Here is a 52,718-nt window from a genome sequence, read left to right as displayed (position 1 = left end):
CCCCATGACGCTGCCCGACCGCTTCATCGACCACAACACCCAGGACGCCCAATACCACGAGGCCGGACTCGACGCCGCCGCCATCGCCGCCACCGCCCTGCACGCCCTGGGACTCGAACAGACCGTCCAACCCTTGCCAAAGGTGACGATCGGACCGAAAGCATGATTGTTATGCGTATGACCTTCCCCCGCTCCCTGTCCCTTTCCCTGGCCCTCGGCACCGCCTTCGCGGCATCGCCCGGCGCCCTTCCGCTGCTGCCCGCCCCCGCGGCCCGCGCCCAGGCCGCCCCCGCCGCCACCGCGTCGGCGATCACGGCGCCGGTCAGCGCGCTCTATGCCGCTCTCAGCCGGATCCAGGCCCCCAACAGCGGCAGCTTCGCGCAGCGGACGCAGATACTCGGCCCGGTGGTGGACAAGGTCTATGATCTCGAAACCGTGCTGCGCGCCTCGGTGGGCCTGCGCTATGCCAGCTTCAGCGATGCCGACAAGCAGCGGCTGCGCGACGTGTTTCGCCAGTTCACGGTGGCGCGCTACGTCTCCAGCTTCAAGCCGGGCGGCGACGCGCGCTTCACCATCGATCCCACCCCCCGTCCCGCGCCCGTCGGCACCGACCAGATCGTGACGACCCATATCGGATCGGCGGACGATACCGACGGCACCGAGATCGACTATGTCCTGCGCTCCAGCCCGCAGGGCTGGCGGATCGTGGAAGTGCTGCTGAAAGGGAGCATCAGCCAGGTCGCCGCCCAGCGATCCGATTTCAGCGGGGCCCTGGCATCGGGGAATGTCCAGAACCTGATCGCCCTGCTACAGAAAAAGGTCCAGGCGTTCTCCGAGGACTGATGCCCCCGCGACGCCCGACCACACCCCACCGCCCCTTACCGGAACGCTGATGTCCGCCTTGCACGCCCTTGCCTCTCCCGCCGGTCTCGCCGCCCTGCTCGCGGCTGCCGGCTGCGTGCAGGCAGGCCTGGGCACCGGCCTGCTGGCCCGCTTCCGCTGGCGCGAGGAGCGGATCCCGCCGGGCGGTTCCCCCCCGCCGGTCACGATCCTCAAGCCGCTCCATGGCGACGAGCCGCTGCTGGAAGAGGCACTGGAGAGCTTCTGCACCCAGGACTACCCGCATTTCCAGATCATCTTCGGCGTCCAGGACGCGGGCGACCCGGCCATCGCGATCGTCCGCCGCCTGCGCGAGCGCCATCCCACGCTCGACATCGCGCTGGTCGTCGACCCGACGACGCACGGGGTCAACCGCAAGATCGGCAACCTGATCAACATGCTGCCCCACGCGCGGCACGATGTCCTGGTCATCTCCGACTCGGACATCCACGTGGCGCCGGACTATCTGCGCCACGTGGTCCACGCGCTGGCCGAACCGGGCGTCGGGCTGGCCACCACGCTCTATGCGGGCCTGCCGGCCTCGCGCAGCCTGCCGCGCCTGCTGGCCGCCTGCCAGATCAACCATAATTTCCTGCCCGGCGTCATGCTGTCGCGCTATCTGGGCCGGCAGGACTGCCTGGGCGCCACCATGGCCCTGCGACGCGAGACGCTGGAGGCCGTCGGCGGCCTGGAGGCCCTGGCGCCGCACATCGCCGACGACGCCATGCTGGGCCGTCTGGTGCGCGAGCGCGGGCTGCATATCGCCATCGCCCCCTGCATGACCTGGACCACGGTGGGCGAGGCCGGCTTCGGCGACGTGCTGATGCACGAGCTGCGCTGGGGCCGCACGGTCAAGACGCTGGAGCCGGCGGGCTATGCCGCCTCCGCCATCCAGCTCCCGCTGTTCTGGGCCGGGGTCAGCGTCCTGCTCTGCCCCCATGCGTCCTGGACATGGTGGTTTTTCCTCGCCGTCTGGGCGATCCGGGCGGTCTGCGCCTTCCTCACCGACCGGCTGCTGGCCCAGCGCAGCCTCGTTCCATTGCTGCTGCTTCCGGCGCGCGACTGGCTGTCGGCCGCGATCATGGCCGGCAGCGTCACCGGCACGCGCGTTGCCTGGCGTGGACAGACGATGCATATCACACCACATTCGGCTATAGCGCCGCCTACCCATCCGATCGTGCCGGGCGAATGACCGCCCTCCACGACACCACCAGACCGACCGGGAGACGGGCAGTACCGGGCCCATTCTCCCCACGTCCGAGGATCAGCGTACCATGACCAAGTTGAGAACCTTGTTCCTGCAACCCCCTTCCTTCGACGGTTTCGACGGCGGCGCGGGCTCCCGCTACCAGGCGAAGCGCGAGATCCGGTCGTTCTGGTACCCCACCTGGCTGGCCCAGCCCGCCGCCCTGGTCGAGGGCAGCCGCCTGATCGACGCCCCCCCGGCGCGCATGGGCATGGAGCCGATCCTCGAGGACGTGCGCAACCGTGACCTGGTCATCATGCACACCTCCACCCCGTCCTTCGCATCGGACGTGCGGGTGGCACAGATGCTCAAGGACGAAAATCCGAAGCTCAAGATCGGCATGGTCGGCGCCAAGGTCGCCGTGCAGGCCGAGGAAAGCCTGCTCAAGGCCCCCCCGGTCGATTTCGTCGCCCGCAACGAATTCGATTTCACGATCAAGGACATCGCCGACGGCATGCCGTTCGCCGAGGTCGACGGCATCTCCTTTCGCAACGAGGCGGGCGAGATCGTCCATAACCGCGACCGCGCGATCATCGAGAACATGGACAGCCTGCCGTTCGTGACCGAGGTCTACAAGCGCGACCTCCGGATCGAGGATTATTTCATCGGGTACCTCATGCACCCGTATATCTCGATCTATACCGGCCGCGGCTGCAAGTCGCGCTGCACCTTCTGCCTGTGGCCGCAGACGGTCGGCGGCCATCACTACCGCACCCGCAGCCCCGAGCACGTGGCGGCCGAAATCCGGCTGGCGAAGCAGTATTTCCCGCAGGTGAAGGAATTCTTCTTCGACGACGATACCTTCACCGACGACCTGCCCCGCGCCGAGGCGATCGCGAAGGAACTGGGCAAGCTGGGCGTCACCTGGTCGTGCAACGCCAAGGCCAACGTGCCGCGCAAGACGCTGGAAGTGCTCAAGGCCAACGGCCTGCGCCTGCTGCTGGTCGGCTATGAAAGCGGCAACCAGCAGATCCTGCACAACATCAAGAAGGGCATGCGCGTCGAAACGGCCCGCGAGTTCACGAAGAACTGCCACGAGCTGGGCATCAAGATCCACGGCACCTTCATCCTCGGCCTGCCCGGCGAAACGCGCGAGACCATCCAGGAGACGATCCGGTTCGCCACCGAGATCAATCCGCACACGCTCCAGGTCTCCCTGGCCGCGCCCTATCCCGGCACCTTCCTGCACAAGCAGGCGACCGAGAATGGCTGGCTGGACGAAAGCAACGCCGAGCTGATCGACGAGAACGGCGTGCAGATGGCCCCGCTGCACTACCCGCATCTGTCGCACAGCGAAATCTTCAACGGCGTCGAGGAATTCTACCGGAAATTCTATTTCCGCGCCCCGAAGATCGCCTCGATCGTCGGCGAGATGGTGCGCAGCCCGCAGATGATGAAGCGCCGCCTGCGCGAAGGGGTCGAGTTCTTCCAGTTCCTGAAAGACCGCCGCGCAGCTTGATTCAAGGGCTTTGCCCTTGACCCACCAAAGGGCGGTCGCCCTTTGGAAACCCATTCGTGGGAGGCAGGGCCGGAGGCCCTGCCGGGTCCCGAGTGACACCGCTTACCGGATCGCATCATGAAGCGCGTGATCATCTCCGCCGACGATTTCGGTCTGTCGGAGGAGGTCAACGAAGCCATCGAGATCGCCCATCGCGACGGACTGCTCTCCACCGCCAGCCTGATGGTCGCCGGCCCGGCGGCCGAGGACGCCATCGCGCGGGCCCGCCGCCTGCCCGACCTCCATGTCGGCCTGCACCTGGTGGTCATCGAAGGCCCGGCCATCCTCCCCCCCGCCGACATCCCGCTGCTGGTCGATGCGGAAGGACAATTCCCCGCCGACCAGCTCGATCTGGGCGTACGCTATTTCTTCCGCCCCGACGTCCGCCTGCAACTGGCCCTGGAAATCGAGGCCCAGTTCACGGCCTTCGCCCGCACCGGCCTGCGGCTGGACCACGCCAACGCCCACAAGCACATGCATCTGCACCCCACGGTGGGCAAATATCTGATCGAAAGCGGCCTGCGCCACGGCCTCCAGGCCGTCCGCGTCCCCCTGGAACCACCCGAACCGCTGATCGCGGCGGGGACCTACGCCGATTCGCTGGGCTCGGCCGCCCTGCGCCGCTGGACGGGCCTGCTGCGCCACCAGGCGCGCCGAGCCGGCCTGCGCACCAACGACTGGTGCTTCGGCATCGCGTGGAGCGGCCACATGACCGCCGACCGCGTCGCCGCCCTGGCCGCCCACCTGCCCGAAGGCCTGTCGGAACTCTATTTCCACCCCGCCACGGCAAAAAACGCCCTGCTGGACCGGCTGATGCCGACCTACGACCACCAGGGCGAACTCGCCGCCCTGTGCAGCCCCGGCTTCCGCGCCGGGCTGGCGCACTGCCACGCCGTTCCCACACACTGGACCGGCTGAAGGGCCTCCCGGCCCGTCGCACCGTCATGGTATGATCCCGCCCCTCAGAGAGGTGACGATGCGCTTTCATTCCGCCGCACACGGGCTCTTTCATGCCTCGGGCCACGCCGCGCCCCACGCTTTCCTGGGGCATGTCGTCCACGCGGCCTACAACGCCATGCTCTACACGACGATCTACCGGATCATGCGCCACGTCCCGCTGCCGATCATGGTCGCCCTCATCGCCGTGATCGCCCTGGTCAGCTATCACCGCATCCGCAATACCGGCCGCGCCCCGTGGTAATCCACGGAAACCCGCCCAACACCAGTCATCGCCGCGCCCGCGATACCGCACCACAATCCAAAAAAAACGCCCCGCCCCCGACGAGAGGGCGGGGCCGGACCTGTCCGTCGCCGGGCTCAAGCCGCCACGGCAATGCCCGGGCGGAGCGTGGCTTCAGCCAGATAGGGTCCGCCGGCCTTGATCTGGATGGTGAGCAGGGCGGGGCTGCCGGGCGTCCGCTCGCCGAGCGGCAGCAGGGCGCGGCCGGATGTCCAGCGCGTGTCTTCCCATTCCAGGACGTTCCACCCCTCCAGCTCCTTCTCGGCGAGATGGATCGCAAGGGCCGCCATGCGATTGCCTTCGAACATCGTGATCTCGCCGACGGCGACCCCGCAGGACCTGCGATCGTCGACGAACGGCCCGATCACGTCGCTGGGGCGACTGGCGCGGGAGACGATGCGCACGCTGTCCACGCCGGCCGGGATCAGGAAGGCAACATGGTCCCCGGCCTTGCGCGCGGGCCAGATGGTCACGCCGCCACCGGCGTCGAGATGAAGATCCATCTCGTCCGTGAGAGCGGGCGACGGTTCCCGGCTCCGTATGCCGGCCTGCTCCGCCCGCGCGTCGATCTGGCGGAACAGCGGCTCCACGAAGTCCCGGCTGACATCGAGCGGCGCCCCGGCATCGTCCCACGACAGGGCGCGCGACGGCATGAAGGACACGATCTTGCCATCCTGCCGGAAGACACGGCGGTTGCCGGTATCGAGATAGGATTCGGTGTGCATGCCGTCGGCGGTGATGACCGAATGCCGCGCGGTCTCGATGTGGTAATAGTCGTACACGGTGATGGATTTGTCGTAGAAGATCGAACGCCCGTTGACGAGCATCCGGACAGGAACGAATTTCCCGTCGAAGAACAGGCAATGCTCGGCGGTGATCAGCATGTCCTTGCAGGGCACGCCATCGGCGATCGCATCCTCGAGCACACGCACGGGCCACCCGGCCTCGTCGTCCGCAAGATGCGGACGGACGACGACCCTCTGGCTGCCCTGCCACGTCACCTCGCGCATGATCTCGGCGCTGCCATGCCAGTCGAAGGCAACGACCATGTCGCCGATCCGCACGTCCTCGACCGCGACATCGCCCGCCGCCGTCCGGATCATCGTCCCCGCGAGGAAGCAGGCGCCGATATACGTGTTTCCATTCGCCTGCGTGATATTCAGCGGGTTCTGCGATCCGGCGGCAGACGCGACCGAATAGGTCCCGTCATTCAGGGTAACGCCCGGGGCGAGATGAACATCCGTCGACGCCACCGTGTTGTTATTGGCGTCAAGGGCCGTGATCGTGACGCCGCCGCCAAGAAAATCATGCGATATGGAATAGGAAACGACCGGCGTCGACGTATCGGCGAATTCGATGACGGAATTGGCCGGATCATAATTATTGATCGTCGTTCCCGACAGGTTGATCAGGGCGCCGCCGCCATTGGCAACGAACGTCCCGCCACCGGTGCCGAAATTGATCACCGTCCCGCCCAGGAGATTGAGGAGAGACCCGCCGTTGCTGAATGTCCCGCCATTCGACAGGTTGACGGTCACCCCGCTCAGCGCGTTGGCGACGATGCCGTTCGATAATATCGCCGTGCCACCGTCGACATTGAACGTCGTCCCGCTCAGCACCGTGGCCGCCGTCGCGATCGTCGCGTTTCCGCCGACATAGATCGTATTATCGGTCAGCGTAAGAAGAGACGCGACCGTCGTGACCGAGCCCGAGACTCCGGGGGGAATGACGTACGTTCCGCCCAAAAGGAGCGAGGCGATCTGGAGACTGCCCCCATTGGCGGTCAGGACATTTCCCGCCGGTATCCCGTTGACGGTGGTGACCGCCCCGCCCGGATCGGTGATCGTCATGTCGTAAGTCGGATTGAGACCCAAGAACCCGCTATTGTAAACGAAGCTATAGACCGACCCGCTCGACGTCGTTCCGGTAAAGTTCCCTGCCATGACCGCCTCCCTTATTCGCGTCCCGATCCGGGGCAAACCGTCTTCCCGATCGGTCTGCCGATCCCAACGGTTGCGAAGTCTTTGTCGACGCGCATTAAGGCCGCGTTAAAGGCGAACGCCCATTGTTACAAAATAAGCGACATTTTTGGGGCTGCCGATCGGCGGGGAGGAAAAAGGCACCCCGCCGAAGGCCCGATGGCCTCCGGCGGGGCAGGGTCGGTGCCGCAGATGCTGCGCTAGATGCTGCTCTTGACCCAGTCCTTGAGCTGGCTCTTGGGCAGCGCGCCGACCTTGGTCGCCGCCGGCTTGCCGTCCTTGAACAGGATCAGCGTCGGGATGCCGCGCACGGCATAGGCATTGGGCGTGTTCGGGTTGTCGTCGATATTCACCTTGGCAACCGTCAGCTTGCCCTTCAACTCGGCACCGATCTCCTCCAGCGCGGGGGCGATCATCTTGCACGGGCCGCACCATTCGGCCCAGAAATCGACCAGCACCGGCCCTTCCGCCTTCAGGACATCGCTTTCGAAAGTGGCGTCGCTGACGGCCACGGTGTTTTCACTCATCACATCGCTCCTCGGGCTTCATTGGCGGCCCTCTGCCTGCACATGGCGCCGGACCACCGGGATTCAAGTCGCCGGTCCATCCGGCTCCGCGCCCGGAGCATGCAGTGCCAGCAGCGAATCGGGCAACGGCATGATCTGGACCGCCTCGGTCCAGACGAGGATGCATCGAACCGGCCGATCGGGATAGAGGCCGGCCATCAACGCCCGGTACGACGCCATCTGGCGCAGATACAGCACCGATGTCGACTCCGCGTCCTTCGGCGGCAGGCGATTGGTCTTGAAATCGCACAACAGCACCGCGTCGGGGCACACCACCATCCGGTCCACCTGCCCCACGATCACTCTGCCCCCGGCCACCCCCGCCACCGGCTGCTCCGCCCGGCTGCCGGGTCCGAACAGGGGGGCCAGCGCCGTGTCGTCCATCACCGCCAGCACCAGGCCGGCCAGTCTCGCCTGCTCGGCCGCATCCAGCCCGTTCCCCGGCCGTGCCAGCCACGCCAGCGCGACCGCCCGCCGCTGCTCCGGCGGGTGATCGGGCAGGTAGTGCAGCAGCGCATGCACGATCTCCCCCCGCCGCAGCGCCTGCTCGCGCGCCGCCGGCCGCCGGGCCCGCGCGATGGCCAGCGGCGAGCGCACGGCCGGCAGCGGCCCCAGCGGCGCATCGTCCGGCCGGCTGGGCACCAGCGGCCGCAGCAGCGCCGCTTCCGTCGGCGGCTTCGTCGCCACCCAGTCGGGCGCATTGCCCATCCAGTCCGGCAGCATCGCCGGCGCGGCCTCGGCACGCGGCGCACGCCTCTCGGTCGACGGTACGGCGGCAGGCGCCTCCAGCACCAGCCGCGTCCCCTCCCAGCCCAGATCGAACGGCCTTTCCTCGGCCCCCGCCTGCTCGAACCCCCGCCGGCAGAGGCTGTACCAGCAATCCTCGGCCACGGTGCGCTTCTGCTGCCAGCCGCAGACCACCAGCCGGTCGCTGGCCCGCGTCAGCGCGACATAGAGCAGCCGATGATATTCCTCCGCCGCCGCCTCGCGGATCGTGCGCTGCAACGCTCCGGTCGCCCCGACTCCCATATCGGCACGCGGCACCCACACCGGCACCTCCAGCCCCGAATCCTCATCCCGTCCCCAGACGATGCCGCCATCGAATTTCGCAACCCCCACCGTATCGGGCAGGATCACCAGCCGCGCCTGCAAGCCCTTGGCGCCATGGGCGGTCATCACCCGCACCATGTCGGCCGCCGCATCGGGTTCGCGCTTCACGCTTTCCTGCGACGCGCGCAGCCAGTGCAGAAACCCCTGGAGCGACGCCGGATGCAGCGATTCATACCGCAACGCCGCCGACAGCAGTTCATCCACCGGTTCGGCCGCCTCCGGCCCCAGCCGCGCCAGCAGGCGCGCGCGTCCCCCCAGCGGCCCCAGCGCCTCGGACAGCAACCTGTAGGGCGAGGCATAATCCACCCGCCGGAACAGCGTCTCCAGCATCGTCCACGCCGCCTGCCAGTCCGGCCGTTCCGCCTGCCGCCGCCACAGCGTGGCCCATAGCGGCTGCCCGCCGCGCCCGGCCGCCAGCGCCAGCAGGCTGTCATCCGACACCCCACCCAGCGGCGAGGTCAGCACGCAGGCCAGCGTCAGGTCATCCTGCGGCAGCAACAGCGCATCGCACAGCGCCATCAGGTCCTGCACGGCCACCTGGTCCGCCAGCCCGGTCCGCACCAGCGTCGCCACCGGCACGTCATGCGTCTTCAGCGCGCGGATCAGCGCGCGCACGAAGGCCGAGCGCCGGGGCACCAGCACCAGCACGTCCCCCGGCGTCAGCGGCGCCTGCCCCGGCTCGGGCGGCCGGCGCAGTTCGGCGACGATCCAGCCCGCCAGCGCATCCGCCAGACGCTGCGCCGCCGTCGATTGCCCCGCATTCTCGCGCGGCGCCCGCCACGGGTCGGGCGCGCCCCCGTCTTCCTCCACCGGCGTCAGCGGCCACAGCTCGACCCGCCCCCCCTGCCCCGGCCGCGCGGACAGATGCACCGGCACCGCGCCGCCGGGCTCGACCAGCCCCCGCGCCGCATCCGGCAAGGCAAAGACCGCATCGACCAGGTTCAGCACCGGCGCGGTAGAGCGGAACGACACCGTCAGCGCCGGCTCCTTCCACGGGCTTCCCGCCTCCTCCACCCGCCGGCGGAACCGCGCCCGCCACAGGCGAAACGCCTCGGGATCGGCCCCCTGGAACGAATAGATGGATTGTTTGTAGTCCCCCACCGCGAACAGCGTGCGCGGCGCCGCATCCGGCTCCCGCGCCCCCGCCCCGGCAAAGAACTCCGCCGTCAGCCCCCCCGCGATCGCCCACTGGTCGGGCGAGGTATCCTGCACCTCGTCCAGCAGCAGATGATCGATGCCGCCATCCAGCTTGTACAACACCCAGGCCGCGCCGGGATCTTTCAGCAGATCCAGCGTGCGCTCGATCAGGTCGTCATAATCGACCAGCCCCAGCCCCCGCTTGCGCTCGCCATAGCGCAGCAGCACCGGCACCGCGACATCCAGCAGCGCCATGCTGGCGCGCAACAGGCCGATGGCGCGGCACTCCTCGTCCACCGCGATCACACGCTCGGCCTCGGCCACCAGCGCGTCACAGACCCCCTCATGCTCCGCGTCGAACTTCGCGCTCAGCCCGCCCCGCTTGCGCGGCACATTCTCGCCGGTCACCAGCGCCGCGCGCCACAGGTCCCAGCGCGCCGCCCGCTCGTCCGGCGGCAGGGCCAGCCAGTCGAGCATCGCAACCGCCGTCCGCCGTGCCCCGGCCGGCCCCTCCGCCGCCACCACGCGCAGCACGTCGCGCAACCGCGTCTCGCCCGGCGGCACGCACGCCCCCAGGCGCAACGCCCCCTCGTCGCGACTCCGCACCCCCAGCACCCGCATCAGCGCGGCCTCGACCCCGCCGCGATCCACCGCCAGCCGCTCGATCACCGGCCGCAGCCGCCGCATCTGCCCCTGCAAGGTCCCGACCAGCGCCGCAAAGGCTCCCACCATCACCTGCCCGGCCAGCAGCGACACCGCATCGCCACCCGAACCCACCACCGCCTCCACCGCCTCGCCCAGCGCGATGCGCGCATCGGTCTCCTCGACCAGCGTGAAATGCGGGCTGATCGCGGCCTCGACCGGAAAACGGCGCAACAGGGACTGGCAGAAGGCATGGATGGTGCCGATCCGCATTCCGCCGGGCAGATCCAGCACCCGGGCGAACAATTCGCGCGCCGCCCGCAGCGTGCCCTCGCCCGGCGGCACCGACAGCGCCGCCAGTTCCCGCTCCAGTTCCCTATCCGGCAGCGTCACCCACCGTCCCAGCCGGTTCTGTAGCCGGATCGCCATTTCCGCCGCCGCCGCCTTGGTAAAGGTCAGGCACTGGATCCGCGCGGGGTCCGACCCGGCCAGCATCACGCCCTCCGGCCCCAGGCGCGGCAGCATCAGCCGCAGCAGCCGGTCGATCAGCAGCTTGGTCTTGCCACTCCCCGCCGAGGCGGAGACGAAGACCGACGCCTCCGGGTCCGACGCCTCGGCCTGCCGCGCATTGGCCAGCCCGATCGCATCGCCCGGCGGCAGGCTCATGGCGCCGCCTCATCGCGCGCGGCACTCCATTCCGCCACCCGCGCCAGCCGCGCGTAATCGGCGAAACGCGGGCTCTCCGCCGGATGCGGATGCGACAAATAAGGCTGCGCCGGGTCGTCATAGGTCGCGATCAGCGCGCGCAGGCTCTCCCACACCGAGTCCACCAGTGCCGCCAGCGCATCCCCCTCGGCCAGCGGCAGGATCTGCCCGGCCTCCGGGCCGCCGGTCAGCCGCCAATAGGCCAGTTCGCGTGTCGGCCCCGCCAGTTCCGGCCCGAACGCCCCCCGTTCCGCCATCGCGGCTTCCAGCACCAGTTGCGACGACCAGCCGGCCAGCACGGTCTTGCGCGTCGGCAGGGTCCCGGTCTTGTAGTCGACCAGCAGCAGCGCCCCCGCCGCGTCGCGGTCGATCCGGTCCGCCCGCCCCCGCAGCACGAACGGGCCGCCCGGCAGGTCCGACAGCACCGCCCGGCCGCTCTGCTCGGTCCGCGTCAGGACGATCTCCGCCCCCTCGCCGCCCGCCCGCGCCGCCTCGGTGGCGACGACCCACGAGGCGATCCGCTCCAACCGCGGCGCCCACCACGCCGCCAGCGCCGGCCGCAGCCGGGCCTCGGCCAGCGCCTCGGCAAACAGCGCGCGCAGCCCCGCCTCACCCCCACGCGCCCCCGGCAGCCGGCACCACCGGTCCAGCGCGGCATGGACGATGGTGCCGTAATCGGCGGCATCCGCCGGCTCCTCGATCTCCTTCAGCCGGCGCAGGCCCAGGACATGCCGCGCATGGATCGCATACGGATCGCGCATCCAGGTCTCGATCTCGGTAATCGTCAGGTCGCGCGGCCGCATCGCCACCGGCGGACAGGGCCGGGGCGGCGCCACCGGGCGCGGCGCCTCCGCCGGCCGGTCCAGCCGCGCCAGCCACGCCAGCGCCGCATGCGCCGGCAGCGCCTGCCCCCGCCCGGCCAGGAACGCATCCAGCCGCACCAGCCACCGCGCCGGCACGGTCGGCGCCCCGTCCCGCCGGCCGGGCACCGACAGCACGATCTCCCCGGCCGCACAGGCACAGGCGACGAAATCATGCGCCGCCTGCCCGATCGCCCGCTCGGGCGAAGGCAACCCCACCCGCGCCCGCATCGGCCGGCTCATCCACGGCCCGGGGTCGGTGGCGGGCGGCCACACCGCTTCCACCAGCCCGCCCAGCACCATGGTCTCGACCGACTGCAACCGCGCCTCCATCAGGCCCCAGATAAAGATGCGCGGATGCAGCACAGCCTCGCTCCGCCCCCGCAACCCGCGCCGCGACCGCACGGATACGCCGCCCATCGACGCCGTCAGCACCCCCTCCAGCACCCGCCCCGGCTGCGCCGGCAGCACATCGCAGAACGCCACCAGCGCCGCCAGATGCCGGCCCAGCGCATTGCCGTCCTCCCCCGCCCACAACCGGTCCTCACCCGATGCCTCATCGGTCGCCGCCAGCGCCTCCGCCGCCTCGATCAACCCGGTCAGCAGATCCGCGACCGGCCGCGCGTCCGCCGACCACAGCCCCAGCACCGGCTCCAGGCACCGCTCCAGCCGATCGACGAACCCCGCCAGGTCCTCCGGCGCATCGGGCCGGTCGGCCAGCGCCCCCTGGGCATCGTCCCGCGCCGATTCCAGCCGGTCCCGCAACCCCTCGAATCCCGGGCGGGGCGCCGGCCCCCGCAGCAACGCCCGCTCCAGCAGCCGCGCCGACGCCCGGCAGGCCCCCGGCGCCAGCCCGCACGCCGCCAGAGGATGTTTCAGCAGCGACAGCAGCGCCACGGGCGACAGCCCGCCCGCCGCCGCCCGCGCCAGCAGGCGCAGGAACACGGCGGGCGGCGTGGCATGCAACGGCTCGCCCGCGCTGTCGTCGGCCACGACGTTCCAGCGCGCCAGCTCGACCGCCACCCGCCCGGCCAGCGCCCGGTCGGGCGTCACCAGCGCCGCCCGGCGCCCCGGCGTCACGATCGCCTGCCGCAATACCAGCGCGATCGCGGCCGCTTCCTCCTGCTGGTCGGCGGCCCGCAGCACCGACAGCCCGTCCAGCGCCACCGGCCCCTCGTCACGCAGCCAGTCGCCCAGCGCCGCCGCCGGCAGCAGCGCCCGCGCCAGCACCCCGCCCCGCGCGGCCGGACAGGAGCGCGGTACGTCCGCCGCCCCCTCCCACACCGCCAGGTCGGCCCGTCCCCGCCCCAGCCCGGTCAGCAGGCGCGCCAGCCCGGCCTGCGGATGCCCGTCCGGCAGCGCCGCCCAGACCGCCTCGTCCAGCGACAGGTCGACCCACGGCAACACCAGCCGCCCCTCGGCGCGGCCCAGCACCGCATCCAGCACGTCGCGCACGCAGGGCACCGCATCGGTAAACCCCACGGCCCACAACCGCGATCCCACATCCGGCGCCACGCGCCAGCGCGCCGCCTGCGCCCGCAGCAGCGCGACCTGCCGCGCCGCCGGGTTCATCACCCCCTGCTCGGCCAGCCACGCCGGCCACACGCCGGTAACGATCGACAGAAACCGCAGCGTCTCACGCCAATGCTCGGCAAAATCCCCGTCCGCCGCCAGCGGCAGCGTCTCGGCCAGATCGCATTCCGCCCATTCGGCATCGTCCATCAGCTCGGCCAGCGCCCGCGCCAGCGGCCACGCCTGGTCCAGCGACAGAACCTCGCCGAACGCCCCCCCCGCCTTCAGGACCAGCAGCGCCAGCGTCGCCAGCCGGCGCAGCGGCTCGACGGCGGGCGGCAGGTCCAGCGCCATATCCCCCGACAGCGCCAACCCCACCTCGTCCAGACCGCCCAGCGGCGCGATGCGCGGCAGCAGCAGCGGCCTGCCATCGGCCCGGCGCAGAAACGCCTCGGTCAGCGCCCGCGCCGCCCGCCGGCTGGGCAGCAGGATCAGCCCGTCGCCGCTGCGCTGCGGATCGTCCTCCACCCCAACCATCCAGCGGGCCGCGATCTCGTCCAGAAACGGCACATGCGGCGGCACGGTCGCAATGACGCTCACAGCGCGGCATCGCTCTCTGTCGCGTCCGGCTCCCGCGCCAGACGCAAGGCCCGCGTCGCCGCCGGCAGATCGTCCGGCCGCGACAGATGGCACCACATCGAATCATGGACGATGCCATGCAGCCGCCCGCGCGCGATGGCCGCGTCCCACAGTCGGTTCAGGCTGAACGGCCCCGGCGGCGCCCCGGCGAACAGGGCGGGCGTCGCCACCTGCACGCCGGCGAAGACGTAAGGCGTCATCGCCCCCCGCGCCGCGCGACGCAGCCGCCCCTCGGCGTCCGAGGTAAAATCGCCCTGCCCGACCGCCCCCACCGCCAGGCTGGTCCGCGCCAGCAGCAGCAGCGCATCCATCCGCGCCGGATCGAAGGCGGCAGCCAGCCGCCGCAGCGCCGGCACCGGCCCGTTCAGCCACAGCGAATCGCCATTCAGCAGAAAGAACGGCTCCGGCCCCAGGGCGCCGTCGCGCAGCGCGGCCGCCGCGCTCCCCCCGCTTTCCAGCAGCGTCTCCTCGGGCCGGACGGTCACCGCCGGTCCCCGCCCGGCCTCGGCGCGCGCGCGCAGCGCCGCGCGCACCTTGCCGGCCTGCCAGCACACGTTCACCACCACGTCGGCCACCCCGGCCGCGTCCAGCCGGTCCAGCACATGGTCCATGATCGCCCGGCCATCCACCGCCAGCAGCGGCTTGGCCGTCTCCTCGGTCAGCGGCCGCATCCGGCTGCCGGCCCCGGCGGCGAACAGCATCGCCCTGCGCGGCATCGCAATGCTCATGCCGGCCTCCATGCCGCCAGTTCGACCCGCGCCGGCCGGTCGTCCCACCCCTCGATCCGCGCCCCGCGCGCCTCCGCGCCCGTCACCGACAGCGCGATCCGCAACGCCCCCGCGGGTGCCAGCGCCCCCAGCCGGTCCGGCCATTCCACCAGCACGATGCCCTCGCACGCATCGTCCCAGCCCAGCTCGTGCAGGCCCCCCGGCCCGTCCAGCCGCCAGAGGTCGAAATGCGCGACCGGCGCCACCGCCGCGTCATATATCTGCACCAGCGTAAAGGTCGGACTGGGCACCTCCATGTCCGGATCGTCACAGATGGCCCGCAGGAAGGCGCGCGAAAACACGCTCTTGCCGGCGCCCAGCTCTCCCGACAGCAGAATGGCGTCACCCGGCCGCGCGGCGCGGGCCAGCCGCCTCGCCAGGTCTTCCGTCGCCTCCGGGCTCGGCAGCATGATGGTCAGCGGTTCCATCCCCTCATGATGCCCACCGCCGCGGCAGCGGCACAAGGCCCCGTTTTTCTCCCGACGCATCCGCCATCTTGCACTCGCCCGCGACAGACCGCACAACCGGATCCCCGATCGTCCCAGCAGCGCGGAAACACGGAACCGACATGACCGACGCCCCCACCCTCTCGACCGATGTCGCGATCATCGGCGCCGGCCCCACCGGCCTGTTCGCGGCATTCGAATGTGGCATGCTGAAGCTCGATTGCGTGCTGCTCGACGCATTGGACAGCATCGGCGGCCAGTGCGCGGCCCTCTATCCCGAAAAGCCGATCTACGACATCCCCGCCCACCCGGCGATCGAGGGCGGCGCCCTGATCGAGGCCCTGGACCGTCAGATCGCCCCCTTCGCCGTCCCCCGCCTGCTCGGCCGCCGGGTCGAGGGCCTGGCCGGCCATCGCGGCGCCTTCACCCTGCGCACCGACAAGGGCGACGTCATCGGCGCGCGCGCCGTCATCATCGCCGCCGGCGCCGGCGCCTTCGGCCCCAACCGCCCGCCGCTGGCGGGGCTGGAGGGCTTCGAGGCCAGCGGCGCGGTGCAATATTACGTCCGCCGCCGCGCCGATTTCACCGGCACCCGCATCGTGATCGCCGGCGGCGGCGATTCCGCCATCGACTGGGCGCTGGCGCTGAAGGACGAAGCCGAGAAGATCTGGCTGGTCCACCGCCGCGACCGTTTCCGCGCCGCGCCCGAAAGCCTGCGCCAGCTCGACGAAGCCGTGGCCGCCGGCCGGATCGAGAAGATCGTCCCCTACCAGCTCCACGGCCTGCACGGCACCGACGGCACGTTGCACGGCGTCGAGGTCGCGACCCTGGACGGCGACACCCGCATCCTGGAAGCCGACCGCCTGCTGCCCTTCTTCGGCCTGTCGACCGATCTCGGCCCGATCGCGCAATGGGGCATCGATTCCGTCCGCAGCACCATCCCGGTGGTGCCCTCGAGCTGCGAAACCTCGCTGCCCGGCATATTCGCCATCGGCGACGTCGCGACCTATCCCGGCAAGCTGAAACTGATCCTGCAAGGCTTCAGCGAGGCCGCCATGGCCGCCCACGCCATCCACCCCATCGTGCGCCCCGACACCGCGCTGCATTTCGAATATTCCACCAGCAAGGGCGTTCCAGACCGCGCCTGACCCCCGGGCCGGACGGCGCGGCGACGCGCCGTCCCCCTCCCCGCTCGCAGAAGACAGGAGAAGACCGAAGACCCTTCGCCGCACCCGCCCCTTCCTGAGATTTTGATTTCCCGCCGGAGGCGCCAGGACGCCACAGATAACGCTCCGGGACAGGACGGCACAGCCCGGCATGTGTAAGGTCATCAGGAACCGATGCTCGAAGATGCGTTACTGCTCGATGCCGACGGCAGCCCCCTCGCCCAGAAGCACAGACCGCATTCCTCCGACTGGGATGAGGTCAACGCGTTCTGCGCGCAGGTCTACATGCCCTACCGCACGCGGCCCCTCGTCCGATCGCGGGCGCCCGACGCCACCATGTATTCGGTCGAAACCGGCGGCATCGTCGCCACGCGCTTTTCCTACGGCGTGCCGGTGCATCTCTCGGATTTCGATCCTACCGTCGGGCGCGTCCTGGTCCTGACCACCCTGCGCGGCGGCATTGAACACGCGGCCGGGCGCGGCGAGAGCCTCTTCACACGCGCCGGCGAGAGTTTCGTCGCCGATTGCAGCCGCACGGACTACTGGCTGAAGGCAAGCGAGGACCATCTCCAGCTCAACCTCACGATCGCCCACGACATGCTGGCGCAAACCGCCCAGCACTGGTTCGGCTTCCTGCCCAACGACGCCCTGTGGACCATGAAGGTCCGTTTCGGCGACCGGGACTCGTCATGGATCGCCCTGATGGACTATGTCGCCCGCACCGTGGGCCGGACGGCATGCGCTCCCACGCGCGCGCGCATCCACGCCCGCATCGGGGAGACCGTCTGCATCGAGCTGCTGCATCACTGGGCGGAAGGCGCGGGCATCGCGCTCGACCGTGGAAGCGCCTGCGCCGCCCCGTTCTACGTGCGGCGCGCCGAGGAATTCATGCGTGAAAACGCGGCCGCCCTGCCCACCATGGTCGACGTGGCCTCCGCGGCGGGCGTCAGCGTGCGCGCCCTGTCCGGCGCCTTCCGACGGTACCGGGATACGACGCCCAGCGCCTTCCTGCGCGAGCAACGCCTGCTCGGCACGCGGGCGGACCTGCTCGCGGCAGGCCCAGGCATGACGGTCGGCGCCATCGCCAGCCTCTGGGGTTACGTGAATTTCAGCGAATTCGCCCGGAGCTATCTCTGGCGCTTCAATGAATTGCCCTCGGCCACGCTCGCCCGCGCTCACCACTCGTTGAAGACCGCCGCCTCATAGCATTGCCGATCACAGGCCCCCACTGCCGACAGCAGGCAGATGGCGGTTCAGACCGGCAGCATTGTCCCCGCATCTATTCCGTTTCAAGGGGGCAGTTATGCATAGAACGATCAAAACCCGATGTGACGCGCTCCTCGCCGATACCGTCACGGGGGCGGTCAGGGTGCCCGGCGTCGTCGCCATGGTCACCGACCGCCGCCACACCTTCTACGAGGGCGCCGCCGGCGAGCGCCTGCTGGGCGGCGGCACAGCCATGACCACCGATACGGTCTTCCGGATCTTCTCCTGCACCAAGGCCATCGCCGGCGTCGCCGTCATGCAACTGGTCGAGGACGGCCGGCTCGATCTCGACGCCCCGGCGAAGATCCATGTCCCCGAACTCGGCGCCATGCAGGTCGTGGAGGGATTCGACGAGAACGGCATCCCCAAACTCCGCCCCCCGAAACGCGACATCACGACGCGGATGCTCATGCTGCACACGGCGGGCTTCGGCTATGATTTCTTCAACGAGCCCTATCGCCGCCTCGCCGAGTCCGGCCAGCTTCCCAGCATCGTCTCCGCAACGAAAGCCTCCATCACCGCTCCCCTGCTGTTCGATCCTGGCGAGCGCTGGAATTACGGCGTCAATATCGACTGGGCCGGCCAGGTCGTCGAGCGGATCACCGGCACCCGCCTGGGCGAGGTGCTGCGGGAACGCATATTCGCCCCCCTCGGCATGGACGATACCGGCTTTACCCTGACACCCTCCATGCGCGGCCGCCTGGCCACGCTGCACCAGCGCGCACCGGACGGAACGCTCACGCCCCTTCCCGATTTCGAACTGCCTCAGGAGCCGGAACTGCACATGGCCGGGCATGGGCTCTATTCCACCGTCGGCGACTACATGCGCTTCATCCGCATGATCCTCGATGATGGCAAGGGCGAGCACGGACGCGTGCTCAGCGCCCAGACCGTCGCCGCGATGGCCCGCAACGGCCTGGGCGCATTGAAGATCACCCCGCTCGAGGGCGTAATCCCCACCCTGTCCAACAACGCGGAATTCTTTCCGGGCCTTTCCAAATCATGGGGATACAGCTTCATGATCAACGACGAAGCCGCCCCCACCGGCCGTGCGGCCGGCGCCCTCGGCTGGGCGGGGCTGGCCAATCTGTTCTACTGGATCGACCGCAGGAACGGCCTGGGCGGATTCTGGGCCACGCAGATCCTGCCCTTCGCCGACGGTCCGTCATTCAACGGGTTCATGGATTTCGAAACAACCGTCTACGACCTCCATAAAAGCTGAACGAGCCGACCCGCGCCGACCGCAACGACGGACCGCGCGCCCCAACACGCCCCTTCAAGAAAAACAACAATACGGCTCATGGAGAACACGCCTGCGTTCTCCATGGCCGGCCGTGGGAATCCTTTCACATGTCCAGAAACCGGAACCATATCCAGATTTCGGCACTCCTGTGCCTGTCCGCCCTCTGCGCCGCATCGGGCGCGTCTTCCGGCGCATGGGCGGCACAGCAGCAATCCTCCGGCCTGGCGGCCCTGTTCGACGAAAACCGTCCGCTGGCAACGCCGGGCCTCAGCACGCTCGACGGCTCCAGCGGCGGCGGACTGGCAAGCTGGGCCACGATCGGCGGCTATGGCAGCGACAAGGGACTGGGCACGGCGTTTCACTACACCTACATCAACGTCACCAACTATCAGGACCAGAATGTCGGCATGCTGCTCGGCCTGTTCAATCGGGTCGAGATTTCATACACCCATAATTTCCTGCAGACCGGATCGAGCGGCCGCAAGCTCGGCATCGGCAATGATTATACATTCGATCTCGACAATTTCGGTATCAAGGGCCGCCTTTTCGGCAATATCGCCGGTGCGGGCCTGCTTCCGCAGGTCGCGATCGGCATGATGTACAAACATGCGCGCGACGCCCGCGTCATCGACGCCGTCGGCGGAAAATCCACGCAAGGCGCCGATTTCTACGTCGCCGCCACCAGGATCTTCGGCAAGGCCCATCTCATCCTCGATACGACCGTCCGCTTCACGCGGTCCAACCAGGTGGGCCTCCTGGGGTTCGGCGGCGATCGCGACAACAGCTACCATCCCCAGTTCGAAGGCAGCCTGGGCTATCTTCCGCCCTTCATCCCGCGCCTTGTGGTCGGCGTCGAATTCCGCACAAAGCCGAAGACCCTGTTCTTCAGTCCCGAGAACAACTGGTTCGATGCCTACGCGTCATATTTCCTCAACAAGCACCTCAACCTCACCCTGGCCTATGTCTCCCTCGGCACCATCGCCAATTTCCGCAACCAGACAGGCGTCTACGCCTCCCTGCAGACCGGCTTCTGATCCTCCCCCGCCGATGGCGGGCGGCTGCTGCCGCCCGCCATCGGCCGAAACCGCATGTGCGACATTGCGCCCCGATGAAATTGGTCTATCGTCAGGTCATCCCGACCGGAGCCCGCACTACGTGCCAGTCGCCGCTGAACCGAACGAGCCGGCGGCCTGGGCCGGCGGCATCCTGACCATCGACCTGTCCGCCCTGGCCGCGAATTACCGGACCCTGCGCGACCGGGTCGGTCCCGCCGTCACCTGCGCCGCCGCCGTCAAGGCCGATGCCTACGGGCTGGGCGCCGCGCGGGTGGTCCCGGTGCTGCACCGCGCCGGCTGCCGCACCTTCTTCGTCGCCCACCTCGCCGAAGGCGCCGCCATCCGTCCCCTGCTCGGCCCCGACAGCACGGTCCTCGTCCTCAACGGCGCCATGCCGGGGACCGAAGGCGCCCTGCACGCGGCCGGGCTGGTCCCGGTCCTCAACAGCCTGGAACAGATCGCCCGCTGGCGCACGCTGGCCCACCAGGCCGGCACCACGCTTCCCGCCGCCCTGCAAATCGACAGCGGCATGTCCCGCTTCGGCCTGTCCGAAGACGATGTGGACACGCTGCTGGCCGAAGACGCCCCGCTGGCCGGCATCGCCCCCCGACTGGTCATGAGCCACCTGGCCTGCGCCGACGAACCCGCGCACCCCGCCAACCACGCCCAGCGTACCGTCTTCCAGCGCCTGCGCGCACGCCTGCCCAGCCTGCCCGCCAGCCTGGCCGCCTCCTCCGGCCTGTTCCTGGGCCCCGACTGGCATTTCGACATGGTGCGCCCCGGCGCCGCGCTCTACGGCATCAACCCCACCCCCGGCCTGTCCAACCCGATGCAGCCGGTGGTGCGCCTCCAGGCCCGCATCATCCAGACCCGCCGGATCGGCCCCGGCACGGCGGTCGGCTACGGCGCCGGCTTCATCGCCGACCGCCCCAGCCACATCGCAACCCTGGGCGTGGGCTACGGCGACGGTTTCCCCCGCGCCATCGGCGGGCACGGCCACGCCGTCCTGCCCGACCGGCCGGACATCCTGCTGCCCATCGTCGGCCGCATCTCGATGGACTGCCTGGCGGTCGATCTCACCGCCCTCGGCGACAGCCCGCCCGCCGCCGGCACGGCGCTGGACCTGATCGGCCCGCACCATCCGCTGGAAGACGCCGCCACAGCCGCCGGCACCATCGGCTACGAACTGCTGACCGGGCTGGGCACCCGCTACCATCGCCGCTATCGCGACGACACGTCACCGCAAGACACATCACCGCAGGGAGAAAACGGGTGAAGGTTATCGTCCTGGGCGCCGGCGTCATCGGCACCACCACCGCCTGGTACCTGGCCAGACAGGGTCACGACGTCACGGTCGTCGACCGCCAGCCCGCCGCGGCGATGGAAACCTCGTTCGCCAATGCCGGCCAGGTCTCGCCCGGCTACTCCACCCCATGGGCCATGCCCGGCCTGCCGCTCAAGGCGCTGGGCTGGATGCTGAAGAAGAACAGCCCGCTGGTCGTCCGCGCGCGGCTGGACCTGCCGATGCTGCGCTGGATGGCGCAATTGCTGGCCAACTGCACCGCCCACGCCTACGACGTCAACAAGGCGCGAATGCTGCGGGTGGCCGAATACAGCCGCGACTGCCTGGCCGGCCTGCGCGCGGAAACCGGCATCACCTATGACGACCGCCAGCAGGGCCTGATCCAGCTTTTCCGCACCCAGGCGCAACTCGACCACGCAAGCGACGACATGCGCCTGCTCACCGAGAGCAACGTGCCGCACGCCTTGCTGGACGTGGCCGGAATCATCGCCCGCGAACCCGGCCTGGCCCATGCCAGCCACCTGCTGAAAGGCGGCCTCTACCTCCCCGGCGACGAATCCGGCGACGCCCACATGTTCACTCAGCGCCTGGCGCAGAAGGCCGGGGAACTGGGCGTCACCTTCCGCTACGAAACCACCATCCACGGGCTGGATGCCAGCGCGACCGAGATCATGGGCGTCCGCACCTCGGCCGGCCGGCTGACGGGCGACGCCTACGTGCTGGCCCTGGGCAGCTACTCGCCGCTGATGCTGCGGCCGCTGGGCATCGGGCTTCCAGTCTACCCGGTCAAGGGCTACTCGCTGACCGTCCCGCTCACCGACGCCTCCCGCGCCCCGACCTCCACCGTCAATGACGAGAGCTACAAGGTCGCCATGACCCGGCTGGGCGACCGGATCCGCATCGGCGGCACCGCCGAGCTGACCGGCTACGACCAGCGGCTGAGCCCCGACCGCCGCCGCACGCTGGAACTGTCCTTTTCCGAACTGTTCGGCGGCGGCGACCTCGGCCGCGCCACCTACTGGACCGGCCTGCGCCCCAACACGCCCGATGGCACCCCGGTCATCGGCCCGTCAGGCCGCTTCGGCAATCTGTGGCTGAACACCGGCCACGGCACGCTGGGCTGGACCATGGCCTGCGGCTCCGGCCAGCTCCTGGCCGACCTGATCGACGGCCGCCGCCCCGCCATCCCGCATCTCGACCTGTCCATCAGCCGCTACACGTCTCCCTGACCCCCGCGCCCGGCATCCCCGCCACGAGGCGCGGGATACGCCGCCCGCCGCCGGACCTCGCGGAGAAACCGGCTGGAGCACCAAAAAAAACGGGGGTGGCCACGCCACCCCCGCTTCATTCCGGACGCCGGGCCTTGGCCCGCGCCGCGACGGAACCGTCCGATTACTTGGACGGAGCGGCTTCCGCGGCCTTCTTCTTGTGATGATGCTTGTGCTTGTGCGTCTTCGGCGCCTCGGTCGAAGTCGTCGGCGCGGCCGGGGTGGCGGGCGCGGCCGCTTCCGGCGCGCTCGGAGCGGCGGGGGCAGCCGGCGCCGCCGGAGCGGTCATGGCGGGGGCGGCCGGAGCCGCCGGCGCGTCCTGCGCCATCGCCGGGATAGCGGCGCCCACCAGGGCGACGGTCGAAAGAGCGGCCAGGAAACGGCGTGTCGAAACGATCATTGAATGTCTCCAGAATCAGGACGTCATCCCAATCAACACCCGGATCCGCATTCCGGCGAGTCATCGCTGTCCAGGCAGCCGACGCAAGCCAGTATTACGGACCGTGCCAGCAATTGCTAGCACGCCGCCTCCGCCCCGTCTCGCATTAAAATTGCTAAATATCAGCCCTGTGGGCCACATATTGCCTTAATTGCAACGTAATCCCAAATCGAAATTCGTAACGAATTACGTCTGAACGGCGGCCGGGCACGCATCAGGCGGCGCGGTCGTAGATCTCGATCCGGTTCCGCCCGGCGTCCTTGGCCGCATAGAGCGCGCGGTCCGCCCGGTCGATCAGCGTGCTGATCTTCAGCCCGCCGCGGAATGTCGCGATCCCGCCCGAGATCGTCAGCGACAGGGTGCTTCCCGTGGAACAGGGGATGACGCTGTTCTCCAGCCGGCTGCGGATCCGCTCCGCGCAGGCAACGGCCTCCGCGCCGGAACTCTCCGTCAGCACGATCAGGAATTCCTCGCCCCCATAGCGGAAGACGAAATCGTTGCTGCGCACCGTATCCAGGATAATCTCGGCGACATGGCGCAGCGCCTCGTCACCCGCCAGATGCCCGTTGGCATCGTTGATCTTCTTGAAATGATCGACATCGAGCAGAACGATGCTGAACACCTTGTCGTGGGTCAGCGAAAAGGCGATCTCGTTCTGGATCACGACGTCGAGGAAGCGGCGGGTCAGCGTCCGGGTCAGCGGGTCCAGCCCGCTTTGCAGCGCCTCCATCGCCTGGAACAGCCGGTTGGTCAGGAACGTGACATCGCGGATGCCGTTCCGCAGCTCGGCCGGAAAGCCGTCCAACGCCGCCGCGCCGCCACGCACCGCCACGATACGCCGGTCGATGGTATCGATCAGGTCCCCCAGCAGCACGAAATCCTCGGTCCCCTTGAACAGCGTCTGCCCCTTGTGGGTCATCCACAGCCCGAACTGCGATTCGGCAACCGTCTGCAAGTCGCCCAAACGCTGCTCGCACAGGCAGAACAGGGCCTGGGTACTCCAGTCGAAGAAGGTCGTCTTCTGGGTTTCCTTCTCGAAATTCAGGTCCTGCCCCAGCGAGAACATCTTGAAGGACTGGTCCTGCTCGACCTTCTTCCTGAAATCGGTGTTATAGGCCTTGTTCATGTAGGTCATGGCGAAATCGACCATGGACTGGCAATAGATGACGGCCTGAAGCTGGTCGTCCTTCGTCTCGAAATACTCGCCGATCAGCAGATTGATGCTCATCTTGATGAAATAGAACCCGTAGGAGACAAGGTTCGGCGAGATTTCGAGCTGCGCGTGAACCGAGCCGACCTTCTCCTGCAAGGCCCGCAACCCGGGCATGTCGGTCTCCCGCATCGGGAACAGCCGCTCCAGCCACGCCAGCAGGCTGCCCGTCAGGCGCCGCTCGACCATGTCCCGTTCCAGGAAAACCGCGGCATCCGGCCGGTTGAGCAGCGCCTCGTAGAAATTGGCGACGCAGGTCCGCCCGTTCCGGCGGACGATTTCACCAAGCCCGTGCCTGATCCTGTCCGGCGTATGGGCGATGATGTAGTCCCATTGTTCCTCGACGGTCAGCGACACAAAATTCTCGGCGAAAAACACGTGAGCTTCCTTTGCGAAGACGGATTATTGTTCTGGTTCGGAGCGTCCGTGGTCACTACCCGGCCCGCGCAGGCGGCCCGCCATGTCGCGGCGGCCGGACGGCATCTTCGGGATAAGCGAAACCCCGACACGAACAGGTCGGTTTTCCATGCAAAACGGGCCACGCCGGCCCCTGGACGAACGTGAATTCATCCAGGTCCCGACATGGCCCGATCGCAAAACCAGTCGCGGCCGGTCCGGAAGCACGCATCCGGACGGCACGCGGCCCTGTCAGGCAGAGGCCCCCGCGCGGTCGCGCTTCTTGCGCTCGTGCGGGTCCAGATAGCGCTTGCGGATACGCACCGCCGACGGCGTGACCTCGACCAGTTCGTCATCCTCGATATAGGCGATCGCCTGCTCCAGGCTCATCTTGCGCGGCGGGGTCAGCAGCAGCGCCTCATCCTTGCCGGCGGCGCGGATGTTGGTCAGCTTCTTTTCGCGGACCGGGTTCACTTCCAGGTCGTTCTCGCGCGAATGCTCGCCGATGATCATGCCGACATACACTTTCTCGCCGACATCGACGAACAGGGTGCCCCGCTCCTGCAACGAATACAGCGAATATTGCGTCGTCGCCCCGTCTTCCGACGAGATCAGCGAGCCGTTGCGCCGCCCCTCGATCGGCCCGGCCCAGGGCTGATAGCCCGAGAACAGACGGTTCATGATGCCGGTACCGCGCGTGTCGGTCAGGAACTCGCCATGATAGCCGATCAGCCCGCGCGACGGGATCAGGAAGGTCAGGCGCACCTTGCCGCCGCCCGACGGCTGCATGTCCTGCATCAGCCCCTTGCGCATGGCCATCTTCTCGACGACGACGCCCGAATAGGGCTCGTCGACATCGATCAGCGCCTCTTCGTACGGCTCCTCGCGCTCGCCGGTCTCCTCATTGGTGCGGAACAGCACGCGCGGCCGGCCGATGGTCAGTTCGAACCCCTCGCGGCGCATGGTCTCGATCAGCACGCCCAACTGCAATTCGCCACGCCCCGCGACCTCGAACGCCTCGCTCTCGGGGCTTTCCGACACGCGGATGGCGACGTTGCCCTCGGTCTCCTTGAACAGCCGGTCGCGGATCTGGCGCGAGGTCACCTTCTTGCCCTCGCGGCCGCCCAGCGGGCCGTCATTCAGGCGGAAGGTCATCGACAGGGTCGGCGGATCGACCGGCATCGATTCCAGCGGCTGGGTCACTTCCGGTGCCGCGATGGTCTCGGGAATGGTCGCTTCCGACAGGCCGGCCACGGCGATGATGTCGCCCGCCTCGGCCTCTTCCACCGGCACGCGGTCCAGCCCGCGGAACGACAGCAGCTTGGTCAGGCGCCCGGTCTCGACCACCGTTCCGTCGGGGCGCAGCACGCGCACCGGCATGTTCACCCTGGCGCGGCCCTGCTCGACGCGCCCGGTCAGCACGCGGCCCAGGAAGTTGTCGTTCTCCAGGATGGTGGCGACCATGGCGAACGGCGCCTCCTTGTCCACCGTCGGCGCCGGCACATGGCGCACGATCAGGTCGAACATGGGCGACAGGTCCTTGCGCGCGCCTTCCAGCTCCTCGTCCGCCCAGCCCTGCCGGCCCGAGGCATACAGCATCGGAAAGTCGAGCTGCTCGTCATTCGCGCCCAGGGCGGCGAACAGGTCGAAGATCTCGTTATGCACCTCGTCCGGGCGGGCATCGGCGCGATCGATCTTGTTGACGACCACGATCGGCTTCAACCCGCGCGCCAGCGCCTTGCCGACCACGAACTTGGTCTGCGGCAGCGCGCCCTCCGCGGAGTCCACCAGCACCACCGCGCCGTCCACCATGCTCAGGATCCGCTCGACCTCACCGCCGAAATCGGCGTGGCCCGGCGTGTCGATGATGTTGATGCGGGTGTCCTTCCACACCACCGACGTGCATTTGGCCAGGATGGTGATGCCGCGCTCGCGTTCCAGGTCGTTGCTGTCCATCGCCCGCTCGGCGACATGCTGGTTCTCGCGGAACGACCCGGACTGCTTCAGAAGCTGGTCGACCAGCGTGGTCTTGCCATGGTCGACATGGGCGATGATGGCGATATTGCGAATATCCATACGTGTGTGACCTGACTTCCTTCGCGGGCCCGGACGGGCATGCCGGCCGCCCGCGCGCCCTTGCGCCGCGGCCGGAACCGACGGATGGTTCTGTATTCACCGGGGTAGATAGAGGGGACGCACGCGGATTGCACGCGAAACTTCACCCGCCCCGCCGAACCCTGCCCTGCACGGAACCGCCCATGCCCTCCTCTCCCGCGCGGATCGTCGTCGAGGATCTGTGCAAGTCCTATCGCGTGGCCGCCTCTCCCCCCGGCGGACGGCGCGGCCTGGCGGGCTGGCTGCCCGCCCGCCGTTCCTGGCGCACCATCGCCGCCCTGCGCGGCGTGGCGTTCACCATCGAACCCGGCACCATCACCGGGCTGATCGGCCCGAACGGCGCCGGCAAATCCACCCTCATCAAGATCCTGTCGGGTATCCTGCGGCCGGATTCCGGCCGGGTCACGGTGGGCGGGCTGGTGCCGTGGGCGCAGCGGCTGCGCCATGTCGCGCGCATCGGCGTGGTGTTCGGCCAGCGCTCGCAGCTCTGGTGGGACCTGCCGGTCGATGACGGGTTCGCCCTCCTGCGCGACATCTACCGCGTGCCCCCCGCCCTTTATCGCACGCGGCGGGCCCGCCTGGTCGAAACCCTGCGCCTGGCCGATTTCCTCGACCAGCCGGTGCGCCAGCTCTCGCTGGGCCAGCGCATGCGCGCCGAACTGGCCGCCGCCCTGCTGCACGCCCCGCCTTTGCTGATCCTCGACGAACCGACCATCGGGCTGGACGCCCCCTCCAAGCTGGCGATCCGCGCCTTCATCCGCGACCTCAACCGCCAGGACGGCACGACGATCCTGCTGACCACCCACGACATGCACGATATCGAGGCCCTGGCCGAACGGGTGATCGTCATCGGCCACGGCCGCGTGCTGGCCGACAGCCCCTTCGAGACCCTGCGCGCCACCACCCTCTCCGGGCGCCGGCTGATCGCGACCTTCGACGGCCCCGCGCCCGCGATCGCCCTGCCGGCCGGCGTGTCCCGCCTGCCCGCCGCCGATCGGGTCCTGGCCCTGGATTTCGACCCGGCGCGGATCGGCGCGGCCGACCTGCTCCGCCTGCTGGCCCCGCCCGGCACCCCGGCCGGCACGGCGGCGCCGGCCGACGTCACGATCACCCGCCCGTCGATCGAGGACGTGATCAGCCGCTTCTACGAACGCCACGCCTCCACCCCATGATGCAGGCCGCCACCCCCTACCTGGCCGCCTTCCGCGCCCGCTGGCGGACCACCCTGCGCTATCGCGCCGCGGCCCTGGCCGGGTTCGTGACCCAATGCTGGTGGGGCGCGATCAACATCATGATCTACGCCGCCTTCTATCGCATGGCCCACGGGGGCGACGGCGCCGCGGCACCGTTCGCCCTGCACCAGACCATCACCTATGTCTGGATCATGCAGGCCACCCTGGCCCTGATGCCCTGGGGCTGCGACCCCGACATCGCGGACGCGGTGCGCGGCGGCGCGGTGGCGCACGACCTGCTGCGTCCCGTCGACCTCTGGTGGTGGTGGTTCTGCCGCGCCACCGCGCGCATCCTCGGCCGGCTGGTCCCCCGCGCCCTGCTGATGCTCGCCTTCGCCGGCCTGCTCCTGCCGCGCGCCGGGCTCGGCGCATGGGCGCTGCACCCGCCGCCCTCGATCGCCGATGCCGCGCTGTTCGCCGTCTCGATCCTGCTCGGGCTGGCGCTCTCGGCCTGCATCGTCGTGCTGCTGAACATCGTCACCGTCCGCACCCTCTCGCCCGCCGGCGGCAATGCCGTCATCACGCCGCTGGCCCTGATCCTGTCGGGCAACATGCTGCCGCTGGCGCTGTTCCCCGGCGCGTTCCAGACAGTCCTCATCCTTCAGCCCTTCGCCGGGCTGGGCGACCTGCCCTGCCGGTTCTGGCTCGGCACGCTGCATGGCGGCCGGGCAATCCTCGCGCTGGGCCAGCAGGCAGCCTGGCTCGCGGCCGTGGCCGTGGCCGGCCGCGCGGCCCTGCGGCGCACGCTGCACCGGCTGGAGATCCAGGGCGGATGAACGGTCTCGCCCTCTGGCTCCGCTACGCACGGGCCTCCCTCGCCGGCCAGGTGCGCTATCGCGGCGCCTTCCTGATGCAGATGGCCGGCCATCTGGCCACCACCCTGCTGGGCTTCGCCGCGATCTGGGTCCTGTTCCACCGCTTCGGCACCGTGCGCGGCTGGACGGTGGGCCAGGTGGCGCTGTTCTACGGGCTGGTGAATATCGAATTCGCGCTGACCGAGACCATCGGTTACGGGTTCGAGCGCTTCGGCGACGATTTCCTGCGCGCGGGCGCCTTCGACCGGCTGTTGCTGCGTCCGCGCTGGACGGTGCTGCAACTGCTGGGCCACCAGTTCCGCCTCCGCCCGCTGGCCCGCCTGGCCCAGGGCGCGGCCGTCCTGGCGCTGGGCCTGGGCATGACGCCGGTGCGCCCCCTCCTGTTCACCGCGCCGATGATGCTGTGGACCGTCGCCGGCGGCATCGCCTTCTTCCTCGGCGTGCTGGTGGGCCAGGCCGCGCTCTCCTTCCGCACCATCGAGAGCCTGGAAGTCGTCAACGTCCTCACCTATGGCGGCGTCGAGGCCGGACAATACCCGTTCGACCTCGACGCCCGCTGGTTCCGCCGCCTGATGACCTGCGTGATTCCGCTGGGCGCCGTCACCTACGAGCCCATGCTGGCCATCCTCGGCCGCTCCCCACACCCGATGGCGGCCACACTGGCCCCCACCGCCGGCTTCGCCTTCCTGGCGATCATGCTGCTATACTGGCAGGCAGCCGTCCGCCGCCACGCCTCGACCGGAAGCTGACGGCCACGACTGCCCTGCGGCGCGGTCTCGCATGGCGGTTCGTTGGGCGGAAGCGAGGCCGCGCAGCGCATCGGCCTTCACACCATCAGGACGCGCTCGTGGTGACATGATTGCGAAGCCACGGCTTCAAATGCTCGAAATCAAACGTACCACCGGCGTAGAGGCCAAGAATAAAGTCTTCCGTCTCACCAGCGCCGGCCGTCAGCCTCGCGCCGTTGATGGCCAGGAAGGTCCAGGTCACGGCGAAGGCCGTGCGCTTGTTGCCATCGATGAAGGGATGGTTCTGCGACAGGCTTTCCCAGAGCGCCGCCGCTTCTTCGATCAGATCGGCATAGTAACCGGTCTGCGGCCGGAAAAGCGCCGCTTCCAGCAAACCCTGATCCCGGATGCCCGTCGCTCCGCCATAGCGCCCGATCTGATCGTCGTGGATAGCCAATATCTCAATGACGGTCGGATAGTCCGTCACTCGGCCAGTTTCCGGTAGAGCGGCGCGAATTCCTCATGGCTGGCCTGGTAGGCGGCCATGACATGGGCACGCGGACGCTGCCGTTTCCGCTTCTCGATCAGGTCGGCCAACGCCTCATCGACCAGCGCCTGGAGTTGCCGTCCTTCGCTGCGGGCCAGATCGCGCACCGCCTGCAGGATCTGCGGATCGACCTGGGTGGCGAATTTCTCACGCTGCTGGGTGGCCATGGCGACACTCTCCTGTTGAGTGCCGCAGCATATCATGACAGATCATGATACATCAAGAAACGCCCCCAGTCACCCATCCGTTCTCGATGTCCCCGATCCGTTCAACGAAATATGGGCCAAGGGGCATGAAGCCGCGAATGCAGCCAAACATCTAGGGCGCGGTCTCGCAGGGCGGTTCGTCGGGCGGCGTTCCGTCGAATGCCAGTGGATACAGCGCGTGGCGCGCGGCATAGGCTTCCAGTTCCGCAGCGGAAACGCGACCCGGCTCCGGACAGAGCTTGAGCGAGACCCCCGGCACATCGATCGCTTCGCAGGACGGGCGCAGCCGATCGACCAGATCCCCACGCCCCAGCAGCACCGTGCCACCGCGCAGAACCAGCATCTCGTCCTGCGGCCTGGCGCGCACGACGGCATGGACACCACGATGCGCGGGATCGGCGAACAGCACGAGATCGGCGAGCTTGCCGACCGCGATACTCCCGATCTCCTTCTCCGCGCCCGCGACGCGTGCCGCATTGAGCGTGACCATGCGCCACAATGCGTCATCGCTCAGCGCATCATGCAGATGGCTGTGATTGAAATGCACGGCACAGGCCAGTTCGCGATTCAGGTTCATGGACCCGGACGGCAGCCAGTCCGACCCCAGGGCGATGGTGATGCCCCGCCGCCGGGCCGCCAGCACGTCCATCGTCTGCCCATATAAGGAAAGATTGCTGCGCGGCGACCAGACCAGGCTTGCCCGCCGGGCCGCGACCAGGTCGAAATCCGCCGGAGTCAGGGCGACCGCATGGATCAGCGCGGCCTGCGGCATGATCCAGTCATGGCTCATGCCGCCGCCTCCCGCCTGGGGCGTGGTGTCGTATGTCTCCGAACTCTCGCAGCGAAATTCATTGCGCGCCGCCTCATCCCGCCCTTCGGAGACATGGGCGAGGAAGGCGCTCGCATGGGCGACCAGATCATGCGTCGCCGGATGGGGCCCATAGTCGCAATCCTGCGTGCGCATGATCCCCGGCGAATCGTCGAGGGGAAAAATCGCGTAGGTCACAGGGGCGATGGCGATCCCCTCCAGCCCGTCGCGAAAATCCAGGTTGCGCAGCAGGCCGGGCGCCATGCGCTCGGCCACGGTCGAGGTCGTGCCGCCGACCAGAAAGCGGAGTTCAATCCAGCTCAACGACAGCGGATCGCGATCGGGCCTGAAATCCTGCAACAGCCGATGACCGTCCAGCCCCTTGCGCCATTCATGACGATGGGCATAGCGCTCGCCGCTATCGGGTCGGGGGCCGATATTGTCGAAATCGATATGGTCGTGCGCGTTGATGAAGCCGGGCGACAACACGGCATCCTGGCAAAGGATGCGCGTGGCGGACGACGACGCCGCGCAACGCGCACCAACACAATCGATCCGTCCGGCGGAATCGATGCGCACTTCCCCCGGCGCAAGGATACGGTCCGGCGTCAGAATGGTCGCGCGGATCACCGTCTCGCCCGTCCCGCGCTGCACCGTGCAGGCCGGCACGGCCCATGTGGCGGCCGGCAGGAGAAAGGCGGCCACCGCAATTGCCAGCGTCGCGGCGCGTCCGATCACGCGCGCAGGGCCTGAAAGACGGTGTCGCGGAATATCTCGTGCGATGCCCTGCTACAGATGGCCACGTTCGCCGGCAGCGCGTCGCCCGTATAGATATGCGTCCCACCGAACACGTAGGACCCCCGCGTTTCGGTGCCGCTCAACTCCACCGCAACATGAACGGCTTCGAACTGAAGGGCGACGGAGGGCTCAAGGAGCATGGTGGCGGCAAACGGATCGGCATAGGTCGCACCGGGCTTGTGCCGCTTTTCGGTCTCGAATTTCAGCCGTTCCGCGTTCGATTTCAGGAAGAGCGCGCTCTTCGCCGTGCCGAATGTCGCGATCTGGTCGAAATCCGCCTGCGTCAGCATCTCCGTCTCACCCAGGCTGCCCGTCATGGCGATCGGCAGGCCCGAGCGCAGCACGATATCGGCCGCTTCCGGATCGACCATCGCGTTGAAGCTGACCGACGTGCCGATCCCTTCATAGCGTCCGCCGACGATCACGATGCCACGGGCCTTGCGGGCGATCGAAGGGTCAAGCAGCAGGGCAAGCGCGATGTTCGACAAGCCGCCGAGCGCCAGCAGCACCATTTCGCCCGGATGGGCGGAAACGATGCGCGAAATGGCGAGTGCGGCATGGTCGGGTGCCGGTTTCAGCGCGACCTCCGGCACCACCATGTCGCCGAATCCATAGCGGCCATGAATGAACCCGGCAGCCGGATAGGACCGGCCGAGCAGCGGATGATCGATACCCCGATGCACCGGTATCGTCCCGTTCTTCAGGGTCTGCACGAGGAAGAGCGTGTTCCGCACTTCCTGCTCGTAGCCGATATTGCCCGGCGTCACGGTGATCGCCTCGGTCGTGATGCGCGTGGAACCGAGCATCATGATGATCGCCAGCAGGTCGTCCGTTCCCGGATCGGTGTCGATGATCACCCGGCGCACGTCGCGCAGCCAGGGCACAGACGCGACCGGCTGCCCGAGAACCGTCCACGCCGTCTGCGCGCGGGAATGGTCCAGGGGCATGAGAGCACTTGTCAGCAGGGCTCCCCCGGCAAGAAACTGTCTGCGGTCGAGCGACATCGCGGCATCCTTTTCGTGGTCGTATCGGAATGCCACGATCCGCCGCCGGTTGCGAAACGGAAATTTGTCTCGCCGGTCAGAAAATCAGTCCGCGCCCATGCGCCGGCCAGGGCGGTGGATTGGGGCGACGACAATCCGGCTCATATGAACCGCCGCCGCCGCCACGCTCACCACGGCAATGCCCCTTCCGACAGCCTGTCGGAAGGCTGTTCGAAAAGGGACGCTTTCGCCCGGTCCTACAGGTCCATGTCCTGTTGCAGGTTCACCAGCGGCCGCGCCCCGTAATGCGAGATGATCTCCGAGGCCGCGACGCTGCCCAGCCGCCCGCATTCCGCCAGCGTGCGCCCCGAGGTCCAGCCGGCCAGGAAGCCGGCGGCATAGGCGTCGCCGGCGCCGGTTGTGTCGATCACCTGCGTCGCCACCGGCGCCACGTCGATCCGCTCGTCGCCGCGCATGATCACGCTGCCCAGGCCCGAGCGCGTCAGCACCGCGAAATGCGTATCGGCGGCCGCCTGGTTCATCGCCGTGGTAAAATCCTCGGTCTGGTACAGCGAGCAGATTTCCTCCTCGTTGGCGAACAGGATGTCGATATGCCCCCGCACCAGGTCGCGGAAGGCATCCCGATGCCTTGCCACGCAGAACGGGTCGGACAGCGACAGTGCCACCCGCCGCCCGGCGCCATGCGCCAGCGCCGCCGCCTGGCGAAAGGCCTCCTGCGCGTGCGGCGGGTCGAACAGATAGCCTTCCAGATAGGTCACGCGGGCATCGGCCACCACGTCGGCCAGCACGTCCTCGGGCCCGAAGGTCACGCACGCGCCCAGATAGGTGTTCATCGTCCGCTGGCCGTCCGGCGTCACCATCACCAGGCAGCGCGCCGTCGGCTGCTCGCGCGCCGCCCGGCCGTCCAGGAACGAAGACGGAAAATGCACGCCCGACCGTTGCAGGTCGGCGGCGAAGGTGCGCCCCGGCGCATCGTCCGCGACCTTGCCCAGATAGGCGACCCGCGCGCCCAGGCTGGCGGCCACCACGCAGGTATTGGCCGCCGACCCGCCGCCCATCTCGCGCTCGCGCCGCACCAGCCCGTACAGTTTCTCGGCACTGTCCGCATCGATCAGCATCATGCTGCCGGGGATCATGTCATGCTCGGTCAGGAAATCCGGCTCGACCGGCGCCAGAACATCGATGATCGCATTGCCGATCCCCAGCAGATCGAAGCGGCATTCGGCCGCGCTGCCGGCATCCGTCACAGACATTCCATTTCTCCCGCGCGCCGGCGCATCAACCAGGCGGGCACGCCATCAAATCACCAAAATCGTCGTACAGACAGCCCACTCGCTAACACCGGGGCAGCGGGGTCGCAATGGCTGCATTTCTTGTTCGTAAAGTTGCGGCTTCCCGCTTTTCCGACGCCATCAGCACGTGTAGTCCTTAACCGTTCCAGACACCGGTTTTCCGGATCACCCTCGGAAAACACCCGTGTCCAGACCGCCGGGCCATGCGCGGCTTCACCTTCGACAGCAGCGGGGTATGCTTTTGTTCAAGAAACGCAAGCCAGAAGACGAGACACCGCCCGCCGGCGCATCGTCGCCGTCCGGCCGGCCGGCCAGTCCACAGACGGCATTCCCACCGCCGCCCGCCGGCGCCGTTCCCGTCCGCCCGGGCACACCGGCCGGCGCTCCCTCCTCGTCCCCCCACTCGTCTTCCCAGTCGTCCAAGGAGAGTGCCTCCATGTCCCGTCCCCCGTTCCCGCCCGGCCCCGCCACCCCGCCCGGCGCCGCCCAGGTCCCCGGCCGGCCGGGCCAGGCCCCTGCCCCCCGCCGCGACACCAGCGACCGCCGCACCCTGGTGGTCGGACGCGGGATCAGCGTCCAGGGCTCGATCCAGGACGCCGAGCGCCTGGTGGTCGAAGGCACCGTCGAATCGACCATGATCAACGCCCAGGAACTGCAAGTGACCCATGGCGGCATGTTCCGTGGTGAAATCGAAGTCGAAGACGCCGATCTGGCCGGCACCATCGACGGCACGCTGACGGTGCGCGGCAGCCTGACCATCCGCTCCACGGGGCGTCTGCTGGGCAAGGCGAAATGCCGGCGCCTGCAAGTCGAGGATGGCGGCCAGGTCAGCGGCCATCTCGAAATGATCACCGGCGCCGACCCGGCCCCGGCTCCCGCCCCCGTCGAACCCCCTGCTCCGGACGAGCCGCCGGCCGCCTGAAGGCCGGACCTCCAAACGAAAACCGCCCCGGATCACACGATCCGGGGCGGTTTTTTATGCGTGTTCGGGACGTGTTTCGGCCAAACGCCGCACGTCAGGCGACGTTGTCCCGCCGGTCGCGCAGCTTCACATAGGCAAGCTGCGCATGCTCCGCGCAATAGGGCTTTCCAGGGACCGGCGTCGCCCCGCAGAAATGAAATCCCGGCGTGCCCGGATCACCGAGCGGCCAGCAGCAGCTCAAGCCGCTGCGGCGGGGCGCGGGGCCGGACACCGCGCGCAACGGCGCACGCGGCGTCTCCGGCCGCGCGGGCACGGCGGCGGGCGGCGGCGCGGCCACCTCGGCCACGGTCTCGGGCTCGGCCGCCCGAACCGGCGTCACGGCCACGACGGCAGGCGCCTCCACCGGAGGCGCGACCACCGGAGCCACAGGCGCCGAAGCCACAGGCACCGAAGCCACGGGCGCCGAAACGACGGCCATTGGAGCCACGGCCACCGGCGGCACCGCCACGACGGTCGGCACGGCGGCGGTCATCATCTCCGGCGCCGCGGCCGCGTTCCCCGATGTCCCCGCGCGCGCTGCCGGCGGCCGGCGAATGGGCGACGGGCGCGCTTCCAGGCCCAGACGATGCGCCTTGCCCACGACCGCGTTCTTCGTCACCGAAAGCTGGCGGCCGATCTCGGCCGTCGACAGCCCCTGCTGCCAAAGCGCACGAAGACGCGCGATCGTCTCCTCGGTCCATTCCATAGCCATGCCATCTCTCCCGACGAAGGACAGCCGCAAACTAGGCTTATCTTGTGGTGGACTCAACCTTTCCACCACAAAATCTTGTGGACAAGGCTGGGAATAACCTGTTCACAACCCGGGGGAAAACCGGTGCGGAACCGGTCAGGTCCGCACGCGCCGGATCCGCGTCCCATCCACCCCCAGCAGCATGGTCCCGGCCTTCAGCGCCAGCGCGTCCTCGCCGAACACCACGCGGCGCCAGCCCTGCAATACCGGCAGGTCGGGCTCGGCCTCCAGCGCCAGCCGGTCGATATCCTCCGACGACGCCACCAGCCGGGGCGCCACGTCATGCTCCTCGCAGCATGCCGCCAGCAGCACTTTCAGCAGCGCCACCAGCGCCGGCGACGGGCGCGGGCCATCCTTGCCCTTGCTCTGGCGCGGCAGAGACGCATCGGGCAGCGCCTGGGCGGCCGCGATGGCCTCCAGCAATCCCGCGCCGCTGCGCCCCTCGGCAAACCCGCGCGACACCCCGCGCACCCGGGCCAGCGTTTCGGCCTCCGCCGGTACCGTCGCGGCGATCTCCAGCAGGCTCTCGTCCTTCAGCAGCCGCTGGCGCGGCACGTTCACCCGCTGCGCCTCCAGTTCGCGCCACGCGGTCACGGCCCGCAGCACGCCCAGCATGCGCCGGTTGCCGGTCCGGGGCCGCATCTTCTCCCACAGCGTCTCCGGATCGGGGCGGAAGGTCTCCGGCCGGGACAGTACCGCCAGCTCGGCCGCCACCCATTCCATGCGGCCCTCGGTCTCCAGCCGCTCGCGCAGCAACTGGTAGACGGCGCGCAGATACGTCACGTCGGCGGCGGCATAGACGATCTGCGCCGGCGACAGCGGCCGCGCCGCCCAGTCGGAAAACCGATGCGCCTTGTCGATATGCGCCCCGACCAGCGACGCCACCAGATTGTCGTACCCCACCTGGTCGCCATAGCCCGCGACCATCGCCGCCACCTGGGTGTCGAACAGCGCGGCCGGCAGCCGCCCGAACAGATGCAGGAAAATTTCCAGGTCCTGCCGCGCGGCATGAAAGACCTTGACCACCGCCGGATCGTCCAGCAGTTCGGCCAGCGGCGCCAGGTCCAGCCCCGGCGCCAGCGTATCCAGCACCACGACGTCCTGCGCGCCGGCCAACTGCACCAGGCACAGTTCCGGCCAATAGGTCCGTTCGCGGACGAACTCGGTATCGATCGTCACGAACGGCTCGCGCCGCAATCGCGCGACGACCGCGATCAGTTCGTCGGTGGAGGTCATCAGGACAGGGGCGGGAAAATCCGCCGTGAGTGCGCGCGCCATCCCGTCCTGTTATCATGGGCTCCCATCGGTGCGAAAGCCCGCTTGACGCGGCAAACCCCGCTCTGACATCACCCCGTTCCCGCAGCACCACCGCAAGGACATCGTGCCATGAGCGCCCCCACCCCGCCGGACGACGGCACCCAGGCCCTGACCCAGCTCGGCCGCGCCGCCATCCAGCCCGCCAGCCCCGAGGAGGCGACGCTGGAACGCGTCCCCGCCCCGCACCCCGGCCGGCGCTACCTGGTCCGCTTCACCGCGCCGGAATTCACCTCGCTCTGCCCGGTCACCGGCCAGCCGGACTTCGCCCACCTGGTCATCGACTACGTACCCGACCAGTGGATCGTCGAAAGCAAGTCGCTCAAGCTGTTCCTGACCAGCTTCCGCAACCACGGCGCCTTCCACGAGGCCTGCTCGGTCCAGATCGCCACCACGCTGGTCGACCTGCTGTCCCCGGTCTGGCTGCGTATCGGCGCCTACTGGTATCCGCGCGGCGGCATGCCCATCGACGTCTTCTGGCAGACCGGCGCCCCGCCGCAGGATGTCTGGATCCCGGCGCAGGACGTACCCGGCTATCGCGGCCGGGGCTAGAATTCTTCCTTTATCCCCCAGAGAAGAACGCAAAACGCCCCCGGCTCGAAAGAACCGGGGGCGTTCCACATGAAACCGTTCGACGAACGAAAAAGCGTCAGGCCGCCTTCACGGCCTCGCCTCCGGCGGCCTCGATCTCCGCGCGCGCGGACTGCATCTTCGCCATCAGCAGGTCCAGCGCCGGCACGTCCATCTTGTCGGCCGCGTCGTACGAGGCTTCCAGCGCCGCCAGCCGCTTGCGGGCGTCATCCACCGACAGGTCGGCCAGCGCAATCGCCTGATCGGCCAGGATGGTGCAGCGGTCGGCCGTCATGTCGGCGAACCCGCCGGCCACGAAGAACCGATCCGTCACCGCCCCGTTCTCATACAGTTCGACCACGCCGCCGCGCAGCAGCAGCATCATCGGCGCGCGATCGGGCATGGCGGCGATATCGCCTTCCAGGCCCGGGATCACCGCCATCTCGACCGACCGCGAGAAGAGAACCTTCTCGGGGCTGACGATCTCGACCTCAATCGGCATGGACTGTCTTCCTTGCGCGGGCGTCGGCCGTTCAGGCCGATTCCTTCATCTTCTCGGCCTTCGCGACCGCTTCCTCGATCGAGCCGACCATGTAGAACGCGCCTTCCGGCAGGTGGTCGTACTCGCCGGCCACGATCGCCTTGAACGACCGCACCGTGTCTTCCAGCGAAACCAGCTTGCCCGGCGCGCCGGTAAAGACCTCGGCCACATGGAAGGGCTGCGACAGGAAGCGCTGGATGCGCCGCGCGCGCGCCACCAGCAGCTTGTCGTCCTCGGACAGCTCGTCCATGCCCAGGATGGCGATGATGTCCTGCAACGATTTATAGGTCTGCAGGATGCGCTGCACGTCGCGCGCGACCTGATAATGCTCATCGCCGACGATCTTGGGGTCGAGCGAGCGCGAGGTGGAGTCCAGCGGATCGACCGCCGGATAGATGCCCATTTCCGCGATCGAGCGGTTCAGCACCGTGGTCGCGTCCAGATGCGCGAAGGTCGCGGCCGGCGCCGGATCGGTCAGGTCGTCGGCCGGCACGTACACGGCCTGCACCGAGGTGATCGACCCCTTCTTGGTCGAGGTGATGCGCTCCTGAAGCGCGCCCATCTCGGTCGCCAGCGTCGGCTGGTAGCCCACGGCGGAGGGGATACGGCCCAGCAGCGCCGACACCTCGGCCCCCGCCTGCGTGAAGCGGAAGATGTTGTCGACGAAGAACAGCACGTCCTGCCCTTCCTCGTCGCGGAAATACTCGGCCAGCGACAGGCCCGACAGCGCGATGCGCGCGCGGGCGCCCGGCGGCTCGTTCATCTGGCCATAGACCAGCGCCACCTTGGAGCCTTCGGTCGTGTTCTCACCCAGCTTGATCACGCCCGCGTCCTGCATTTCGTAATACAGGTCATTGCCTTCGCGCGTGCGCTCGCCGACGCCGGCAAACACCGACACGCCGCCATGGGCCTTGGCGATGTTGTTGATCAGTTCCTGGATGATGACGGTCTTGCCCACGCCGGCACCGCCGAACAGGCCGATCTTGCCGCCCTTCAGGTAGGGGCACAGCAGGTCGACGACCTTGATGCCGGTCACCAGGATCTCGGTCGCCGCCGCCTGCTCCTCGAACGACGGCGCCTTGCGATGGATCGAGTACCGCTTGGTCGCCGGCACCGGGCCGCGCTCGTCGATCGGCTCGCCGATCACGTTCAGGATGCGCCCCAGCGTGCCGGGCCCGACCGGCACCGTGATCTGGCCGCCCGTCGCCACGACTTCGGCGCCACGGGTCAGGCCGTCGGTCGAATCCATGGCGATGCAGCGCACTTCATGCTCGCCGATCTCCTGCGCCACTTCCAGCACCACGGTCTGGCCGTTGAAGGTGACATGCAGCGCGTCGAGAATATGCGGCAGCGTGCCTTCGAACTGCACGTCCACCACCGCGCCGCGCACCTGCGTCACGCGGCCGACGATGTTGCTGGACTGGCCCTGCGTGGCGGCAGGAGCCTGGTTCACTGTGGTTTCCGACATGGGGTCAGCTCCTGCGGCGAGGGAAGCGGATCATGCCTCAGAGCGCCTGGGCGCCCGAGATGATCTCGATCAGTTCGTTGGTGATGTTGGTCTGGCGGGTGCGGTTGTATTTCAGGGTCAGCCGGTCGATGGCCTTGCCCGCGTTGCGCGTCGCGTTGTCCATCGCCGTCATGCGCGCGCCCTGCTCGCCGGCGGCACTCTCCAGCAGCGTCGCATAAAGCTGCACCTGGAGGTTGCGCGGCAGCAGGCTGGACAGCAGCGCCTCCTCGCCCGGCTCGAATTCATAGACCGGCGCATCGGCCGAGACCGCCACATCGTTCGCCGGCAGCGCCAGCGGGATCAGCTGCATCTCGGTCGGCACCTGCGACATGACGTTCTGGAAGCGGTTGTAGACGACGGTGCAGACGTCGAATTCGCCCTTCTCCACCATGGCGGCCAGCCGCTCGCCCAGTTCGGCTGCCGCCGAGAAAGGGATTTCCTTGCCGCCCGACCCATGGACATGGTCCACGATCAGGTCGGAGAACTCGCGCATCAGATAGTCATGGCCCTTGCGCCCGACCGGCAGCAGACGCACGGTCTTGCCATCGGCCTGCAACTGGCGGATCAGGTCGCGGGTCCTGCGGTTGATGTTGGCGTTGAAGCCACCGGCCAGCCCCCGGTCGCTGGTCAGCGGGATCACCAGGTGAACCCGGTCGTTGCCCGTGCCGGCCAGCAGCTTCGGCAGGCCGTCCTGGCCCCGCGTGCTGGCACCCAGTTCGGCGAGCATCCGGCGCATCGCCGCCGCATAGGGGCGGGCGGCTTCGGCGCGGGTCTGGGCCCGGCGCAGCTTGGCCGCCGCCACCATCTTCATGGCGCTGGTGATCTTCCGCGTCGATTTGACGCTGCCGATCCGCGCGCGAAGGTCCTTGAGGGATGCCATGGGTGCCTGCCGCCCTCAGCCCGCGAACTGGCGGCCGAAGGCCGTCAGGAAGTCGGTCAGGCGGGCTTCGTTCTCCTTGGTGATCTGCCGCTCGGTGCGGATCGAGTCCAGGATGTCGCCGCCGGCCGCATGCAGCTCGGTGCGAAGCTGGCGCTCATAGGCGGTCACCTTCTCCACCGGCACGGCATCGATGAAGCCGCGGGTGCCGGCGAACAGCACGCACACCTGCTCCTCGATCGGCAGCGGCGAGGTCTCGGGCTGCTTCAGCAGCTCGACCAGGCGCGCGCCGCGGGCCAACTGCTTCTGCGTCGCCGGATCGAGGTCCGAGGCGAACTGCGAGAACGCGGCCATTTCGCGATACTGCGCCAGCTCCAGCTTGATCTTGCCGGCCACCTGCTTCATCGCCTTGATCTGCGCGGCCGACCCGACACGCGAGACCGAGCCGCCCACGTTCACCGCCGGGCGGATGCCGCGATAGAACAGGTCGGTTTCCAGGAACACCTGGCCATCGGTGATCGAGATCACGTTGGTCGGGATATAGGCCGCCACGTCGCCGGCCTGGGTCTCGATCACCGGCAGGGCGGTCAGCGAACCCGCGCCATATTCGTCCGACATCTTGGCCGCCCGCTCCAGCAGGCGCGAATGCAGGTAGAACACGTCGCCCGGATAGGCCTCGCGGCCCGGCGGGCGGCGCAGCAGCAGCGACATCTGGCGATACGCCACCGCCTGCTTGGACAGATCGTCATAGACGATCAGCGCATGCATGCCGTTGTCGCGGAAATACTCGCCCATCGCGCAGGCGGCGTAGGGCGCCAGATACTGCATCGGCGCGGGGTCCGACGCGGTCGCGGCGACGACGATGGAATATTCCAGCGCGCCGGCCTCTTCCAGCGTGCGCACCAGTTGCGCCACGGTCGAGCGCTTCTGCCCGATCGCGACATAGATGCAGTACAGCGATTTCTTGTCGTCGCCCAGCGCGTTGACCGGCTTCTGCGCGACGATGGTGTCGATCAGGATGGCGGTCTTGCCGGTCTGGCGGTCGCCGATGATCAGCTCGCGCTGCCCGCGCCCGATCGGCACCAGCGCGTCGATCGCCTTGATGCCGGTCTGCATCGGCTCGCTGACCGACTGGCGCGGCATGATGCCGGGCGCCTTGACGTCGGCGCGCTTCATGATCACTTCGCCGACCAGCGGCCCCTTGCCGTCGATCGGGTTGCCCAGGCCGTCGACCACGCGGCCCAGCAGGGCCTTGCCGGTCGGCACCTCGACCACCTTGCCGGTGCGCGCGACGGTGTCGCCCTCGCGCATCTCGGAATCGTCGCCGAAGATCACGACGCCGACATTGTCGCCTTCCAGGTTCAGCGCCATGCCCCGCTGGCCCGAGGCCGGGAAATCGACCATCTCGCCGGCCTGCACGTTCTGCAGGCCATAGACGCGGGCGATGCCGTCGCCGACCGACAGGATCGTGCCGGTCTCGGCGATCTCGGCGGTCGTGTCGAACGCGGCGATCTGCTGCTTGAGGATATCCGAAATCTCGGCGGGACGGATTTCCATCACGCGGCTCCCTTCATGGCGTGGTGCAGGCGGGTCAGGCGGGAATTGAGGCTGGCGTCATAGAGCCGGGCGCCGACGCGCACGACCAGGCCGCCCAGCAGCGCCGCGTCGACGCGCTCCTGGATCGTGACCTTGGAATAGCCGGCCTCGGCGAGGCGGGCCTGGATCTGGATGCGTTGCAGGTCCGTCAGGGGCTGGGCCGACGCGATCTCGGCCACCGTCTCGCCCCGGCGGGCCGCCGCGATCGCCGCCACCGCGTCCAGGATATCGGCCAGGCGGGACAGGCGGCGGTTGCGGGCGATGACGCCCACGAAATTGCGGATGACCCATCCGAAGCCCTGGGCCGTCAGCACGGCCTCCAGCGCCTTCGTCGACACCGCGATATCCAGCGTGCGGTTCGTCAGCACGGCGCGCAGCGCGGGGCTTTCCGCGATCAGGCGCCGCAGCGCCGCCGCATGGTCCAGCACGTCGTCCAGCAGCCAGCGCTCGGCGGCGAAATCATAGAGGGCCATCGCGTAACGACCGGGCAGGCCATTGGCAACGGAGGCGATCGGTATTGTTGTCGTTCCACCCGAAACCACGATCGGTCTTTCCATCCAGTGTCTTAGGTCATTGCGGCGCGCCGGCGGCAACGGAACGAAGCCCGAGCCGATGGCGCGCCTCTAGCATGCTGCCCCGCCCCGCGCAACACGCGCGTCAGGCCGGAACGGACAGCAGCGCGGGCCGGAAGGCGGTCGTCTCGCGCTGCATCAGCGTCACCCCCAGATCGACGACGCGCGGCACGTCGCGCACGCCCGCCAGCAGGTCCAGCACCATGGTCCCGGTCCGCTCGCCGATCGCCCGGTAGTCGACCGCCACCGTGCTCAGCGCCGGCACCACCTCGCGCCCGATCTCGAAGCCGCCGAACCCCATCAGCGACAGGTCCTCGGGCACCCGCACCCCCCGCCGCCGGCATTCCATCAGCGCCCCGACCCCTACCAGGTCGGACACGGCGAAGACGGCATGCAGGTCCGGCGCCCGCTCCAGCAGCGCCCCCATCGCCCGCGCCCCGTGGGTGAACGAAACCGGCGGCTTGCCCATCCGCTGCACCAGGTCGTCCCGCAATCCCGCCTCGCGCAGCGCGTCCAGAAACCCCTCCAGCCGCCGCCCGCCGCGATGATCGCACGACAGGCCGTCGCCCTCGGCCGCCAGCACCCCGATTCGCGTGTGCCCCAGCCCGATCAGATGCCGCGCCGCCAGCCGCCCGGCCTCGCAGTTCGAATAGCCGACCATGTAATGCACCGGGCTGGGCGCCAGCCCCGCCATCTGCACGATGGGAATCGTCTCGCCCGCCAGCAGGGCCCGCAACGCCGGCCCGCGCGGCCCCGCCGGCAGCACCAGCGCCTCGGCCCGCCGGCCCAGCATGTCGCGCACATGCCTCAGCATTGCGTTTTCATCATAATCGGTATACCCGATCAGCAACTCATAACCCTGGAGGCGGATAACATCCGTCAGCCCGCGCGCCGCGTCGGCGAAATTGGTATTGGTCAGCGTCGGCACCACCAGGCCGACGAATCCGCTGCGCCGGGTCGACAGCGCCTCCGCCGCGCGGTCGGGCACGTAGCCCAGTTCGTCGATCGCCCGCGCGATCGCCTCGCGCGTGTCGGGCCGCACCAGGTGCGGCGCGCGCAGCGCGCGTGATACGGTCATGCGCGACACGCCGGCACGCGCGGACACATCGATGATGGTCGCCCGCCGCGCCGCGCCCGTCGCCCCGTCCCCGTCCGTCGTCCGCCTGCCTGCCATCTCCATCCCGTCCCCGCCCGCGCGCCGCGTTATAGTCGCTTTGCCCGGCGGCCGACGCCAGACATATCGTCACATCCGCCATGTGTCGGCGCAATGAGAAGGAAACGCCATGACCGCTCCAGCCCTCTTCGACCTGACCGGTCGCCTCGCCCTCGTCACCGGCTCCAGCGGCGGCATCGGCCTCGCCATCGCCGCCGGCCTGGCCGACGCCGGGGCCCGCGTCATCCTCAACGGGCGCGACGCCGCCCGGCTGGACGAAGCCGCCGCCCGCCTGCGCGACGCCACGCCGCCCGACGGCACGCGCACGATCCTCACCCGCGCCTTCGACGTGACGGACCGCGCGGCGGTCGAACAGGCGATCGGCGCGATCGAGGCCGAGGACGGCCCGATCCGCATCCTGGTCAACAATGCCGGCATCCAGCGCCGCGCCCCGCTGGACGTCTTCCCGCCCGAGGACTGGGCCGAGATCATCCGCACCAACCTCGACAGCGTGTTTTTCGTCGGCACGGCGGTCGCCCGCCACATGATCCCGCGCGGCGCGGGCAAGATCATCAATATCGGCAGCGTGCAATGCGAACTGGCGCGCCCCGGCATCGCGCCCTACACCGCGACCAAGGGCGCGGTGAAGAACCTGACGCGCGGCATGTGCGCCGACTGGGCCCGGCACGGCTTGCAGGTCAACGCCATCGGCCCCGGCTATTTCGAAACCCCGCTGAACCGCGCCCTGGTCGCGGACCCGGACTTCAACGCCTGGCTGACCAGGCGCACGCCCGCCGGCCGCTGGGGCAAGGTCGAGGAACTCCAGGGTGCCGCGATCTTCCTGGCCTCCGACGCCTCGTCCTTCGTCAACGGCCAGACGCTCTATGTCGATGGCGGGGTCCTGTCGGTCCTGTAGCCGGCCGGAGGGGCATCGTCGAACAGCGCGCGCGCCGCCCGCGCGCTGGCCCGCGCCCGCTCCCCGGTCGTGACGAATCCCAGCACGCCCACCGCGCAGGCAAGCCCCACCAGCAGCCACCAGATCCGATGCGTCGCCAGCTCCAACGCCAGCGCGGCCCCGCTCCCCGCCGCGCGGCTCAGCTCCGCCCCCATCATCGTCCCCGACAGCGCAACGCCCAGCAGCGCCCCGACCTGCCGGCTGGTCGAGGCCAGCGCCGCCGCCAGCCCCGCCTGGTCGCGCGGCATGCCCGAAACGGCGCTGTTGGTGATCGGCGCGTTGCACAGGCCGAACCCGCAGCCGCACAGGCTGTACGACAGCAGCAGCACCGCAGGCGGCGTCGCCGGGGTCAGCCCCGTCAGCAGCAACGCCCCGCATCCCAGTCCACCAGCCGAAAGCAGCAGCGGCAACCGCGCGCCACGCGCCCCCACCAGCCGTCCCGACAGCGGCGCGCATACCACCACCCCCAGCGCGAAGGGCAACGTGTACAACCCGGCCCACATCGCCGACAGGCCCCGCGCCTCCTGGAGATAGAGCGTATTCAGGAACAGGAAGGAACTGAAGATCGCAAAGGCGCAGACCGCGATCACGATCGCCCCGGAAAACGGCAGCGCACGGAAGAATCGCAAATCGAGCAATGGATGCGCGCTGCGCCGCTCCACCCGGTACAGCACCGCCAGCCCCACCGCCGCGATCGCCAGCCCGGCGCGGATCGCCGGCGACTGCCAGCCATAATCCCTGGCCTCGATCAGCGCGGCGGTGGCGGCGGCCAGGATCAGCGCCACCAGCGCCTGCCCCGCCCGATCGATCGGGCGCACATGCGCCGCCCGCGAGTCCGGGACGACGCACAGGCTGAGCACCAGCGCCACCGCCCCGACCGGCAGATTGACCCAGAACACCGCGCGCCAGCCGACCGTGGCGATCAGGACCCCGCCGATCAACGGCCCCAGCGCCAGCGCCAGCCCCGACATCGCGCCCCATATCCCGATCGCGCGCGCCCGCGCGCCGGGCTCGACGAAGACATTGGCGATGATCGACAGCGCCACCGGGTTCAGCATCGCGCCGCCCAGCCCCTGGAACCCCCGCGCCAGTATCAGCGTCCACCCGCTGGGCGCCAGCCCGCACAGGGCCGATCCCAGGGAAAAGACGACGATCCCCGAAACGAAGACGCGCCGCCGCCCGATCCGGTCCGCGGTCGATCCCGCCAGCACCAGCAGCGTCGCCACCACCAGCGTATAGGCGTCGACCACCCATTGCAGCACCGACAGCCCGCCGCCCAGGGTGGCGCGAATCGACGGCAGCGCCACGTTGACGATCGTGACATCCATCATCACCAGAAACAGGCTCAGGCAACAGACGACCAGCACCAGATGCGGCCGGACCGGAGACGATGGGATCATGTTGTGGGGGATTCGGCAGGATTGCAGGATGGAGCGGGCGAAGGAACCTTAATTCCGCCTCTAATCCATTGGTTAACGAGCAACTTTTTAGATTGCCCGATGGCATCATAGCCTTCGACATGGCCTCGTTTCAAGACCTTGTCGAACAGCCCCACGGACATCTCGGAGGAGTCGTCTTGCATCGGAGTCGATTCCCCGATTTGCCGGACCATCGGCATCTCGACGAAGGCGCAGATGGGTGCCATGCACTCGCTCGCGTGCGACGCGCCTGTGGCGAAGCCACGAGACCATCAACATCGCCACCGTGGCGCACAATTCGGGCCGTTGGGGCACGCTGGATGACAAACGGCGCGATTCCATGCTATCCTGATTACAGCGTGTCGTAACGCTTTTTCAACAGGGCGGCCCCTCTGTCGGGTGGCCTGCCGAATAGAACACCCGGACCTATGGTCCAGCGGTGAACGGGGAGACTTGTTCGCTGATCTGGGAAATAGGCAGGACGTGCTTTTAGCCCTGTTGAAACACGTTACGACCCGCCCGACGCCAGGAGCGAGGACGGTCGTGCTCATTACCGCTTCTTCGTTGCTGTTTCCGAACGTCCAGAATGTGACGAAAGGGGATGGGCATGAGCGAGTGCGACGATGGCAGCCGTCGCGGCACCCGGACATTAAGCGAACGAACAAGACGTGATCGCCTTACCGGACCGAACTCTACCCATGGTAGTTCGATCACTCCCGTCCGACGTGATCCATCAGGACGTGATCCATCAGATAGATGCGGCGGCTCTGCGCGCTCTGCCCACTCTCGCGCAGTTACCCCCCTCGATGTCTGGATCCATTCTCACCTCCACGCTCGATACGACCTGGTACTCGGCGAACCTGTGCCAGCAGATCTCCTCACCCTCGTTTTGGAGTCCCCTGCATTTGGCAACGATGAAACCGGTGAGGAACAACACGACAGGAGCGGTGAGCAAACGCCACAAATTGAGTTCCCGTCATGAACCGCACTCGCGCACATCCTTGGCAGGATCTGCGTATCTGGGCCGAAGCACGCGGCTGGTCTATGAGACTTACCAATGGGGGCCATCTTAGATGGACGCATGCTTCGGGCGCCGGTCCGGTTTACTCGGCGGCATCTCCCAGTGACTGGCGGGCGTTACGGAACGTCCGCGCGCTTATGCTTCGCTTCGAGCGTGAGATTGAAGCGTCATCTCCTGGTGAGATAGAGAAGAAGCCCAAATACAAATGAGGGCGAACGGACACTCATTTGAATAATAAATATCTTCTACACATAAACTAAGGGAGGGCAGCTTTGCCACGCGATCTGACTAATGGTGGCGAAACCCACAAGCATGAACCGAAATTTATGAAAGCTGTTCAAGAAGGCTGGGATGCCGCCGAGGATGGCCGAACACATGCCTATCCTAAGGTACGATACTGGCTGCTCGCCTGGGGAACCGCGTCAGAGACGGAATTCCCATTGTCATGACGGCCTTTACCATCGTCGCCATGACCGATGAAGCGGTCTCGGACCTGATCCGGATTAGGAACGACCTCGGAGCAACGTGTCCCAACACCGCCAGTCGGATCGCCGTGCAGATCGTCGCCGTCTGCGATCGGCTTTCAAGTATGCCGGAGCGTGGCCGCCCAGGCCTCTTCCCCAACACGAGAGAGATCTGTCCCCTCTGGCCGTATAGGGTTGTCTATCGTATCGCCGACCATGGGGTGGATGTCCTCCGTATCTGGAACACTCAGGCAGGAGAGCTCCCGGGCTTATCCGGGTTCAATCACGACGCGTGATCATTGAAGCGCTGGAAACAGCAAAATCGGCAACATGTGGTTTCTTCATTTTAGCATCACATTGGGGCGGTTCTCCACTTGCAGCTGCATCGACGCTCCGTAATGATCGGTGATATTCTTAGCCGCGAACCCGACGAAAGAGCTATCGTGGACGACATCAATCATAAAAATCCGGATCTTCTTGCCGCGATGACGCAGATCGTGGCGGCGCATCTCGCTAATTCCAACACGTCGCTGCCTACCGAAAATGTCCCGGCATTCATCCGTGAGGTGTACACAACGATCCGCAACGTCAACACGACGGGGCAATCAGCTACCGATCCCGTTCCTCCCGAAACACCGACAGCGCCCACACCTGCAGTGCCGATCGGACAGTCGATCTTTCCCGATTACATCATATGCCTGGAAGACGGAAAGAAGCTGAAAATGCTCAAGCGGCACCTGATGTCGCGTTATCAGATCACTCCGGCGCAATACCGGGAAAGGTGGAATCTGCCGAAAGACTATCCCATGGTCGCGCCCGCCTACGCGCAACGACGGGCGGCCGTAGCACGGGCGATCGGCCTTGGCCGCCGTGCGGAGGTAGCCGCCACGCACGTCGTGCGAGACGGGGCTGCCGGTGAAACAATGCCGCAGGCGTCGCTCGCGGTTGAGCCCGATCCGATGCCCCCTGCCAAAGGTCAGACGAAATCAATCAGCAACCAGGTGAGCAAGTCCGCCCCCGCGCGCCGGCCTTCGAAACGGAAAGGCCGCACAGACAGCGCTCCGCAGAACCGCCGGGGCAAATCTGGAACGCCTTGAGGCAGATCTTCGGCCATTCCGTAACGGAATCCTGGTTCGAAAGGGTGACAGAGACCAAATCGCTCCGGTATCGGTCACTCTTCGCCGCTTCGTTCGAGGTCCAGCAGGATCGCCTCGGTTTCGCGCCGCAACGGTTCTGCTTCCCCGAGCGCGGATAACCACAATGTCGCGCCCTGTAGCCGTGTCAGCGCATCAGTCGCGACACGCTTGGCGTCCGGCACGCCGCCCATATCCAGGATCTCGGCCATCCCGGACCGTAGCGCCTGAAAAAACTCGCTCACGGCAGCCTTCGCCTCGGTCGTCTCCGCAGGAACACCAAACGACAGGTGGAACCCCACACAGCGGCCCCGATCACCGAGAACGGCAGCGATACGCTCGATCAGTTCGCGATACGCTTGCCGCCAATCCGTCACAGGATCGGGCAGCCCCTCGAATGTCTCCTTCAACGTCAACTCAAGCACATCGGCAACCAGGGACTCCTTGCTTGGCAATCGGTTATAAAGGCTTGATTTCTTGAGTCCGACCCGTTCGCCAAGCTCCTGCATCGACGCGCCGGCATAACCCCGCTCTCGAAACAGCTCACGTGCAGCGATCACGATATCGTCATATGACGCCTTCATCTCAGCCTTCCGAAGAGACCGATCGGTCTGCCTTTATAACAGAGAGGAGAACCTCGCACCTCGCGGTGCGAATCAGACAGGTAGGAAACGCGACATGAAACTTTATGATCTCGACGTATCCGGCAATTGTTACAAAGTGCGCCTATTCGCCGCGCTCGCCGGGGTCCCGTTAGACCTCCAATCCGTCGATCTAATAAAACAGGAACATCACTCCGCGGTCTTTACTGATCTCAATCCCTTCCAGGAAGTCCCCGTCCTGATCGATGGCGACGCCGTGGTCCGGGATTCACAGGCTATCCTCGTCTATCTGGCCGGTGGGCTTCCAGACCGGAGGTGGTGGCCCGATGATCATGCAGCGCAGGCAGAGATTGTGGCATGGCTGTCGGTCGCAGCATCGGAAATCCGCAACGGACCGAATGCGGCACGCCTTATCAAGAAGTTCCGCGTCGATCTAGACCTGCCGACAGCAATACGCTGGAGCGAGAAAGTGCTGCCGATCCTCAACAAGCACCTGGAGGATCATGAATGGCTAGCGCTCAGACGTCCGACGATTGCCGATTGCGCGATCTTTCCCTACCTGTCCGTGGCCCACGAAGGAGGCATCGATGTCACCGCCTTCCCGGCTCTTCTTGACTGGATGACCCGGGTAACCCAGCTACCCGGTTTCATACCTATGCCGAACATGCTGATGCTCCCGCAATAAGGCAGTCCTGCATAAGGGGAGTTCCACCGCGCCCAACTTCCAGCCGTCAGTGGCACTGTCGCCGCCCCATCTCAAACCGTTGACAGCACTCATGAAACACCACAACAGCGACCCTATAACCAATCAATTATTTGGTATATACAAACATAAAGCGCCTTAAATAAGTATTAACTACTGCTCACTCACATAAAGGCGATTTTCTTCAACATATCATATCGCTCGTATTTAATATCTGTACAGAATCTGCAATCTTTACAGGTCTAGAGCAGATCCAGTTTGAATGAACACATTCGAACTGGTGAAAATGCTCTATAAACAACTAGTTAGAAAAATCCACTGAGCGAAAGTTCAGTGGAATCTCTCTAGAATCGCGGGCACGCCGGCAGAGAACTCCAAAATTATGTTGGGCAGTCGCGACCAGATCAGATCAATGCTCACTTCGAGTCCTCGGTCTTCGTATACAAAATGCACGTAGAACAAAACGTATTCAGAAATTTACTTCTAATATATCTCGTTTTTTGATCTATCACGTCTGGCAGGTCGCCAAAGTTTCTTGTACGCAGCGACCATCGGCTCTTTAATTCGGCCTCATAAAGCGCTCCGACAATTACGGTCCTCACCCTGCCACACTGGTCTTCGCCGAGGTCCATATCGACGGAAAGCGGGTGCATCGACCATTTACGGTCACGCAACCACGATGCCCAACCTCGTAGCGAAGGGAGAATAGTGAACCAGGAGAGGCTTTAAATGAAAACTCGCCATCTTGAATACTATCTGGTCGTCGCCAACGAACTGAACTTCACGCATGCGGCGGACAAACTCGCCATAGAGCCGTCACCACTTTCCCGCGCGATCGGAGAGCTTGAAACTCAGTTTGGTGTTCGACTCCTGCACCGGCGGAAAGGCCGTATCCGGCTCACGTGGGCCGGCGAGGTGTTTCGGGAACATGCGAGAGAGATCCTGAATTGCATTGAAAATGCCAAAGCCAGGACAATGTCGGCCGCCAGAGGCCATCGAAGCCAACTCCGCATCGGGATCACCGATGGACTGGCCCAACCACGAATAGCTCAGCTTCTCGCCCGCTGCCGGGAGGAGGAGCCACAAACCGAAATCCGCGTTACCGCGATGACTGTTCGCCAGATGCTCAGTGCGCTCGACCGCGGATACCTCGATGCCGCGTTCACCCTCGATGGAGATTCGACCGCTGCCTATCCGAAGGAGTGCGCCTGGACAGATCGACCCGTTGTTGCGCTGCCCATACGGCATCCATTGCTCGCCCTTGAAAAGATCTCCTTACAGGACATCAAGCGCTACCCCCTTCTCGTGTGTCATCCCGAGATGTGGTCCGGAGGACATTATCTTCTTCGGAGATGGTTCGCTGAAATCTCGTCGTCTCTGCCCCGAGAGGCCGCATTCGCCTCGGGATACGACACACTGATGATGTTGGTCGGAGCTGGTTATGGGCTGGGTCTGAGTCTCGAGAACTGGCGGTCCCGCGAACATCACCCGGACGTCGTCATTCGGCCGCTGGCAGACCCGGTGTTCCCCGCCGAAATTCTCCTGGTGTTCAAGGAGGCCTCCCCCGTGCCTGAGTTGGCGCGGTTCATTGAAAGAGCCTGTCATGCCGTCGGCGGACCGGCCGACTGAGCGACAGGAGAACGGGATAGTACCGTCTTTTTTCGCCTTTCATATCTATAAAGAATATCATTTCCGACGTCTGGAGCGGAGCGTTTTCTCAACGGATGCGCTCCATTCCAGACGTTTGGCTGGCTTCGATGACTTGGATCGGCGTGGCGTTGGAAGAACATCGCAAGACCAAGCCGCGGAGCATGACATGCCGCTGCATGCCATCTTGAGAAAAAACGCACCATTCGCAAGAGTTTCGATACCATAATGAAATTAAAAAAACGGTCAATAATTCCAATACAATGAATATTTATACAATTAATTTCACAAACAGAAACTAGCCCGGAAATCTCACACGGGCCTTCCGAGCCTGTGTCGCGGGTGGGAATGCTCGTGATCTGATGTGTGTCGCTGGGCGTCGCGGGTGCTTTTCCGTTTTCCAGACAAACGGACGCATCGCCCATCTGTGGGAGGGTGGTTTTTCGGGGGCATGGCGGCTTGCGGTGTCTGGTTCGTCAGCGTGCTGCTTTTGAGAGCAAGGCATGGGCGAGCCCGAACTCGTATTGCCAGGGATGGGCCGACGCCATGGCGACGCGGACGCGCCGGACACTGCGGATGACCTGGGCACCGATCTTCAGCAGTTTCAGGCGGATCGTGCCGCAGGTGGCGGTGGCGAATTGTGTGTGAGCCAGTCCGATCCTTCGCAGGGCGCAGAGCAGGACATAGGCCATGGAGGCGAACCACAGGCGCAACTGGTTGGCCCGCATGGTTCCCGAGGAGGTCCGGTCGGCGAACAGGTCGAACTGGCACTCCTTGATCCGGTTCTCCATTTCGCCGCGCGCGCAGTAGATCGCC

At 67.4% G+C, this 52,718-nt stretch carries 46 protein-coding genes; 21 read left to right on the top strand and 25 right to left on the bottom strand.

Annotation, left to right across the window (positions count from 1 at the left end; translation table 11 throughout):
- Window positions 1-171: 171 nt before the first annotated feature.
- The 5 genes from HLH48_RS19030 to HLH48_RS19010 all read left to right on the top strand — a co-directional run bounded on the left by HLH48_RS19030 (window position 172) and on the right by HLH48_RS19010 (window position 4,824).
- Window positions 172-843 carry an ABC transporter substrate-binding protein gene (locus HLH48_RS19030; protein ID WP_373320223.1) on the top strand — a complete coding sequence of 224 codons (672 nt, stop codon included), beginning with the start codon at window positions 172-174 and terminating at the stop codon, window positions 841-843.
- Window positions 844-892: 49 nt separating this feature from the next.
- The gene (gene hpnI / locus HLH48_RS19025; protein ID WP_182999056.1) at window positions 893-2,071 is read left to right on the top strand and encodes a bacteriohopanetetrol glucosamine biosynthesis glycosyltransferase HpnI; all 1,179 of its coding nucleotides are present in this window, start codon (window positions 893-895) and stop codon (window positions 2,069-2,071) included.
- A gap of 82 nt (window positions 2,072-2,153) precedes the next feature.
- Window positions 2,154-3,584, top strand: a complete 1,431-nt coding sequence (gene hpnJ, locus HLH48_RS19020) for a hopanoid biosynthesis associated radical SAM protein HpnJ (protein WP_182999055.1) — start codon at window positions 2,154-2,156, stop codon at window positions 3,582-3,584.
- 117 nt (window positions 3,585-3,701) lie between these two features.
- Window positions 3,702-4,541, top strand: coding sequence for a hopanoid biosynthesis-associated protein HpnK (gene hpnK, locus HLH48_RS19015; RefSeq protein WP_182999054.1), 840 nt, complete (start codon window positions 3,702-3,704; stop codon window positions 4,539-4,541).
- A gap of 58 nt (window positions 4,542-4,599) precedes the next feature.
- Window positions 4,600-4,824, top strand: a complete 225-nt coding sequence (locus HLH48_RS19010; RefSeq protein WP_182999053.1) for a hypothetical protein — start codon at window positions 4,600-4,602, stop codon at window positions 4,822-4,824.
- Window positions 4,825-4,940: 116 nt separating this feature from the next.
- Here HLH48_RS19010 and HLH48_RS19005 read toward each other — a convergent pair whose 3' ends face one another.
- The 6 genes from HLH48_RS19005 to tsaE all read right to left on the bottom strand — a co-directional run bounded on the left by HLH48_RS19005 (window position 4,941) and on the right by tsaE (window position 15,208).
- Window positions 4,941-6,806, bottom strand: a complete 1,866-nt coding sequence (locus tag HLH48_RS19005; protein WP_182999052.1) for a Hint domain-containing protein — start codon at window positions 6,804-6,806, stop codon at window positions 4,941-4,943.
- 236 nt (window positions 6,807-7,042) lie between these two features.
- Complete coding sequence (gene trxA / locus HLH48_RS19000; RefSeq protein ID WP_182999051.1) at window positions 7,043-7,369, bottom strand: thioredoxin TrxA; 327 nt, start codon at window positions 7,367-7,369, stop codon at window positions 7,043-7,045.
- A 63-nt stretch (window positions 7,370-7,432) separates the two neighbouring features.
- A complete protein-coding gene (gene addA / locus HLH48_RS18995) occupies window positions 7,433-10,963 on the bottom strand; it encodes a double-strand break repair helicase AddA (protein WP_182999050.1) in 3,531 nt (1,176 codons plus the stop codon).
- Window positions 10,960-13,974 carry a double-strand break repair protein AddB gene (gene addB, locus HLH48_RS18990; RefSeq protein ID WP_182999049.1) on the bottom strand — a complete coding sequence of 1,005 codons (3,015 nt, stop codon included), beginning with the start codon at window positions 13,972-13,974 and terminating at the stop codon, window positions 10,960-10,962. Before addB ends, addA begins: the two co-directional genes overlap by 4 nt.
- Window positions 13,971-14,741 carry a nucleotidyltransferase family protein gene (locus HLH48_RS18985; RefSeq protein WP_182999048.1) on the bottom strand — a complete coding sequence of 257 codons (771 nt, stop codon included), beginning with the start codon at window positions 14,739-14,741 and terminating at the stop codon, window positions 13,971-13,973. The genes addB and HLH48_RS18985 overlap by 4 nt, the downstream gene beginning before the upstream one ends.
- On the bottom strand, window positions 14,738-15,208 hold the full coding sequence (gene tsaE / locus HLH48_RS18980) for a tRNA (adenosine(37)-N6)-threonylcarbamoyltransferase complex ATPase subunit type 1 TsaE (protein WP_182999047.1): 471 nt from the start codon (window positions 15,206-15,208) through the stop codon (window positions 14,738-14,740). The genes HLH48_RS18985 and tsaE overlap by 4 nt, the downstream gene beginning before the upstream one ends.
- A gap of 140 nt (window positions 15,209-15,348) precedes the next feature.
- Between tsaE and HLH48_RS18975 the strand changes: the two genes are divergently transcribed.
- The 6 genes from HLH48_RS18975 (at window position 15,349) to HLH48_RS18950 (ending at window position 22,488) form a co-directional block, all read left to right on the top strand.
- The gene (locus tag HLH48_RS18975; protein ID WP_182999046.1) at window positions 15,349-16,374 is read left to right on the top strand and encodes an NAD(P)/FAD-dependent oxidoreductase; all 1,026 of its coding nucleotides are present in this window, start codon (window positions 15,349-15,351) and stop codon (window positions 16,372-16,374) included.
- Window positions 16,375-16,566: 192 nt separating this feature from the next.
- Window positions 16,567-17,598 carry an AraC family transcriptional regulator gene (locus tag HLH48_RS18970; protein ID WP_182999045.1) on the top strand — a complete coding sequence of 344 codons (1,032 nt, stop codon included), beginning with the start codon at window positions 16,567-16,569 and terminating at the stop codon, window positions 17,596-17,598.
- Window positions 17,599-17,695: 97 nt separating this feature from the next.
- Window positions 17,696-18,880 (top strand): methyl acetate hydrolase AcmB, encoded by a 1,185-nt coding sequence (locus tag HLH48_RS18965; RefSeq protein ID WP_182999044.1) that lies wholly within the window; start codon window positions 17,696-17,698, stop codon window positions 18,878-18,880.
- Between the two features lie 128 nt (window positions 18,881-19,008).
- A complete protein-coding gene (locus HLH48_RS18960) occupies window positions 19,009-19,935 on the top strand; it encodes a DUF3034 family protein (protein WP_182999043.1) in 927 nt (308 codons plus the stop codon).
- A gap of 121 nt (window positions 19,936-20,056) precedes the next feature.
- Window positions 20,057-21,232 carry an alanine racemase gene (gene alr / locus HLH48_RS18955; protein ID WP_343065446.1) on the top strand — a complete coding sequence of 392 codons (1,176 nt, stop codon included), beginning with the start codon at window positions 20,057-20,059 and terminating at the stop codon, window positions 21,230-21,232.
- On the top strand, window positions 21,229-22,488 hold the full coding sequence (locus tag HLH48_RS18950; RefSeq protein WP_182999041.1) for a D-amino acid dehydrogenase: 1,260 nt from the start codon (window positions 21,229-21,231) through the stop codon (window positions 22,486-22,488). The genes alr and HLH48_RS18950 overlap by 4 nt, the downstream gene beginning before the upstream one ends.
- Before the next feature lie 163 nt (window positions 22,489-22,651).
- Here HLH48_RS18950 and HLH48_RS18945 read toward each other — a convergent pair whose 3' ends face one another.
- The 3 genes from HLH48_RS18945 to typA all read right to left on the bottom strand — a co-directional run bounded on the left by HLH48_RS18945 (window position 22,652) and on the right by typA (window position 26,648).
- Window positions 22,652-22,927 (bottom strand): hypothetical protein, encoded by a 276-nt coding sequence (locus HLH48_RS18945; RefSeq protein WP_182999040.1) that lies wholly within the window; start codon window positions 22,925-22,927, stop codon window positions 22,652-22,654.
- 253 nt (window positions 22,928-23,180) lie between these two features.
- Window positions 23,181-24,554 carry a GGDEF domain-containing protein gene (locus tag HLH48_RS18940; protein ID WP_182999039.1) on the bottom strand — a complete coding sequence of 458 codons (1,374 nt, stop codon included), beginning with the start codon at window positions 24,552-24,554 and terminating at the stop codon, window positions 23,181-23,183.
- Between the two features lie 270 nt (window positions 24,555-24,824).
- Complete coding sequence (typA, locus tag HLH48_RS18935; protein ID WP_182999038.1) at window positions 24,825-26,648, bottom strand: translational GTPase TypA; 1,824 nt, start codon at window positions 26,646-26,648, stop codon at window positions 24,825-24,827.
- 182 nt (window positions 26,649-26,830) lie between these two features.
- On the opposite strand from typA, the gene HLH48_RS18930 reads away from it, so the two are divergent.
- The 3 genes from HLH48_RS18930 to HLH48_RS18920 are packed head-to-tail and all read left to right on the top strand — an operon-like array spanning window position 26,831 to window position 29,483.
- Window positions 26,831-27,859, top strand: a complete 1,029-nt coding sequence (locus HLH48_RS18930; protein WP_182999037.1) for an ABC transporter ATP-binding protein — start codon at window positions 26,831-26,833, stop codon at window positions 27,857-27,859.
- Complete coding sequence (locus tag HLH48_RS18925) at window positions 27,856-28,695, top strand: ABC transporter permease (protein ID WP_182999036.1); 840 nt, start codon at window positions 27,856-27,858, stop codon at window positions 28,693-28,695. The genes HLH48_RS18930 and HLH48_RS18925 overlap by 4 nt, the downstream gene beginning before the upstream one ends.
- Window positions 28,692-29,483, top strand: a complete 792-nt coding sequence (locus HLH48_RS18920) for an ABC transporter permease (RefSeq protein ID WP_182999035.1) — start codon at window positions 28,692-28,694, stop codon at window positions 29,481-29,483. The genes HLH48_RS18925 and HLH48_RS18920 overlap by 4 nt, the downstream gene beginning before the upstream one ends.
- Before the next feature lie 85 nt (window positions 29,484-29,568).
- Here HLH48_RS18920 and HLH48_RS18915 read toward each other — a convergent pair whose 3' ends face one another.
- The 5 genes from HLH48_RS18915 to HLH48_RS18895 form a co-directional block, all read right to left on the bottom strand.
- Window positions 29,569-29,949: a type II toxin-antitoxin system death-on-curing family toxin gene (locus tag HLH48_RS18915; RefSeq protein ID WP_182980640.1), complete on the bottom strand. Its 381-nt coding sequence runs from the start codon at window positions 29,947-29,949 to the stop codon at window positions 29,569-29,571.
- The gene (locus tag HLH48_RS18910) at window positions 29,946-30,176 is read right to left on the bottom strand and encodes a hypothetical protein (protein ID WP_182980641.1); all 231 of its coding nucleotides are present in this window, start codon (window positions 30,174-30,176) and stop codon (window positions 29,946-29,948) included. Before HLH48_RS18910 ends, HLH48_RS18915 begins: the two co-directional genes overlap by 4 nt.
- Window positions 30,177-30,327: 151 nt before the next feature.
- The gene (locus tag HLH48_RS23705; protein ID WP_182999034.1) at window positions 30,328-31,761 is read right to left on the bottom strand and encodes an amidohydrolase family protein; all 1,434 of its coding nucleotides are present in this window, start codon (window positions 31,759-31,761) and stop codon (window positions 30,328-30,330) included.
- A complete protein-coding gene (locus tag HLH48_RS18900) occupies window positions 31,758-32,825 on the bottom strand; it encodes a nucleoside hydrolase (RefSeq protein ID WP_182999033.1) in 1,068 nt (355 codons plus the stop codon). Before HLH48_RS18900 ends, HLH48_RS23705 begins: the two co-directional genes overlap by 4 nt.
- Window positions 32,826-33,061: 236 nt before the next feature.
- Complete coding sequence (locus tag HLH48_RS18895; protein ID WP_182999032.1) at window positions 33,062-34,078, bottom strand: adenosine kinase; 1,017 nt, start codon at window positions 34,076-34,078, stop codon at window positions 33,062-33,064.
- Between the two features lie 274 nt (window positions 34,079-34,352).
- Between HLH48_RS18895 and HLH48_RS18890 the strand changes: the two genes are divergently transcribed.
- Window positions 34,353-35,039 (top strand): bactofilin family protein, encoded by a 687-nt coding sequence (locus HLH48_RS18890; protein ID WP_246387536.1) that lies wholly within the window; start codon window positions 34,353-34,355, stop codon window positions 35,037-35,039.
- A 94-nt stretch (window positions 35,040-35,133) separates the two neighbouring features.
- On the opposite strand, the gene HLH48_RS18885 is transcribed toward HLH48_RS18890, so the two are convergent.
- Complete coding sequence (locus tag HLH48_RS18885) at window positions 35,134-35,784, bottom strand: GcrA family cell cycle regulator (RefSeq protein ID WP_408871471.1); 651 nt, start codon at window positions 35,782-35,784, stop codon at window positions 35,134-35,136.
- A gap of 141 nt (window positions 35,785-35,925) precedes the next feature.
- Window positions 35,926-37,107: a ribonuclease D gene (gene rnd, locus HLH48_RS18880; RefSeq protein WP_182999029.1), complete on the bottom strand. Its 1,182-nt coding sequence runs from the start codon at window positions 37,105-37,107 to the stop codon at window positions 35,926-35,928.
- A 108-nt stretch (window positions 37,108-37,215) separates the two neighbouring features.
- On the opposite strand from rnd, the gene queF reads away from it, so the two are divergent.
- On the top strand, window positions 37,216-37,695 hold the full coding sequence (gene queF, locus HLH48_RS18875; RefSeq protein ID WP_182999028.1) for a preQ(1) synthase: 480 nt from the start codon (window positions 37,216-37,218) through the stop codon (window positions 37,693-37,695).
- Window positions 37,696-37,792: 97 nt separating this feature from the next.
- Here queF and atpC read toward each other — a convergent pair whose 3' ends face one another.
- The 6 genes from atpC to HLH48_RS18845 form a co-directional block, all read right to left on the bottom strand.
- On the bottom strand, window positions 37,793-38,215 hold the full coding sequence (atpC, locus tag HLH48_RS18870) for an ATP synthase F1 subunit epsilon (RefSeq protein WP_182999027.1): 423 nt from the start codon (window positions 38,213-38,215) through the stop codon (window positions 37,793-37,795).
- 31 nt (window positions 38,216-38,246) lie between these two features.
- Window positions 38,247-39,722 carry a F0F1 ATP synthase subunit beta gene (atpD, locus tag HLH48_RS18865; RefSeq protein WP_182999026.1) on the bottom strand — a complete coding sequence of 492 codons (1,476 nt, stop codon included), beginning with the start codon at window positions 39,720-39,722 and terminating at the stop codon, window positions 38,247-38,249.
- A 37-nt stretch (window positions 39,723-39,759) separates the two neighbouring features.
- Window positions 39,760-40,641: a F0F1 ATP synthase subunit gamma gene (locus tag HLH48_RS18860; protein WP_182999025.1), complete on the bottom strand. Its 882-nt coding sequence runs from the start codon at window positions 40,639-40,641 to the stop codon at window positions 39,760-39,762.
- A 15-nt stretch (window positions 40,642-40,656) separates the two neighbouring features.
- Window positions 40,657-42,195, bottom strand: coding sequence for a F0F1 ATP synthase subunit alpha (gene atpA, locus HLH48_RS18855; RefSeq protein ID WP_182999024.1), 1,539 nt, complete (start codon window positions 42,193-42,195; stop codon window positions 40,657-40,659).
- Window positions 42,195-42,791, bottom strand: a complete 597-nt coding sequence (gene atpH / locus HLH48_RS18850; protein WP_182999023.1) for an ATP synthase F1 subunit delta — start codon at window positions 42,789-42,791, stop codon at window positions 42,195-42,197. The genes atpA and atpH overlap by 1 nt, the downstream gene beginning before the upstream one ends.
- Window positions 42,792-42,891: 100 nt before the next feature.
- Window positions 42,892-43,980 (bottom strand): LacI family DNA-binding transcriptional regulator, encoded by a 1,089-nt coding sequence (locus HLH48_RS18845; protein WP_182999022.1) that lies wholly within the window; start codon window positions 43,978-43,980, stop codon window positions 42,892-42,894.
- A 109-nt stretch (window positions 43,981-44,089) separates the two neighbouring features.
- Between HLH48_RS18845 and HLH48_RS18840 the strand changes: the two genes are divergently transcribed.
- Window positions 44,090-44,875, top strand: a complete 786-nt coding sequence (locus HLH48_RS18840; RefSeq protein WP_182999021.1) for an SDR family oxidoreductase — start codon at window positions 44,090-44,092, stop codon at window positions 44,873-44,875.
- Here the strand turns inward: HLH48_RS18840 and HLH48_RS18835 are convergent.
- Entirely contained in the window at window positions 44,842-46,314 is a 1,473-nt protein-coding gene (locus HLH48_RS18835) for an MFS transporter (protein WP_182999020.1), read from the bottom strand. The genes HLH48_RS18840 and HLH48_RS18835 overlap by 34 nt on opposite strands.
- A gap of 1,484 nt (window positions 46,315-47,798) precedes the next feature.
- Between HLH48_RS18835 and HLH48_RS18830 the strand changes: the two genes are divergently transcribed.
- Together HLH48_RS18830 and HLH48_RS18825 are read left to right on the top strand one after the other, a co-directional pair.
- Window positions 47,799-48,113 (top strand): type II toxin-antitoxin system RelE/ParE family toxin, encoded by a 315-nt coding sequence (locus HLH48_RS18830; protein WP_246387534.1) that lies wholly within the window; start codon window positions 47,799-47,801, stop codon window positions 48,111-48,113.
- A gap of 102 nt (window positions 48,114-48,215) precedes the next feature.
- On the top strand, window positions 48,216-48,914 hold the full coding sequence (locus tag HLH48_RS18825) for a MucR family transcriptional regulator (protein ID WP_182999019.1): 699 nt from the start codon (window positions 48,216-48,218) through the stop codon (window positions 48,912-48,914).
- A 74-nt stretch (window positions 48,915-48,988) separates the two neighbouring features.
- Here HLH48_RS18825 and HLH48_RS18820 read toward each other — a convergent pair whose 3' ends face one another.
- The gene (locus tag HLH48_RS18820; RefSeq protein WP_182999018.1) at window positions 48,989-49,534 is read right to left on the bottom strand and encodes a TetR/AcrR family transcriptional regulator; all 546 of its coding nucleotides are present in this window, start codon (window positions 49,532-49,534) and stop codon (window positions 48,989-48,991) included.
- 94 nt (window positions 49,535-49,628) lie between these two features.
- Here HLH48_RS18820 and HLH48_RS18815 point away from each other — a divergent pair, with 94 nt between their 5' ends.
- Together HLH48_RS18815 and HLH48_RS18810 are read left to right on the top strand one after the other, a co-directional pair.
- The gene (locus HLH48_RS18815) at window positions 49,629-50,237 is read left to right on the top strand and encodes a glutathione S-transferase family protein (RefSeq protein WP_182999017.1); all 609 of its coding nucleotides are present in this window, start codon (window positions 49,629-49,631) and stop codon (window positions 50,235-50,237) included.
- 747 nt (window positions 50,238-50,984) lie between these two features.
- The gene (locus HLH48_RS18810; protein ID WP_182999016.1) at window positions 50,985-51,884 is read left to right on the top strand and encodes a LysR family transcriptional regulator; all 900 of its coding nucleotides are present in this window, start codon (window positions 50,985-50,987) and stop codon (window positions 51,882-51,884) included.
- Window positions 51,885-52,378: 494 nt separating this feature from the next.
- Here HLH48_RS18810 and HLH48_RS18805 read toward each other — a convergent pair.
- The coding region (locus HLH48_RS18805) for a transposase (protein ID WP_182999015.1) at window positions 52,379-52,718 on the bottom strand (340 nt) is incomplete at its 5' end.

The organism is Gluconacetobacter sacchari, assembly GCF_014174255.1.
GTDB lineage: Bacteria > Pseudomonadota > Alphaproteobacteria > Acetobacterales > Acetobacteraceae > Gluconacetobacter > Gluconacetobacter sacchari.
The sequence above is the reverse complement of the archived record's forward strand: the minus strand, read 5'-3'. Positions and strand labels throughout refer to the sequence as shown.

Coding starts and splice junctions, on each gene's coding strand:
- HLH48_RS18920 (WP_182999035.1), top strand. CDS start 28,692: ATGAACGGTCTCGCCCTCTGGCTCCGCTACGCACGGGCCTCCCTCGCC.
- hpnK (WP_182999054.1), top strand. CDS start 3,702: ATGAAGCGCGTGATCATCTCCGCCGACGATTTCGGTCTGTCGGAGGAG.
- HLH48_RS19030 (WP_373320223.1), top strand. CDS start 172: ATGCGTATGACCTTCCCCCGCTCCCTGTCCCTTTCCCTGGCCCTCGGC.
- HLH48_RS18830 (WP_246387534.1), top strand. CDS start 47,799: ATGACGGCCTTTACCATCGTCGCCATGACCGATGAAGCGGTCTCGGAC.
- HLH48_RS18985 (WP_182999048.1), bottom strand. CDS start 14,741: ATGAGCATTGCGATGCCGCGCAGGGCGATGCTGTTCGCCGCCGGGGCC.
- typA (WP_182999038.1), bottom strand. CDS start 26,648: ATGGATATTCGCAATATCGCCATCATCGCCCATGTCGACCATGGCAAG.
- HLH48_RS18960 (WP_182999043.1), top strand. CDS start 19,009: ATGTCCAGAAACCGGAACCATATCCAGATTTCGGCACTCCTGTGCCTG.
- HLH48_RS18975 (WP_182999046.1), top strand. CDS start 15,349: ATGACCGACGCCCCCACCCTCTCGACCGATGTCGCGATCATCGGCGCC.
- HLH48_RS18890 (WP_246387536.1), top strand. CDS start 34,353: ATGCTTTTGTTCAAGAAACGCAAGCCAGAAGACGAGACACCGCCCGCC.
- HLH48_RS18945 (WP_182999040.1), bottom strand. CDS start 22,927: ATGATCGTTTCGACACGCCGTTTCCTGGCCGCTCTTTCGACCGTCGCC.
- HLH48_RS18835 (WP_182999020.1), bottom strand. CDS start 46,314: ATGATCCCATCGTCTCCGGTCCGGCCGCATCTGGTGCTGGTCGTCTGT.
- HLH48_RS18965 (WP_182999044.1), top strand. CDS start 17,696: ATGCATAGAACGATCAAAACCCGATGTGACGCGCTCCTCGCCGATACC.
- HLH48_RS18820 (WP_182999018.1), bottom strand. CDS start 49,534: ATGAAGGCGTCATATGACGATATCGTGATCGCTGCACGTGAGCTGTTT.
- atpD (WP_182999026.1), bottom strand. CDS start 39,722: ATGTCGGAAACCACAGTGAACCAGGCTCCTGCCGCCACGCAGGGCCAG.
- HLH48_RS18900 (WP_182999033.1), bottom strand. CDS start 32,825: ATGTCGCTCGACCGCAGACAGTTTCTTGCCGGGGGAGCCCTGCTGACA.
- atpA (WP_182999024.1), bottom strand. CDS start 42,195: ATGGAAATCCGTCCCGCCGAGATTTCGGATATCCTCAAGCAGCAGATC.
- rnd (WP_182999029.1), bottom strand. CDS start 37,107: ATGGCGCGCGCACTCACGGCGGATTTTCCCGCCCCTGTCCTGATGACC.
- HLH48_RS18815 (WP_182999017.1), top strand. CDS start 49,629: ATGAAACTTTATGATCTCGACGTATCCGGCAATTGTTACAAAGTGCGC.
- addA (WP_182999050.1), bottom strand. CDS start 10,963: ATGAGCCTGCCGCCGGGCGATGCGATCGGGCTGGCCAATGCGCGGCAG.
- HLH48_RS18860 (WP_182999025.1), bottom strand. CDS start 40,641: ATGGCATCCCTCAAGGACCTTCGCGCGCGGATCGGCAGCGTCAAATCG.
- HLH48_RS18825 (WP_182999019.1), top strand. CDS start 48,216: ATGATCGGTGATATTCTTAGCCGCGAACCCGACGAAAGAGCTATCGTG.
- tsaE (WP_182999047.1), bottom strand. CDS start 15,208: ATGGAACCGCTGACCATCATGCTGCCGAGCCCGGAGGCGACGGAAGAC.
- HLH48_RS19005 (WP_182999052.1), bottom strand. CDS start 6,806: ATGGCAGGGAACTTTACCGGAACGACGTCGAGCGGGTCGGTCTATAGC.
- HLH48_RS18925 (WP_182999036.1), top strand. CDS start 27,856: ATGATGCAGGCCGCCACCCCCTACCTGGCCGCCTTCCGCGCCCGCTGG.
- atpC (WP_182999027.1), bottom strand. CDS start 38,215: ATGCCGATTGAGGTCGAGATCGTCAGCCCCGAGAAGGTTCTCTTCTCG.
- atpH (WP_182999023.1), bottom strand. CDS start 42,791: ATGGAAAGACCGATCGTGGTTTCGGGTGGAACGACAACAATACCGATC.
- trxA (WP_182999051.1), bottom strand. CDS start 7,369: ATGAGTGAAAACACCGTGGCCGTCAGCGACGCCACTTTCGAAAGCGAT.
- HLH48_RS18845 (WP_182999022.1), bottom strand. CDS start 43,980: ATGGCAGGCAGGCGGACGACGGACGGGGACGGGGCGACGGGCGCGGCG.
- hpnI (WP_182999056.1), top strand. CDS start 893: ATGTCCGCCTTGCACGCCCTTGCCTCTCCCGCCGGTCTCGCCGCCCTG.
- HLH48_RS18895 (WP_182999032.1), bottom strand. CDS start 34,078: ATGTCTGTGACGGATGCCGGCAGCGCGGCCGAATGCCGCTTCGATCTG.
- HLH48_RS18970 (WP_182999045.1), top strand. CDS start 16,567: ATGCTCGAAGATGCGTTACTGCTCGATGCCGACGGCAGCCCCCTCGCC.
- HLH48_RS18910 (WP_182980641.1), bottom strand. CDS start 30,176: ATGGCCACCCAGCAGCGTGAGAAATTCGCCACCCAGGTCGATCCGCAG.
- queF (WP_182999028.1), top strand. CDS start 37,216: ATGAGCGCCCCCACCCCGCCGGACGACGGCACCCAGGCCCTGACCCAG.
- HLH48_RS18810 (WP_182999016.1), top strand. CDS start 50,985: ATGAAAACTCGCCATCTTGAATACTATCTGGTCGTCGCCAACGAACTG.
- HLH48_RS18840 (WP_182999021.1), top strand. CDS start 44,090: ATGACCGCTCCAGCCCTCTTCGACCTGACCGGTCGCCTCGCCCTCGTC.
- HLH48_RS19010 (WP_182999053.1), top strand. CDS start 4,600: ATGCGCTTTCATTCCGCCGCACACGGGCTCTTTCATGCCTCGGGCCAC.
- HLH48_RS18885 (WP_408871471.1), bottom strand. CDS start 35,784: ATGGAATGGACCGAGGAGACGATCGCGCGTCTTCGTGCGCTTTGGCAG.
- hpnJ (WP_182999055.1), top strand. CDS start 2,154: ATGACCAAGTTGAGAACCTTGTTCCTGCAACCCCCTTCCTTCGACGGT.
- HLH48_RS18930 (WP_182999037.1), top strand. CDS start 26,831: ATGCCCTCCTCTCCCGCGCGGATCGTCGTCGAGGATCTGTGCAAGTCC.